The sequence below is a fragment of the Vibrio ruber DSM 16370 genome (assembly GCF_900163965.1).
Lineage (GTDB): Bacteria > Pseudomonadota > Gammaproteobacteria > Enterobacterales > Vibrionaceae > Vibrio > Vibrio ruber.
Map to the genome: position 1 here is coordinate 1 of NZ_FULE01000042.1, position 57,671 is coordinate 57,671.

The 57,671-nt window shown below is 43.3% G+C and carries 48 protein-coding genes (1 of these 48 running past the window's edge); 18 read left to right on the plus strand and 30 right to left on the minus strand.

Translation table 11 applies throughout. The annotated features are described in order from the left end of the window. Positions 1 to 274 precede the first annotated feature (274 nt). Positions 275 to 2,155 carry a methyl-accepting chemotaxis protein gene (locus VR7878_RS14895; RefSeq protein WP_077336855.1) on the minus strand — a complete coding sequence of 627 codons (1,881 nt, stop codon included), beginning with the start codon at positions 2,153 to 2,155 and terminating at the stop codon, positions 275 to 277. Positions 2,156 to 2,459: 304 nt separating this feature from the next. Between VR7878_RS14895 and pflA the strand changes: the two genes are divergently transcribed. From pflA to VR7878_RS14920, 5 genes are all read left to right on the plus strand, one after another. Continuing rightward, the gene (gene pflA, locus VR7878_RS14900) at positions 2,460 to 3,200 is read left to right on the plus strand and encodes a pyruvate formate lyase 1-activating protein (RefSeq protein ID WP_077336856.1); all 741 of its coding nucleotides are present in this window, start codon (positions 2,460 to 2,462) and stop codon (positions 3,198 to 3,200) included. A 159-nt stretch (positions 3,201 to 3,359) separates the two neighbouring features. Then, entirely contained in the window at positions 3,360 to 3,860 is a 501-nt protein-coding gene (locus VR7878_RS14905) for a YfbU family protein (protein WP_077336857.1), read from the plus strand. Positions 3,861 to 4,172: 312 nt separating this feature from the next. Then, complete coding sequence (locus VR7878_RS14910; protein ID WP_077336858.1) at positions 4,173 to 6,107, plus strand: PrkA family serine protein kinase; 1,935 nt, start codon at positions 4,173 to 4,175, stop codon at positions 6,105 to 6,107. Positions 6,108 to 6,327: 220 nt separating this feature from the next. After that, entirely contained in the window at positions 6,328 to 7,599 is a 1,272-nt protein-coding gene (locus VR7878_RS14915) for a YeaH/YhbH family protein (protein WP_077336859.1), read from the plus strand. A gap of 13 nt (positions 7,600 to 7,612) precedes the next feature. Next, on the plus strand, positions 7,613 to 9,166 hold the full coding sequence (locus VR7878_RS14920) for a SpoVR family protein (protein ID WP_077336860.1): 1,554 nt from the start codon (positions 7,613 to 7,615) through the stop codon (positions 9,164 to 9,166). Positions 9,167 to 9,241: 75 nt separating this feature from the next. Here VR7878_RS14920 and kdsB read toward each other — a convergent pair whose 3' ends face one another. From kdsB to VR7878_RS14945, 5 genes are read right to left on the minus strand one after another with little or no spacing between them, the layout of a single operon-like run. Then, positions 9,242 to 10,003 (minus strand): 3-deoxy-manno-octulosonate cytidylyltransferase, encoded by a 762-nt coding sequence (gene kdsB, locus VR7878_RS14925; protein WP_077336861.1) that lies wholly within the window; start codon positions 10,001 to 10,003, stop codon positions 9,242 to 9,244. After that, the gene (locus tag VR7878_RS14930) at positions 10,003 to 10,182 is read right to left on the minus strand and encodes a Trm112 family protein (protein ID WP_077336862.1); all 180 of its coding nucleotides are present in this window, start codon (positions 10,180 to 10,182) and stop codon (positions 10,003 to 10,005) included. Before VR7878_RS14930 ends, kdsB begins: the two co-directional genes overlap by 1 nt. Continuing rightward, positions 10,163 to 11,170 carry a tetraacyldisaccharide 4'-kinase gene (lpxK, locus tag VR7878_RS14935; RefSeq protein ID WP_077336863.1) on the minus strand — a complete coding sequence of 336 codons (1,008 nt, stop codon included), beginning with the start codon at positions 11,168 to 11,170 and terminating at the stop codon, positions 10,163 to 10,165. Before lpxK ends, VR7878_RS14930 begins: the two co-directional genes overlap by 20 nt. A 3-nt stretch (positions 11,171 to 11,173) precedes the next feature. Beyond that, positions 11,174 to 12,922: a lipid A ABC transporter ATP-binding protein/permease MsbA gene (msbA, locus tag VR7878_RS14940; protein WP_077336911.1), complete on the minus strand. Its 1,749-nt coding sequence runs from the start codon at positions 12,920 to 12,922 to the stop codon at positions 11,174 to 11,176. Between the two features lie 17 nt (positions 12,923 to 12,939). After that, positions 12,940 to 15,207: a DNA internalization-related competence protein ComEC/Rec2 gene (locus VR7878_RS14945; RefSeq protein WP_077336864.1), complete on the minus strand. Its 2,268-nt coding sequence runs from the start codon at positions 15,205 to 15,207 to the stop codon at positions 12,940 to 12,942. 8 nt (positions 15,208 to 15,215) lie between these two features. On the opposite strand from VR7878_RS14945, the gene VR7878_RS14950 reads away from it, so the two are divergent. Further along, positions 15,216 to 15,725 carry a DUF2062 domain-containing protein gene (locus VR7878_RS14950; RefSeq protein ID WP_077336865.1) on the plus strand — a complete coding sequence of 170 codons (510 nt, stop codon included), beginning with the start codon at positions 15,216 to 15,218 and terminating at the stop codon, positions 15,723 to 15,725. Positions 15,726 to 15,963: 238 nt separating this feature from the next. Here VR7878_RS14950 and lolE read toward each other — a convergent pair whose 3' ends face one another. From lolE to lolC, 3 genes are read right to left on the minus strand one after another with little or no spacing between them, the layout of a single operon-like run. Then, positions 15,964 to 17,211, minus strand: a complete 1,248-nt coding sequence (lolE, locus tag VR7878_RS14955) for a lipoprotein-releasing ABC transporter permease subunit LolE (protein ID WP_077336866.1) — start codon at positions 17,209 to 17,211, stop codon at positions 15,964 to 15,966. Between the two features lie 12 nt (positions 17,212 to 17,223). Then, a complete protein-coding gene (gene lolD / locus VR7878_RS14960; protein WP_077336867.1) occupies positions 17,224 to 17,898 on the minus strand; it encodes a lipoprotein-releasing ABC transporter ATP-binding protein LolD in 675 nt (224 codons plus the stop codon). Then, positions 17,891 to 19,099, minus strand: coding sequence for a lipoprotein-releasing ABC transporter permease subunit LolC (gene lolC / locus VR7878_RS14965; protein WP_077336912.1), 1,209 nt, complete (start codon positions 19,097 to 19,099; stop codon positions 17,891 to 17,893). The genes lolD and lolC overlap by 8 nt, the downstream gene beginning before the upstream one ends. Before the next feature lie 164 nt (positions 19,100 to 19,263). Here lolC and VR7878_RS14970 point away from each other — a divergent pair, with 164 nt between their 5' ends. From VR7878_RS14970 to VR7878_RS14980, 3 genes are read left to right on the plus strand one after another with little or no spacing between them, the layout of a single operon-like run. Then, positions 19,264 to 19,830, plus strand: coding sequence for a PilZ domain-containing protein (locus VR7878_RS14970; protein WP_077336868.1), 567 nt, complete (start codon positions 19,264 to 19,266; stop codon positions 19,828 to 19,830). Positions 19,831 to 19,837: 7 nt separating this feature from the next. Further along, on the plus strand, positions 19,838 to 23,302 hold the full coding sequence (gene mfd / locus VR7878_RS14975) for a transcription-repair coupling factor (RefSeq protein WP_077336869.1): 3,465 nt from the start codon (positions 19,838 to 19,840) through the stop codon (positions 23,300 to 23,302). Between the two features lie 54 nt (positions 23,303 to 23,356). Then, a complete protein-coding gene (locus VR7878_RS14980) occupies positions 23,357 to 24,139 on the plus strand; it encodes a peptidoglycan binding protein CsiV (RefSeq protein ID WP_077336870.1) in 783 nt (260 codons plus the stop codon). An 86-nt stretch (positions 24,140 to 24,225) separates the two neighbouring features. On the opposite strand, the gene VR7878_RS14985 is transcribed toward VR7878_RS14980, so the two are convergent. The 7 genes from VR7878_RS14985 to hinT all read right to left on the minus strand — a co-directional run bounded on the left by VR7878_RS14985 (position 24,226) and on the right by hinT (position 30,250). Beyond that, on the minus strand, positions 24,226 to 25,515 hold the full coding sequence (locus tag VR7878_RS14985; RefSeq protein WP_077336871.1) for an NAD(P)/FAD-dependent oxidoreductase: 1,290 nt from the start codon (positions 25,513 to 25,515) through the stop codon (positions 24,226 to 24,228). Between the two features lie 332 nt (positions 25,516 to 25,847). Then, complete coding sequence (gene ycfP, locus VR7878_RS14990) at positions 25,848 to 26,387, minus strand: alpha/beta hydrolase YcfP (protein ID WP_077336872.1); 540 nt, start codon at positions 26,385 to 26,387, stop codon at positions 25,848 to 25,850. A gap of 147 nt (positions 26,388 to 26,534) precedes the next feature. Then, positions 26,535 to 27,404 carry a phosphotransferase gene (locus VR7878_RS14995; RefSeq protein WP_077336873.1) on the minus strand — a complete coding sequence of 290 codons (870 nt, stop codon included), beginning with the start codon at positions 27,402 to 27,404 and terminating at the stop codon, positions 26,535 to 26,537. 24 nt (positions 27,405 to 27,428) lie between these two features. Then, a complete protein-coding gene (lpoB, locus tag VR7878_RS15000; protein ID WP_077336874.1) occupies positions 27,429 to 28,019 on the minus strand; it encodes a penicillin-binding protein activator LpoB in 591 nt (196 codons plus the stop codon). Between the two features lie 18 nt (positions 28,020 to 28,037). Then, complete coding sequence (locus VR7878_RS15005; protein ID WP_077336875.1) at positions 28,038 to 28,427, minus strand: YcfL family putative periplasmic lipoprotein; 390 nt, start codon at positions 28,425 to 28,427, stop codon at positions 28,038 to 28,040. Further along, entirely contained in the window at positions 28,427 to 29,794 is a 1,368-nt protein-coding gene (locus VR7878_RS15010) for a COG3014 family protein (protein WP_139344110.1), read from the minus strand. Before VR7878_RS15010 ends, VR7878_RS15005 begins: the two co-directional genes overlap by 1 nt. 105 nt (positions 29,795 to 29,899) lie before the next feature. After that, the gene (gene hinT / locus VR7878_RS15015; protein ID WP_077336877.1) at positions 29,900 to 30,250 is read right to left on the minus strand and encodes a purine nucleoside phosphoramidase; all 351 of its coding nucleotides are present in this window, start codon (positions 30,248 to 30,250) and stop codon (positions 29,900 to 29,902) included. Positions 30,251 to 30,606: 356 nt separating this feature from the next. Here hinT and VR7878_RS15020 point away from each other — a divergent pair, with 356 nt between their 5' ends. After that, positions 30,607 to 31,770, plus strand: a complete 1,164-nt coding sequence (locus tag VR7878_RS15020) for a Card1-like endonuclease domain-containing protein (protein WP_077336878.1) — start codon at positions 30,607 to 30,609, stop codon at positions 31,768 to 31,770. A gap of 94 nt (positions 31,771 to 31,864) precedes the next feature. Here the strand turns inward: VR7878_RS15020 and fadR are convergent, their stop codons facing one another. Next, positions 31,865 to 32,710 carry a fatty acid metabolism transcriptional regulator FadR gene (gene fadR, locus VR7878_RS15025; RefSeq protein ID WP_077336879.1) on the minus strand — a complete coding sequence of 282 codons (846 nt, stop codon included), beginning with the start codon at positions 32,708 to 32,710 and terminating at the stop codon, positions 31,865 to 31,867. A 626-nt stretch (positions 32,711 to 33,336) separates the two neighbouring features. Here fadR and nhaB point away from each other — a divergent pair. Then, positions 33,337 to 34,917, plus strand: coding sequence for a Na(+)/H(+) antiporter NhaB (nhaB, locus tag VR7878_RS15030; protein WP_077336880.1), 1,581 nt, complete (start codon positions 33,337 to 33,339; stop codon positions 34,915 to 34,917). Between the two features lie 75 nt (positions 34,918 to 34,992). Further along, on the plus strand, positions 34,993 to 35,529 hold the full coding sequence (dsbB, locus tag VR7878_RS15035) for a disulfide bond formation protein DsbB (protein ID WP_077336881.1): 537 nt from the start codon (positions 34,993 to 34,995) through the stop codon (positions 35,527 to 35,529). 52 nt (positions 35,530 to 35,581) lie between these two features. Here the strand turns inward: dsbB and VR7878_RS15040 are convergent, their stop codons facing one another. Continuing rightward, entirely contained in the window at positions 35,582 to 38,350 is a 2,769-nt protein-coding gene (locus VR7878_RS15040; RefSeq protein WP_077336882.1) for a DNA translocase FtsK, read from the minus strand. A gap of 174 nt (positions 38,351 to 38,524) precedes the next feature. Then, positions 38,525 to 39,019 carry a leucine-responsive transcriptional regulator Lrp gene (lrp, locus tag VR7878_RS15045; RefSeq protein ID WP_021020090.1) on the minus strand — a complete coding sequence of 165 codons (495 nt, stop codon included), beginning with the start codon at positions 39,017 to 39,019 and terminating at the stop codon, positions 38,525 to 38,527. Between the two features lie 281 nt (positions 39,020 to 39,300). On the opposite strand from lrp, the gene VR7878_RS21635 reads away from it, so the two are divergent. Then, a complete protein-coding gene (locus tag VR7878_RS21635; RefSeq protein ID WP_369075453.1) occupies positions 39,301 to 39,471 on the plus strand; it encodes a hypothetical protein in 171 nt (56 codons plus the stop codon). 284 nt (positions 39,472 to 39,755) lie between these two features. On the opposite strand, the gene cysB is transcribed toward VR7878_RS21635, so the two are convergent. After that, entirely contained in the window at positions 39,756 to 40,730 is a 975-nt protein-coding gene (gene cysB, locus VR7878_RS15050; protein WP_077336913.1) for an HTH-type transcriptional regulator CysB, read from the minus strand. A gap of 302 nt (positions 40,731 to 41,032) precedes the next feature. On the opposite strand from cysB, the gene VR7878_RS15055 reads away from it, so the two are divergent. Continuing rightward, entirely contained in the window at positions 41,033 to 41,794 is a 762-nt protein-coding gene (locus tag VR7878_RS15055; protein ID WP_077336883.1) for a DNA repair protein, read from the plus strand. A gap of 78 nt (positions 41,795 to 41,872) precedes the next feature. Next, positions 41,873 to 42,643 (plus strand): tRNA isopentenyl-2-thiomethyl-A-37 hydroxylase MiaE, encoded by a 771-nt coding sequence (gene miaE, locus VR7878_RS15060; protein WP_077336884.1) that lies wholly within the window; start codon positions 41,873 to 41,875, stop codon positions 42,641 to 42,643. Between the two features lie 93 nt (positions 42,644 to 42,736). On the opposite strand, the gene pyrF is transcribed toward miaE, so the two are convergent. The 6 genes from pyrF to cmk form a co-directional block, all read right to left on the minus strand. After that, positions 42,737 to 43,438, minus strand: a complete 702-nt coding sequence (gene pyrF, locus VR7878_RS15065; RefSeq protein WP_077336885.1) for an orotidine-5'-phosphate decarboxylase — start codon at positions 43,436 to 43,438, stop codon at positions 42,737 to 42,739. Between the two features lie 68 nt (positions 43,439 to 43,506). Then, positions 43,507 to 44,676, minus strand: coding sequence for a lipopolysaccharide assembly protein LapB (gene lapB, locus VR7878_RS15070; RefSeq protein ID WP_077336886.1), 1,170 nt, complete (start codon positions 44,674 to 44,676; stop codon positions 43,507 to 43,509). Between the two features lie 9 nt (positions 44,677 to 44,685). Beyond that, the gene (locus VR7878_RS15075) at positions 44,686 to 44,970 is read right to left on the minus strand and encodes a LapA family protein (RefSeq protein ID WP_077336914.1); all 285 of its coding nucleotides are present in this window, start codon (positions 44,968 to 44,970) and stop codon (positions 44,686 to 44,688) included. A 136-nt stretch (positions 44,971 to 45,106) separates the two neighbouring features. Next, positions 45,107 to 45,415 carry an integration host factor subunit beta gene (ihfB, locus tag VR7878_RS15080; protein ID WP_261855969.1) on the minus strand — a complete coding sequence of 103 codons (309 nt, stop codon included), beginning with the start codon at positions 45,413 to 45,415 and terminating at the stop codon, positions 45,107 to 45,109. A gap of 62 nt (positions 45,416 to 45,477) precedes the next feature. After that, a complete protein-coding gene (rpsA, locus tag VR7878_RS15085; protein WP_077336888.1) occupies positions 45,478 to 47,148 on the minus strand; it encodes a 30S ribosomal protein S1 in 1,671 nt (556 codons plus the stop codon). 117 nt (positions 47,149 to 47,265) lie between these two features. Further along, complete coding sequence (cmk, locus tag VR7878_RS15090) at positions 47,266 to 47,949, minus strand: (d)CMP kinase (protein ID WP_077336889.1); 684 nt, start codon at positions 47,947 to 47,949, stop codon at positions 47,266 to 47,268. Between the two features lie 307 nt (positions 47,950 to 48,256). Here cmk and VR7878_RS15095 point away from each other — a divergent pair, with 307 nt between their 5' ends. From VR7878_RS15095 to VR7878_RS15105, 3 genes are all read left to right on the plus strand, one after another. Beyond that, entirely contained in the window at positions 48,257 to 50,350 is a 2,094-nt protein-coding gene (locus VR7878_RS15095) for a sensor histidine kinase (protein WP_139344111.1), read from the plus strand. A 297-nt stretch (positions 50,351 to 50,647) separates the two neighbouring features. Then, on the plus strand, positions 50,648 to 51,823 hold the full coding sequence (locus VR7878_RS15100) for an acyl-homoserine-lactone synthase (RefSeq protein ID WP_077336891.1): 1,176 nt from the start codon (positions 50,648 to 50,650) through the stop codon (positions 51,821 to 51,823). Further along, positions 51,816 to 54,440 (plus strand): hybrid sensor histidine kinase/response regulator, encoded by a 2,625-nt coding sequence (locus VR7878_RS15105; protein WP_077336892.1) that lies wholly within the window; start codon positions 51,816 to 51,818, stop codon positions 54,438 to 54,440. The genes VR7878_RS15100 and VR7878_RS15105 overlap by 8 nt, the downstream gene beginning before the upstream one ends. A gap of 3 nt (positions 54,441 to 54,443) precedes the next feature. Here the strand turns inward: VR7878_RS15105 and VR7878_RS15110 are convergent, their stop codons facing one another. From VR7878_RS15110 to lon, 4 genes are all read right to left on the minus strand, one after another. Further along, the gene (locus tag VR7878_RS15110; protein ID WP_077336915.1) at positions 54,444 to 54,752 is read right to left on the minus strand and encodes a helix-hairpin-helix domain-containing protein; all 309 of its coding nucleotides are present in this window, start codon (positions 54,750 to 54,752) and stop codon (positions 54,444 to 54,446) included. A gap of 134 nt (positions 54,753 to 54,886) precedes the next feature. Next, positions 54,887 to 56,740 carry a peptidylprolyl isomerase gene (gene ppiD / locus VR7878_RS15115; RefSeq protein WP_077336893.1) on the minus strand — a complete coding sequence of 618 codons (1,854 nt, stop codon included), beginning with the start codon at positions 56,738 to 56,740 and terminating at the stop codon, positions 54,887 to 54,889. 256 nt (positions 56,741 to 56,996) lie between these two features. Continuing rightward, positions 56,997 to 57,269, minus strand: coding sequence for an HU family DNA-binding protein (locus VR7878_RS15120; protein ID WP_038178520.1), 273 nt, complete (start codon positions 57,267 to 57,269; stop codon positions 56,997 to 56,999). A gap of 192 nt (positions 57,270 to 57,461) precedes the next feature. After that, positions 57,462 to 57,671, minus strand: the 3' portion of a protein-coding gene (lon, locus tag VR7878_RS15125; protein WP_077336894.1) for an endopeptidase La. The gene runs 2,142 nt beyond the window's last position; the window shows 210 of its 2,352 coding nt (coding positions 2,143–2,352); its start codon lies off the right edge, out of view; its stop codon occupies positions 57,462 to 57,464.

Genomic DNA, 57,671 nt, shown 5'->3' on the forward strand with positions numbered 1-57,671 from the left:
CTTTCTCAACGTTGCGACTCCAGCTTGTTTGAAGCCTTGCTGAATAAGCTCTGGCGATAGCAACTCGGCATATTTTTCAAAAGTATGGAAGGTATTACAGGACTTAAAGGCTGTGGCTAATTCGCTTTCAAAACGCATAAAGAAAATCCGATATCAGATAACTAATATCGGATTTTGAAGCCTTTTAAAGATCGGTCAAATGATCTCGAAAATTTCTTAACTGATCGGCATTACCCTGCGGGGAGCTTTTTTATTATCCATGATAACCCGGTGTTTATACCGCGAAACGCTGACAATCCTCGAAAAGCTCGGTGGAACGCTGATCGACCCCTTTACTGGCTTTTCTGAGTCTTTGATTATTCTCTTCTAAATTTTTCATCGAAGATGAAATCTCCACCATGTTATCCGCCATTGAATGACTGGTGACCGCCAATTCTTTGATGGATTCAAAAATCATTGCGGTCTGACTGGCAGCTTCATTGGTTTTGTCAGTAATATGAGAAAGTGCCCGTATCGCTTCCAGCCCTTGCTCCTGACCACGTGACATAGAACTTTCAGACTGAGCGATATATTGAATCACTTCTGCACTTTCACGTTTCATTGTCTCAATGGTTTCGGTTATCTCGGATACCGCATCGACCGTTTTGACCGCGAGATTACGGACTTCATCAGCCACAACAGCAAAGCCGCGTCCCTGTTCCCCCGCACGGGCAGCTTCAATTGCCGCATTTAAAGCCAGTAAATTAGTCTGCTCAGCAATCCCGTTGATAATTTCCATGACAGCATCGACTTTCTCTGAAGCGGACTCAAGTTGCTGAATATGCCCGGCCGCTGATTGCAAAATATTGCCGACATCTTGGATCGACTGAATTGCCGTCTCAATAATTTCGCCCCCTTCATGTGCTGCTGCAGTGGATGCTTGACTCACATCTGCCACAAATTCAAGTGAGTTACTGACTTCCTGAGTCGTAACACTGACTTGCTCCGTCGCAGAAGCAAGCAGATCGGTCTGACGCACGATCTGAGTCTGGGAAGACATCAGTTGATCTAAGCCATCATTGAGATCAGCGGCATCACCAGAGAGTGCCTGACTGTTTTTCTGCACCTGATTCACCAACACGCCTAGATGCTCACAACTATTATTTAAAGCAATGGCCAGTTGATTAAATTCATCCTCGTGGTTTGCCGTGATCGGTAAACGCTTTGATAGATCACCTTGAGATAGCGCATCCAAAAATATTTTAGTCTGTGCCAAAGCACGCGTAAGTGACAGTCTCAGGGTAATAAAAATGGTAATCGTGAGTGCGGCAAGCGCGGCACAGGCAGCCATCACCGACCATAATGTCTGCGTTGCCTCCTGGTGGGCGGTCTGTTGATAATCGTAACTAACCAGTTTTAACTGCTCCGAAGCATTCTGAATCAATTGCTGCACGGCTTGCTCTGAGGCCGATAGTTCCATCTCATAGTTTTTTACTTGCTGAGATAATTCACCAACCCGGGCAAAGGTCTGTTTAAACTGATCAACGTCTGATTGATAGCTTGACAGCGCTGCGTAAAGCTTAGATGTGTTGATAAAGGTTGCCATCGCACGATTGAATAACTTGAGATTTTTTTCATTGGGGGCTAGTAAATAATTCTGCTGAGATTTAATCATCGCCCGAAAATCCGAACGAATCGTCACCATTCCGGTTTCTTCAATTTTTGCTTCAATCTGCGCTGCAAGTTGCGTCAATTCCCCCTTCTTCCCTTCACTGATACTAAATCCCAATTCAGATTTAGTTTTCAGCCAGGGATGCATCGCGTTTTCAAACCGAGTCATGGCTTCAAAGAGCATCTTGCCTTCACGTTCAAAACCGGCATTCTTAAGAAAACTCACATCCTTATCGATATCTTGACTCAATTCAGCCAGCAATTCAGTCACTCGGGAGACATCTTTAATCTGGAGCGCATTTCTTTCCGCGGCCAGAGATAATAATTTTGTCTGAGAGGCAAACAGCTTAGTTGTCCCCTGAGAAATTCCCCCGCTCAAATCATACTGGGATGTCATCATCGATAACTTCCGAGCAATAAATCCCCCCATGACTAAAAAACCAAAACATAAAACCACAATAAAAATAGCAATCTTCCGTTTTTGCGATAATTTCAGTACATCCATGACTACCCTATCCTTCAATCTATCCATCATTAACGAATTTATTACACGCGTCACAAAATTACTACAATTTTATACTGAAATAATCGACTCCTTGTTTCAACCAGCGGGAAAACATCAATCCATCCTTCCGATATACGAATCAGAATTAAAAGCATTGAAATACAGGACTATTTTTTAAGCCACACCCTCTCAAAAAATCAGGGGTCAAAAAGTCGCGGATTCGATATTGCCGGGTGAGTTAGGTCTATATCATTGCATGGAAATGTAATAAAATGACGGGTAAATCCTCCAAAGAGAAATCATCATGTCAACTCTAGGTCGTATTCATTCTTTTGAGACATGTGGCACCGTTGATGGCCCGGGCATTCGTTTCATTGTTTTCATGCAAGGGTGCCTGATGCGCTGCATGTATTGCCATAACAGAGATACTTGGGACGTTCATGCCGGAAAGATGATTTCTGTCGAAGAAATCATTCAAGAAGCAAAATCTTATCGCCATTTTATGAATGCATCCGGTGGCGGGGTGACATGTTCCGGTGGGGAAGCCATCCTGCAACCTGAATTCGTCAGAGATTTCTTCCGCGCAGCTAAAGCAGAAGGCATGCATACCTGCCTCGATACCAATGGCTATGTCCGCAAACACACCCCCGTCATTGATGAACTGCTTGATGTGACCGATTTGGTAATGCTGGATATCAAACATATGCAGGATGAGGTACACCAAAAACTCATCGGTGTATCCAATCACCGGACGTTGGACTTCGCCCGCTATCTACATAAAATCGGTCAGACAACCTGGATCCGCTATGTGATCGTTCCCGGATATACGGATGATGAAGATGCCGCTCATCAGTTAGGGCAATTTATTCAGGATATGAATAATATTGAGAAAATTGAGCTGCTCCCCTACCACAAACTCGGGGCACATAAATGGGAAGCCATGGGGATCGACTATCCACTGGATGGTGTTCAGCCTCCGTCAAAAGAGACCATGGATAATATTGTTTCGATCCTGAATCAGTACCATTCCAATGTGAAATACTAACCACAAAAATCAAATTTACCGGGGTGTACAAGGAATGAAACATCTCGGCCATCAAATAATACAAATCAGATAAAAACCCGTATTGAGATCATGTTTCAGGCACGCAATTCACGTTACTCTACTGATAACAATCTTTTATCATTCGAGTAGGAATTTGCTATGGAAATGACCAATGCTCAACGCCTTATCCTATCCAATCAATATTTATTGATGTCACAGCTTGACCCGGCAAATGCTGAAAAGTATAAGCGTTTCAGAACAATTATCGAACGTGGTTATGAATTACACATGCGAGAATTGAATAAAGAATTTGGCTGTCTGCCAGAAAGTGAATGCAGTGAAATTATCAATATCATGGAAATGTATCATGCGATGCAAGAGTCCTATAAATTGTTGACAGAAGCAGCTCAAACCCAGATTGATGCAAGACGTCTGCAATTTTTAGGCTTTGATCTATCGACAGAAACACAATTAGTTCACTATGTTCGTTTTCTGGTCAACTCCGAAGGGTTGTATACCCAGTTCGAACAGGGTGAGCATCAGTTTAACAGTCAGGTACCCATGCTGGATAAATATCGTCGAATGGCAACGAAATGGCAGTCATGTCCTCGTCAATACCATCTCTCTGTGTCTGAATTCCAACAGATATTCAACGCTTAATCTCTCATGTCACTCCGGGCGGCAATCAAAGTGTCGCCCGAAAACGCTATCAATCGAATTCACCATTCAAACGAAAAATATCTACCTTTCCATCGAGACAATTCGCTCTTCACAACCTTCCGCTAATTTTTGTTAAATTGATAAAACATTCATTTAACAAATCATTTAAACATCCAGTATGACGCAGGCCAGATTTTTTGATTAAACACATATTTTTTAAGCAGAATTGCTAATTAGCGACTAGTCTTAAAGAGTGTGCGATTTGTGTTGAAGCGTTGACATGTCATTAAGACATTTTAGAGGGAATGAGCTATGAGTATATTCGACCATTTTCAAGCGCGTTATGAAGCAGCGAAGGAAGAAGAGTTATCACTACAGGACTTCTTACAGTTATGTAAAGAGGACAAAAGTGCCTATGCCAACGCTGCCGAGCGTTTACTATTAGCCATTGGTGAGCCTAAAGTCATCGATACATCAAAAGATCCCCGTTTGAGCCGTATTTTCTCGAACCGGGTGATCTCTCGTTATGATACTTTTAAAGACTTTTACGGCATGGAAGAATCCATTGAGCAGATTGTCTCTTATCTGAAACATGCGGCTCAAGGACTGGAAGAACGGAAACAGATCCTCTATTTGCTCGGTCCTGTCGGCGGGGGTAAATCATCACTTGCAGAAAAACTAAAATCATTAATGCAACAGATGCCCATCTACGTCCTCAGTGCAAACGGGCAACGGAGTCCGGTGAACGATCATCCATTCTGCCTGTTCGATATCAGTGAAGACGGAGAGCTACTCAAAACAGAATACGGGATTGATCAACGCTATCTCCGGACCATCATGTCACCATGGGCAGCCAAACGACTGCATGAATTCGGTGGAGATATCACCAAATTCAAAGTCGTCAAATTACGGCCATCCATACTGGATCAAATTGCGATTGCCAAAACAGAGCCGGGAGATGAAAACAATCAAGACATCTCTTCATTAGTCGGTAAGGTTGATATTCGTAAACTGGAACATTTCTCTCAGGATGACCCTGATGCGTATAGCTATTCTGGCGCACTGTGTCGCTCCAACCAGGGCTTGATGGAATTTGTTGAGATGTTTAAAGCGCCCATCAAAGTGTTGCATCCCCTGTTGACTGCAACTCAGGAAGGTAACTATAACGGCACAGAAGGTTTATCCGCCTTGCCATTTGAAGGGATGATCCTCGCCCACTCGAATGAGTCAGAATGGCAGGCATTCCGTAACAACAAAAACAACGAGGCATTCCTTGATCGGGTTTATATCGTCAAAGTGCCTTACTGCCTGCGCGTCTCTGAAGAGGTTAAAATCTATCAAAAACTGTTGGATCACAGTGAACTCTCTCTCGCGCCTTGCTCACCCAGCACCCTGGAAACGCTGGCACAGTTTAGTGTTCTGTCACGTTTGAAAGTACCGGAAAACTCATCCATTTTTTCCAAAATGCGAGTCTATGATGGTGAAACGCTGAAAGATACCGATCCAAAAGCGAAGAGCTATCAGGAGTATCGGGATTATGCCGGGGTTGATGAAGGAATGAACGGACTATCCACACGTTTTGCCTTCAAGATACTCTCCCGAGTATTTAACTTTGATCAGACTGAAGTTGCTGCCAACCCGGTTCATCTGTTTTATGTCATCGAACAACAGATAGAGCGAGAGCAGTTCCCTCAAGATACAGCCGAACGGTATCTTGAATATCTCAAAGGCTATCTGGTACCACGATACGTTGAGTTCATCGGCAAAGAGATTCAGACCGCTTATCTGGAATCTTACTCTGAGTACGGGCAAAACATTTTTGACCGTTACGTCACGTATGCTGACTTTTGGATTCAGGATCAGGAATACCGAGACCCGGAAACCGGACAACTGTTTGACCGCTCCGCGCTGAATAGTGAGCTGGAAAAAATCGAGAAAACAGCCGGTATCAGTAATCCAAAAGATTTCCGCAATGAAATCGTGAACTTTGTTTTACGTGCCAGAGCCAATAATAGTGGTAAAAATCCTGCGTGGACCAGTTATGAAAAACTGCGGACTGTGATTGAGAAGAAAATGTTCTCCAACACAGAGGAACTCTTACCGGTTATTTCTTTCAATACGAAAACATCCTCTGAAGAACAGAGAAAACATGATGATTTCGTCGCACGGATGATGGAAAAAGGTTATACCGAGAAACAAGTCAGGTTGTTATCTGAATGGTATTTACGCGTTCGTAAATCGTCATAAATCATCTTGCACCATACGCTCGGTGCCGTCGGAGGCAGAACTTCAAAGATGTCCCTTTAAAGTGTTGTGATACGGTAACTTTAAAGGCCACACTCGAAGATAGCGAGTTGAGGAGAAACGCTGAACGTCAACTCGCTTCTGCTTCCAATCCGGGGGAACCATACAACAACTCATACCCTATCGGGTTGTTGTTCGGTGATGTTAAGTAAAGGGGATATTCATGGCGCAATTTATTGACAGAAGATTAAATGGTAAAAATAAGAGTGCGGTGAATCGCCAACGCTTTCTCCGTCGTCACAAGCAACAAATCAAAGAGTCGATTGCAGATGCGGTGAATCGTCGCTCAATTACCAATACCGAATCTGGGGAAGACATTTCAATCCCTAGCAAAGACATTAAAGAGCCAACATTTCATCAGGGGAAAGGTGGCCTTAAAGAACGCGTGCATCCCGGAAATGACCAATTCATCACGGGTGATAAAATTGACCGTCCACAACAAGGTGGCGGCAGTGGCTCCGGTCAGGGAGATGCCAGCGCCGATGGTGAAGGTAGTGACGATTTTGTTTTCCAGATTTCTAAAGATGAATATCTCGATATCTTGTTTGACGATTTGGCTTTGCCGAATCTGAAGAAGCAGCAAGTCAATCGGATCGTCGAATGGAAAACCCACCGTTCCGGCTATCAAACCGCTGGTGTACCAGCCAATATTTCGATTGTTCGTTCACTCCAACAATCGTTGGCAAGAAGAACAGCGATGACTTCCGGTAAACGACGCCTGCTACATGAGCTTGAAGAAGCTCTGGCAGACATTCAGAATCTGGAACCGGCACAACCACTGGAAGAGAAACGTCTCCAGCAGGAAATATTGGATATTCGTAAAAAAATCGATCAGGTACCATTTATTGATACCTTCGATTTACGTTATAAAAATTATGAGAAACGGCCTATCCCTTCCAGCCAAGCCGTGATGTTTTGTCTGATGGATGTCTCCGGTTCAATGGATCAGGCAACGAAAGACATTGCCAAACGTTTTTATGTCTTGCTCTATCTATTTTTAACCCGCACCTATAAAAATGTTGAAGTCGTATTCATCCGTCACCACACACAAGCGAAAGAAGTGGATGAACATGAATTCTTCTATTCGCAAGAAACCGGCGGAACGATTGTATCCAGCGCACTCAAACTAATGCATGAAATTGTCGAAGAACGTTACCCGCTCAATCAGTGGAACATCTACGCTGCACAGGCATCTGATGGCGATAACTGGGCGGATGACTCCCCTCGCTGTCGTTCAATCCTGACTGAAAACCTACTACCGAGCTGTCAATACTATGCATATATTGAAATTACACATCGCTCTCATCAGACACTCTGGCATGAATATGAAAAATTACAGGCAAGTTTTGATAACTTTGCGATGAAAAATATTCAGTCCGTGGATGATATTTTCCCCGTGTTCAGGGAATTGTTTCAGAAAGAAACAACAGCTTAGGAGGGACTTTTGAATGGTAACCAAAACAAAGTCGGCACCTGACAAGCACCAAAGTAAACGGCTCCCGGACGGACCGGACTGGACGTTTGATTTACTCGACCGCTATCACACCGAGATCAAACGGGTTGCAGAGCATTATCGTCTGGATACCTATCCAAACCAAATAGAGGTCATCACATCTGAACAAATGATGGACGCCTACTCAAGTATTGGTATGCCCATCAATTACAACCATTGGTCTTTCGGTAAGAAATTCATTCAGACAGAACAGGGCTATAAACATGGTCAGATGGGATTAGCCTATGAGATTGTCATCAATTCTGATCCCTGTATTGCTTACCTGATGGAAGAAAACACCGTCACCATGCAGGCACTGGTGATGGCTCATGCCTGTTATGGACATAACTCTTTCTTTAAAGGGAACTATCTGTTTCAAGCGTGGACGGATGCCAGTTCGATCATCGACTATTTACTCTTCGCTAAAAACTACATCAGCGAATGTGAAGAAAAGTATGGGGTCACAGAAGTTGAGGATATTTTAGACTCTTGCCATGCCCTGATGAATTTCGGTGTGGATCGGTATAAAAGGCCGGAAAAAATATCGATTACTGAGGAGAAAATTCGCCAAGAACAGCGTGAAATGTATTTACAGTCTCAAGTGAATGAACTCTGGAAAACACTGCCGAAAACCGAACCAAAATCAGAGGATGAGCGCATTCGCTTTCCGAGTGAACCGCAAGAAAACATCCTCTATTTCATTGAAAAACATGCACCGTTACTTGAGCCGTGGCAACGCGAGATTGTACGAATTGTCAGAAAAATCAGCCAATATTTCTATCCTCAAAAGCAGACTCAGGTGATGAATGAAGGATGGGCAACGTTCTGGCACTATACCATCTTAAACCACCTCTATGATGAAGGACTGGTCTCGGAAAAATTTATTCTCGAATTTCTGCACAGCCATACCAGTGTGGTCGCTCAGCCATCATACAATAGCCCCTACTACAGTGGGATCAACCCATATGCATTAGGCTTTGCGATGTTCAAAGACATTCAGCGGATCTGTCAGGAACCGACGGAGGAAGATAAAGAGTGGTTCCCGAATTTAGCCGGAACTGATTGGTTGGATGCCGTTCATTTTGCGATGAAAAACTTCAAAGATGAGAGCTTTATCAGTCAGTACCTCTCACCTAAACTCATTCGAGATTTTAAACTTTTTGCCATCACCGATGATGACCGCAAGAACTTTATTGAAGTCAATGCAATCCATGATGAACTGGGCTATCAGAAAGTCAGAGAAAAGCTCGCAGCACAATACAACCTGAGCAATATTGAACCCAACATTCAGGTTTACAATGTTGATGTCCGCGGTGATCGTTCTCTCACGCTCCAGTATGTCCCTCAGGATCGTATTCCACTCGATAAGAGCTATGAGGAAGTTTTAAAACATTTGCATCGTTTATGGGGATTTGAAGTCATTCTGGAGGAAGTCAAAGATACAGGCAGAAGAGAACGGTTGGCGGTTTGCCCAACCAAGGAGACAACCCAACTCCCGGCAACTCCCTAACAAAATCAAGTCAACAAGGCGTGACTAAACACATTGGCACCACAAAAAACGGATGGGGTTTCCCATCCGTTTCTCTTAGTGGTCTTGGGCAATAATCGCTCGAAGGTGAGCCAAATCTGCCTCGGTATCCACACCAATCGGTGGTGTTTCCACAGCGACATCAACGTGAATCTTCTCACCGTACCAAAGGACGCGCAGCTGTTCCAGACTTTCAATTTTCTCTAATTGACTTGGTTCCCACTGGATATAGGTTTGAATAAATCCGGCACGATAAGCATAGAGACCGATATGCCGCAATAATGGTGTGTAAATGTCAGGCTGCTGTTGGCCATATCTGTCACGATCCCACGGAATCGTCGCCCGACTAAAATAGAGTGCATATCCCTGATGATCCGTAACAACCTTGACGACATTGGGATTGAACGCTTCTTCACGATCCGTAATTTCAACCGCAAGTGTCGCCATCGGAACGTTATGATTTGCCAGATTTTCAGCCACCTGAGTAATAATTGCGGGTGGAATCAACGGCTCATCACCTTGAACGTTGACCACAATATGATCATCCGGAATCGACAGTTTTCGCACCACTTCTGCCAGTCGCTCCGTACCGGATTGGTGTTCCGCTCCCGTCATACAGACTTGTCCGCCGAAGGATTTAACCGCTTGTTCGATTCTTTCATCATCCGTCGCAACTACAACACGCTCAGCTCCGGACTGAATTGCCTGCTCATAAACACGCTGAATCATACTCTTCCCACCGATATCAGCCAGTGGCTTTCCCGGTAACCGGGAAGACTGATAACGCGCAGGAATCACCACAGTATAGGCAGTCGTCATCAGTGTCCCTCTTCCATCGACATGATTCGGGCTTCAGGCTCCAGCAACACTGGAATTCCCTCTCTGATTGGATAGGCAAGTCGATCAAATTTACAAATCAACTCTTGTTGCTCTTTATCATAGGTCAGTTTCCCTTTACATATCGGGCAGGCAACAATTTCAAGCAGACGATGATCCATAGTGTTTAATAACCTCTTCAATTGATCGTAATATTTTTTGCGCATCCACAGGGCGGAATGTCGCAGATACGGGTAAATACCACCAGTTATCTTGCGCAAAGGGAAGACATTTCACTGCATCTTTTTCCGTCATGATAATATGTTCGGCTGCTGCGACAATCCCCTCAATATCACGAGCACTATATTGATAATGATCGGCAAACCCCCGTGTCGCAACCAGAGACGCGCCTAGCTGCAATAAGGTCTGAAAAAAACGGGATGGGTTACCAATCCCTGCAATGGCGGTTAATTTCCCTAATTGTTCAACATCTCGGCAGATACCGGAACAAAGGTGAACGGCTTGCTGAGGTGCCAGCGTCATCGGCATCTCATTCGCTTCGGGTGTTCCGCCATTGTTAATCACAAAGTCAACCGACGCCAGTCGGTGTAGCGATTCCCGCAACGGGCCGTAAGGAATAAACCGCTGATTACCAAAACGTCGTTGCCCGTCAACAACCACAATTTCAATATCCCGCGCCAACGCATAGTGTTGTAAACCATCATCGGCAACCACCACATTTACACCTTGCGTCAACAATGCTTGTACCGCATCTGCGCGGTTTGGTGCCACAGCAACCGGTGCACCGGTTCGCTGATAAATCAGTTTTGGTTCATCACCACAATGGTGAACGGGTGTCTCTTGAGTCAGCAGTAACGGATATTGTGGCGCTTTGCCCCCATACCCCCGGGAAATCACCCCCGGTGTCATTCCCATCTGCTGTAATGCTTCCACCAGCCAGACAACGACGGGTGTTTTGCCATTCCCGCCAGCGGTAATATTACCGACGACAATCACCGGAACCGGAGCCCGATAGGTTGGCTTACGTCCTTGCTGATAAGCTTTTCTGCGCGCTTCACTGATCCAGCGGTACAGCAGACTCAGCGGCCATAAAATCGGTGCCAATAACTTACCGAGAATATGATTTTTAAACCAGATGTCCTCAATCACAATTTAGCTACCAAACTGAGTACGATGGAGTTGCGCATAAGCACCATGCTTTTCAAGTAATGCTGCATGGTGACCTCTCTCGATGATTTCTCCGTCATCGATAACCAAAATTTCATCCGCTTCTTCAATCGTTGATAGTCGGTGCGCAATCACTAAGACAGTTTTATTCTTCTGCAACTCAGCTAAAGCTTCCTGAATCGCTCGTTCTGATTCTGTATCCAGTGCCGATGTCGCTTCATCCAATATCAGCACCGGTGCATCTCTGAGCAGCGCCCGGGCAATGGCAATCCGTTGGCGCTGTCCGCCAGACAGGCTGGCACCATTCTCACCGATCAAAGTATCCAGACCCGCAGGCATATTATCAATGAATTCCATTGCGTGCGCCTGCCGGGCTGCGTGTTCAACCTGTTCCCGGGTATAAATTCCCTCAGCTGCATAAGCAATGTTATTTGCGATCGAGTCGTTAAACAGATGCACATTTTGCGAGACCACCGCAAAATGCTTCCTGAGATTTGCCAACTTATAGTCCCGAATATCGTGCCCGTCTAACTGAATGACACCATCATCGACATCATAAAAACGGGTAAATAAACTGGCAATGGTACTTTTCCCCGACCCGGAACGACCAACCAAAGCAACAGTATTGCCTGGTTTGATCACGAAAGAAATATGAGAAAGGGTCGGTTTTTCTTTGCCTTGATAAGTAAATGTCACATCATCGACTTGGACCAATCCAGTCACAGCATCCGCTTCATAATTGCCGGTATCTTTTTCAGTTTCCAGATCCATCAATGAGAATAATGTCTGGCTGGCAGCCATCCCGCGTTGAAAATCTGATGTGACATTAGTGAGCGCTTTTAACGGGCGCATCAAACCAAACATGGCAGAAAAAATCACCGTGAATGTACCGGGCGTCAATTCAGAACGAATCGAGTCCACACTAGCTAAAAACAACACCGTCACCAACGCCACAGATGCAATCATCTGAATTACCGGATTAGCGATAGCCTGAGCAGCAACCAGCTTCATTGTCTGTTGGCGCATCCGGTTGCTGACATCATCAAAGCGTTTACATTCGACGTCATGACCGCCATAACTAAGAACAACTTTGTGTCCCTTCAGCATCTGCTCAGCAGACGAGGTGACCTGCCCCATCGCATCCTGCATATTTCTGGATATTTTCCGAAACCGCTTTGACACAACTCGAATCGCTACAGCAACAACCGGCGCGACAACGATTAAGACCAGAGATAACTCCCAGCTATTCCAGAACATCAATGCCAGCAGCCCGACGATACTGGCCCCTTCACGGACAATACTGACCAAAGCCCGGCTTGTGGCACCGGCAACCTGTTCCGTGTCGTAGGTAATCCTTGACAATAATCCACCGCTGGATTCCTGATCAAAGAAACTCACTGGCATATGCATGAAATGGTTAAAGATTTTCCGTCGCATCATCATCACGACATTCCCTGAAACCCAGCTCAAACAATAAGATGACACAAATCCACTGAGCCCGCGGACCAACATCATAGCTAAAATAATAAACGGCAGAATTTTCAGAAAATTAGATTCAGCGGAACCGAACCCTTCATCCAACAGTGGCTTGAGCAGGGAAACCATGTAGGTATCCGAGGCAGCATTAATAATCAGAGCAATAACGGCAACAAACAAACCTGACTTATATAAGCGGATATAAACCCAAAGACGCTTAAAAGTTTGCCAAGTTGTTTCATCATTTATATTTGACATAGATACCATGGTACTTTTCATCGAGAATAACCGCGCCATTCTACCTGTTTACGCAGCATCTGCCTATACCATGGCGAGAAGGTGTGTTTACGCATCGTCTTGACCTCACGTTTTCTGCCTGAAAAGACAATCTCTACCTGACCGGATATGGCGGTATCCAGCCATTGTGTTCCGTTTTGCTGATACCGCTTCACCACACCGGCATTCGGCAAATGCCAAGCATTAATCCCGGCCAGAGAAGCAATCGCGACCTGAGCCCCCACCCGCTTCACCCATAGTAAGGAAGACGATGTATAGCTGCCATGGTGAGGCACAATGACCACATCGCTACTGAGCGGTAGATTCTGTTGTAACATTTGCCGTTCACTGCCCTTTTCAATATCACCGGTTAACAGGACAGAATGTCCGGCATCATCGGAAATCCGAATCGTACATGAGTCATCATTATCTGCTTTATCAACGCGTTTCGGCGGCCATAGCACCTCAAACATTAGTGCTTGCCACAGCCATGAGTCGCCTTGTACACAGGGCTGATATCCGCTCATCAACGCACTGGCTCGTTTGAATCGGGGGTGCCAGTTTTTTTCAACATCAAAACGACCACCGGCATGATCATTATCCGAATGACTGAGAATCAACCCATCCAGATGCCGAACCCCTCGCTGCCTTAAAACCGGGGTTACCACCGACTGAACCATACTCCCGCCCGGCCAGCTTTTCCCGGTATCGTAGAGAATGTAGTGTCCATTTTTCTCAATCAAAATCGACAAACCATGACCGACATCCAGAATATCAATCTGCCAGCCGGTTGTTGTATCACGACCAACCGAGAACCCACACATCATGACCAGAAAAAAGCCGATACTGCGGGGGGATAGAATCGGCCACAATAACACCACCACAGCCGCAATCATTAAAAGATAAATCAGGGAAGACGGTGTAAACAGCCAAGCAGGAGCAGCAAAACCGGCTGCCCACATTACCGGTTCAAGTAACACATGGATCATCTGCCATATCAGTATCGCCGAGCCACCACAACTTGTTATCCCCAAGCCGATAAAAATCAACGGCACGATCAGCACACTAAACCAAGGAATAAATACGATGTTATACAGCGGCGCCACCAAGCTCACACCACCGAAAAAATAAGCACTGACCGGCAACATGCCGAGCATCAATACAACATGCCCTTTTATCTGCCGTATCAGTTTCCGGATGCGGTCACGGTGTAGCGCATCTCTCTCCTGACTGACCAGATAAAGTACCAAGAAAACTGCCGCAAACGACATCCAGAAACTGGCAGAAACACCGGCAAACGGATGAATGGTTAATATGCCGCTTAATGTGAGTAAGAATCGATCTTTGAGACTCATTCGAATATGGCTCAGCCTCAATACAATATGGATGAGTAACATCAGCATCGCCCGTTGAGTCGGTAGTGAAAAACCGGCTAACCATGCGTAAGTCAAAGCAGAACATCCGCCGAAGATAACCGAGAGCCATAGCCAGCGACGCCCGAACCGAGAGATAGGTATCCCCAGAAAGAAGCCAAATGAATAAGCAATCCCGATGTGCAAACCGGAGATAGCGATCAAGTGTGCTAAACCACTCTCTTTGAGAATCCGCCACTGTTGATCGGTTAACTCATTGCGGTTTGCAAAAGAGAGCGCAAGGATGATCCCTTTCAACGGGTCGTCTTCGAGTTGTCGGGCGACTCGTTGAAACAACCGGTAACGCCAAGAGTCTTCCGACTGCTGCACCTCAATATCTGAACGGGCAAATACTTTCGCAACAATACCCTGACTGAAAAAATAGCGCTCACTATCAAATCCCGCCTCATTGAGTAACCCTGTAATTGGTTTGGCGGTGGCCGACATTTTCAATATATCACCGGGGTGGTATTCAGTGGTTGTATATAGCTTGACTTTTGGTTGCATCCACCACCTAATAGATGTGTTATTTATCGATAACACGTGCGCTTGCACACTATAGCCAAAACTATTTTGTGTAAAAAAGCTGTCAACTTTAACGTTTATGGTAATATCGTGTTCAAACTGAAATAAAATGTCAGATTGTCGTTTGAGTATGTTTCCGTACAATAATATCAACACCAAGGCGATACATATACCGATGGTGTGCCATAATTGCATAATCCGGAGAGCAAAAAACAACAGTAAGACACCCCACCAGCAATAAATCATACCGGGCATCTTCGGCCAGTAGGGTGATGATAATAATGTTAAACAATAAGAACTGATTAACCAGTTGTTTTTTATAAGAGCCATCGTTTTATATGCCTAAAAAATTAATTAAGCGATTCTTACCGGACAGGGAACTCATCAAACGGCAAAAAGCCCTGAAGATTTTCGGTAACGTGTTGTACAACCCGAATCTATGGTGTCTGAACCGCCGTTCGGCTGCCGGTGCTTTTGCCGTGGGCTTATTTATGGCATTTGTGCCACTCCCCAGCCAGATGATTATGTCTGCTGGCCTGGCTATCGCATGTGGTGTCAACCTTCCGCTTTCTGTCGCATTGGTTTGGGTAAGTAACCCAATCACCATGCCGGTTCTGTTCTATTTTGCTTATAAGCTTGGCGCTTGGGTTCTCCATGAACCACCGCAACATTTTCACTTTGAATTGTCTTGGAGCTACATCACTCAACAGATGTCGACTATTGCACCCTCACTGGTGGTCGGATGTTTAATCTGTGGTGTTGTCTGCGCCCTTCTCGGCTATTTTGGGATCCATGGTTTATGGCGTTACTCCGTTGTCAGAAGCTGGCAAAAGCGACAACTAAAGTAACCGGATAACAAGAGAGCGTCTTGAAAAGTGGCTGTGATTACGAGGCGACAGACATAAAGGTGTGAAATCCTCGATATCAATCAGTGGCAGTCTTCGCTTCACTTCAAACTTTTATGTATTTCAGATATTTCATGAGATGCGACACTATCAGCGTCGGAAAGAATAACGGAAGCGACTTCAGCATGGTTGATAGCCGGTGGTCGCTTCCTGTTTTATTGAAAGGAATATTGAAAGGAATCTAGCGGGCAGAAAGAACAGTTGCCGGATTGAGACGACTTGCCTTCAGGGCGGGATAGAATGTGGCTGCCAAGCTCAATAAGATCGCAGTCACAGACACCAGCACGACATCCTGAACCTCCACTTGAGATGGCAGGAAATCGACGAAATAGATATCACCGGATAAAAAGTGGTGTCCGATGAGTGATTCAAGCTGTTGAATCAGCCCTGTCAGATTCATCGCTACCAATACCCCAATCACACTGCCACACAGACTGCCTAAAACACCGGAAAAAATCCCCTGCCACATGAACACTTGCCGAATCAGACGATCTGAAGCGCCCATGGTTCGCAAAATCGCAATTTCTGCAGCACGGTCTTTCACCGCCATCATCAAAGTTGAAACAATATTAAAACTTGCTACACCAATCACGAGCACCATCACCAGATACAACATGGTACGAACCAACTGAATATCGCGGTAAAGATAGCCGTATTGTCGTTGCCAGCTCCGCAGATAAACATATTGATTGAGCTGATTACCCACCTGACGAACAATTTGCTCTGCGCGGAACACATCCCGAACTTTGACTGACACTCCGGTAACCGATGAACCAATCCCGGTATATTGTTGCGCGTCTGCCAGCGGAATCAGTGCCAGATTGTGGTCGATCTGACCATGCAGTGCCAACACACCAACCAGTGTGACTCGAATCCGCTGAGGTGCTTTCAGTGACTTCGCGCCACCGGACATATTCGGCACCATCAACGTTAAAGCATCACCGATGTCAACTCCCAAACGTTGTGCGACGCCCTGCCCGAGAATCACTTGATGTTTCGCGGCAGAGCCCTTGGTAAACATCTGCCCTGAAATATAACGGGAAAGCTCAGATACTTCGCCCTCCATCTCCGGGTCAATCCCTCGGACTTCAATCGCTTTTAGCTGTTGCCCTCTTTCTGCCAGCGCGGTGAACCGGACATAAGGTGCGGCAGCAACGATCTGAGGGAAAGAGGTCACTTTCTTCATCATAGCCGGCCATGCCTGAATTGGTCCTTCAACCCCTTCAAATTCGCCATGCGGAATGACTGACAGCACCCGGTTATTTAACTCTCGTTCAAACCCATTCATCGCTGACAAACCAATCACGATCACAGCGACTCCGAAAGCAATCCCCAGCGTTGAAGACATGGAAATGAAAGAAACCAATTTGTTTCTTTTTTTGGAACGGCTGAAACGACGGCCAATCATCAGAGATAATGATGAAATCACTTTATGCGCTCCTTATGACGTCAGTAAGCCATCTTGCATCGTCAGAATACGATTGGTTTTACCCGCAAGTTCCTGATCATGCGTGACCACTAAAAATGCAGTTTGGGAATCCTCATTGAGCTCTCTCATTAACTCATAGACAGCCAAAGCGGTCTGATGATCGAGATTACCGGTCGGTTCATCGGCTAATACCAGAGAAGGTTTGTTCACCAACGCCCGGGCAATCGCAACCCGCTGCCGTTCTCCTCCCGAAAGTTCATTCGGACGGTGAGCCAGCCGATGGTCAAGCCCGACACGGGCAAGCCACTGTTTTGCACTATGAGTCGCATTTGCGACCGATTGGCCGCCAATCAGTAACGGCATCGCCACATTTTCTAATGCCGTAAAGTCCGCCAGTAAGTGATGAAACTGATACACAAAGCCAATGTGTTGATTGCGGATTTTTGCCTGCTGCGCAGATCGAAGCTGCAACATATCATGACCTAAAAACGTCACATCGCCGCTGGTGGGTTGATCGAGTGCGCCTAAAATGTGTAACAGGGTACTTTTTCCCGATCCGGATGAACCGACAATCGAAGCAAATTCTCCGGGCTGCATCGAAAAACTGACACCTTGTAAGACATGTGTTGCAAGCTCACCTTCCCGATAAGTTTTGGTAAGCTGGCGACATTCAAGGAGATTATTCATAGCGTAAAGCCTCTGCTGGATGGACGGACGATGCACGGAACGAAGGATACAGGGTAGCCAAAAGGCTCAAAGCAATGGTCAACAACTCCACTACGATGACCTGCCCGGGACGAATCATTACGGGCAATGAACCGCCCATTGCCATCAAATCAACCCCCAGTATCTGTAAAATCGAATTCAGGTGACTTGCAATCAGGATACCGAGAATGCCACCACTCAGCGCACCGGCAATCCCACTACTTGCTCCCTGTACAATAAAGACCAGTAATATCTGCCGGTTCGTCATGCCCTGCGTTTTCAAAATTGCCACTTCTGACTGTTTTTCCATCACAACCATGATCAATGCAGAAATAATATTGAAGGCTGCGATGGCAATAATCAGTCCCAACATCAGTCCCATCATATTTTTCTCCATCCGCACAGCCTGAAACAATTCACCACGCTGATCCCGCCAGTCACTCCAGTGCCAGCCTTGAGGGAGTGGTGTTTTCGCCAGTGCAGACACCACAAAAGGATCGGCAAATGACAGTCGCCAACCGGAAATCGTTTTCTCCGGCAGACGCAATAGCCGCTGTGCATCATGGATATGGGTAATCATCAGTTGAGCGTCGATATCAGAACCAGTATTAAAGATACCGGCGACCGTAAAGTTGCGCTGACTGGGAATTCGCCCCAGTGGTGTAAACTGGCTGGCTTGGGTTACCATCAGCCGAACTTTATCTCCCAAAGAGACATTAAGTTGTCTCGCTAACTGATGGCCGAGAAAGAGTGTATAATCTCCGGCTTGTAAATCTTGCATAGTGCCGATGATCAGATACTGAGCAAGCGGATCGTTATTCTGAGGCTGAATGCCTAACATAATGCCTGCCGATAACTCGCTCGCACTCTGAACGACCGCTTCACTACGAACAATCGGTGCGGGAGAAACCTGCGCGGGAAACTGTTTAAGAAAGGCCGGAGGCGTTGACTGCCATTGGGTTCGTTCATGTCCCTGATAAACCACAGCATGAGGTAAAACCCCGAGAATCCGGTTCTTCAGTTGAGACTCAAAGCCATTCATGACCGATAAAACCGTGACCAGTGCTAACACCCCGATCGTAATACCGACGGTTGAAATACGGGAAACAAAACGGCTGAACCGATCACCTGACTGTCCTCGTAAATATCTGAACCCTATAAATACCGAAACAGGACGAAACATACTATAAACCAATAAAGACAATTGCACGGTACTTTAACGATAAACTGACTCAGGTTGTAGCATTAATTTGCCAATTCATTGTTAAATCATACAAATGACAGCTCTATACCTTGATTAGTTCATTCGTATAGCGATAATCAACATGCAAAGATGAGGAATGAACCATGGTCGAACAAGAGTTTTTTACAGTGCAACATGCACTCACAATCAATATTGAGCCGTTGGAGAGAGGGGCATCATTCCCGTCTGAAGAGGTATTTGAAAGTGAAATCCCTGTACCATTTATTGTTGCATGTGAATTCAGTCATCTTGACCAGCTCGGTGATGTAGCCCGGCAGGAACTGAAAAATAATGACTTTAAAAATCTGATTCAGTTACTCGACAGTCAAAATACCAAGTTAAATATGCTGTTGAATTTTATGTTGTCACAACAGGATGACCCCAAACAGCGCCACCAGACTGAATCGTTTGGCGCCAGTCAGTTTACCTATGTCAGTCATCATCCGCTCGAAGCCGGTACTTTACTCAGGGTCAAACTGTTTCTGGATAACCCTCCTGCCGCAATTTATTGCTATGCACATGTTGTTAGCTGTCAGACTGAAGATGAGCACTCTCTTATCACTGTGAAATATGATCTCCTGAGGGAGTCGGATCAGGATTTACTCATTAAAGCCGCACTACATCAACAACAGAAACTACTCCGTCGTCGCTCTCTTGAAAGAAATAAATAGCAAACTCATGACCAGCTTGAATTCCATTCTATCGCTTCCGGCATCTCAAAATGCGGGAGATAAAAAACAAATCGGTAACCTGACGGGTGCCAGTCTCGCGCTGGTGGCAGCGGAGCTGTCCCACCGCCATCAACATCATACGCTGCTCGTCACTGCTGACCCGCAGATGGCATTAAAATTACAGCAGGAAATTGAACAGTTCTATCCAGCGGACATCATGTTATTTCCTGACTGGGAAACACTGCCTTATGACAGTTTTTCTCCGCATCAGGATATTATCTCCGATCGGATCTCGCGGCTCTATCATCTGCCCAAACAAACAGGCGGAATCACGATTATTCCGGTCACAACCTTACTGCAAAGGCAGTCACCGCGCGATTTTTTGCTGCAACATACTCTGATCGTCAAACAGAGAGACCAATTTTCTTTAGTCAAACTCAGAGAACAGCTTGAAAACGCAGGATACCGCCATGTCGATCAAGTTTTTGGTCCGGGTGAATATGCCAGCCGGGGCGCAATTCTCGATCTGTTTCCAATGGGCAGTGACCTTCCCTATCGTTTCGACTTTTTCGATGATGAGATTGATACCATCCGCACCTTTGATCCGGAAAATCAGCGTTCGATAGAAGAAATTCAAGAAGTTCGCCTCCTGCCGGCTCATGAATTTCCGACCACAGCCACGGCAATTGAAGCGTTTCGGAACCGTTGGCGTCAACGGTTTGATGCTTCCAGAGAGCCTGAATCCGTCTACATGCAGGTCTCAAAGGGGCTGTGGCCGGCAGGGATTGAATACTGGCAACCTTTGTTTTTCGATCACACCGAAACCCTCTTCGATTATTTGCCGTCAGAAACGCAACTGATTGTCGTCGGGGACATTGAACCATCAATCGATCGTTTTCTGAATGATGTCGGTGAGCGTTATGAGCAGAGACGAGTCGATCCATTACGTCCACTGCTTGAGCCTGCCGAATTGTGGCTGCAAAAAGATGAACTTTTTGCCATGCTGAAACCTTTCGCACAATTTCAGCTGCGGAGTGAGCCGGTCACCGAAAAATCTGGCCGGTTGAACCTTCAGGTTTCACCCCTACCGGAAATTCAGGCTCAGCATCAGCATAAAGAACCACTCTCTGCACTGCGTCAGTTTGTTGAATCCCATACAGGACAGATTATATTCTCCGTCGAATCAGAAGGACGGCGAGAGGCGCTGCTTGAACTGCTCCAACGGATCAAACTACGCCCCACGCCCCTGCCATCTTTTCAGGATGCTTGCCTGAGCGATGAAAAATATGGGCTGATTATCGGAACCGCTGAGCATGGGTTCATTCTTAATGAACAGCAAATTGCCTTGATTTGCGAAAGCGATTTGCTTGGTGATCGGGTTGTTCAACGGCGTAAAAAAGATAAACGGGTCACCAACAGTGATGCAGTCATCCGCAATCTTGCCGAACTGAAACCCGGCCAGCCGGTAGTGCATATTGATCATGGTATCGGACGCTATATCGGATTACAGACACTGGAAGTCGGTGGCATTACCACAGAATATGTCACCTTGGAATATCAGGGAGAAGCCAAACTTTATGTCCCGGTTTCCGCACTTAATCTGATTAGCCGCTATTCCGGGGGAGCCGATGAAAATGCTCCGATTCATAAACTGGGCGGGGAAAGTTGGACTAAAGCGCGACGCAAAGCAGCAGAGAAAGCCCGGGATGTCGCAGCCGAACTGCTGGATGTCTACGCCAAACGAGAACTCAAACCCGGCCATGTTTTCGCGCTGGATCGCGAACAGTACGCGACGTTTAAGGCCAGCTTCCCGTTTGAAGAAACCGATGACCAGTCAATGGCTATCAACGCGGTTCTCTCAGATATGTGCCAAAACAAGGCCATGGATCGCTTAGTCTGCGGAGATGTCGGTTTCGGTAAGACAGAAGTTGCCATGCGTGCAGCCTTTGTCTGTACCGACAACAGCAAACAGGTCGCCGTTTTGGTGCCGACAACCCTGCTTGCTCAGCAGCATTTTGAAAACTTCAGAGACCGCTTTGCCAATCATCCGATTCGGGTTGAAGTTTTATCCCGCTTTAAAACCGCCAAAGAACAGAAACAGATTCTTCAGGACGTCGCGGACGGTAAAATTGATATTCTGGTCGGTACTCATAAGCTACTCTCCAGTGAGTTGAAATTTAAAGATCTCGGGTTGCTGATTGTCGATGAAGAACACCGCTTTGGGGTGCGTCAGAAAGAGAAAGTCAAAGCGATGCGGGCAGATGTTGATATCCTCACGCTGACGGCAACACCGATCCCCAGAACGCTGAATATGGCGATGAGCGGAATGCGGGACTTATCGATCATTGCCACCCCGCCCGCACGGCGGTTAGCGGTAAAAACGTTTGTCCGGCAAAGTGATCAGACGATTATCCGGGAAGCGGTGCTACGGGAAGTCATGCGTGGCGGACAGGTTTACTATCTGCATAATCAGGTTGAAACAATTGATAAAGTCGCTGCCGATCTTGAGAAGCTGATCCCCGAAGCCCGGATTACTGTGGCACACGGTCAGATGCGTGAGCGTGAACTGGAACGCATCATGAACGATTTTTATCATCAGCGTTTTAATCTACTGGTTTGTACCACCATCATTGAAACCGGTATCGATATCCCGACGGCAAATACCATCATCATTCACCGGGCTGATACTCTGGGGCTCGCGCAACTGCATCAGTTACGGGGTCGGGTTGGCCGTTCACACCACCAAGCCTATGCTTATCTGCTGACACCGCCCCCCAAGGCTATGACTAAAGATGCCATCAAACGCTTAGAGGCATTGGCTTCGCTGGAAGATCTCGGTGCCGGGTTTACGCTCGCAACTCATGACCTCGAAATCCGCGGTGCAGGTGAACTACTCGGTGAAGAGCAAAGCGGACAAATTCAGTCAGTCGGTTTTACCTTGTATATGGAAATGCTTGAGCAGGCTGTCGATGCATTGAAATCCGGCAAAGAACCTTCTCTGGATGACTTGCTGAAAACGCAAACGGAAGTTGAACTCCGGTTACCGGCTCTGCTTCCCGATGATTATATTCCGGATATTAATACCCGCCTGTCGATGTATAAACAGATCGCCAGTGTTTCGCATCCTGATGAACTGAATGAATTGCGGGTCGAATTGATTGACCGTTTTGGCAAGCTGCCGGATGCTGCTCTCAATTTATTAGAAATTAGTCGGTTGAAATTGGAAGCCGCTGCACTGAAGATTAAGAAAATTGAAGCGCACAGTAAAGGCGGTTACATTGAATTTGATCTTAATGCTAGTATTAATCCGGCATATTTGGTGCAGCTCTTGCAATCTCAGCCGAAACAATACGGCATGGACGGCCCAACGAAGTTTAAGTTTACCCTGCCGCTGGAAGAACGAAACCAGCGACTTGGGTTTATCCGAGATATGCTGAATGAATTTCAGCAAAATATACTACCGGCTTCCTGATATCAGGAAGCAATCATGATGAAGAATCGCCTGCTAGGTCATAATGGAGTCATAATGAATAAGCTGATCCCACTGCTAATGTTATTAATTGCCATGCCTTCTTGGGCACAACGCCAATTTGACATTGAAGTGATCATATTTAAGCGCGTCGTGAATGCAGAACAAACCAATGAGACATGGCCCAATGTACTCCCGCCGATCGATTACCAAAATACCGGTAGCCTGAGTTCTCAGGCCTATTTAAACCAGAAAGGTGTCACCCGGCTACCGGCCTCGGAATACAAGCTGGACAAACAGGAAGAGAGCTTGAGAAATCATGCCGGCTTTCAAGTGCTGTTACATACAGCTTGGCGCCAGAATGATGAAGGCAAGTCAAATGCTCCGGCTTTTCATCTCTTAGCCGGCAAAGATTATTCATCTCAATTTCATCCGGATGGTCGTGAAATCAACCCATCAACGGCCACGCAGCAATCTCCGATAGAAGATACCGTTGAAAAAGCGGTGCCAAAACCCCTTTATGAACTCGATGGAAAACTACAGGTTTACGTACAACATTACCTCTACGTGGACGCGCTTTTGGATCTCAAGGAACCGAGTGTCCGGGATATTGAAGTGGAAGAAACACCGGTCGATTTTTCACAAAATACCACCGACGGCGACGATAATGTTCAGTTTGGTCATCTTCAAGCGATCTCTCCGACGGTGACGGAAGAGCGTTTTCTGAAGTCATATCGACTGGATCAAAAACGCAGAATGCGCAGTGGTGAGACTCTCTATTTTGATCATCCCCTGATGGGTATTATCTTACAGGTCAGAAAAGTTCCGGATGCATCGTAACGAAACCAACCATCAGTAAGTGATTTGCACGACCATAAAAAATGCCCGCTCAGGCGGGCATTTTCATAACAAACGAATCGTCTGATTTAATGAAGTTTCAGATTCGGCCGAAGCACGCGGTTAATCCGGCCAACCAATAGCATCAACGCTGTTTTAAACATCCCGTGTAGCGCCATCTGATGCATTCGATACAGAGAAATATACACCACGCGGGCAATTTTCCCTTCAACCATCATTGAACCTTTCGTGAGATTTCCCATCAGGCTTCCGACCGTTGAAAATCGACTTAATGACACCAGAGAACCATGATCTTTATAGACATAAGGCTTCATATCCCGATCATTCAGTTTAGCGACAATATTTTTAAATGTCCGACTTGCCATTTGGTGGGCGGCTTGCGCACGTGGCGGGACAAATGAACCGTCAGGCTGGGTACATTGAGCCAGATCACCAATGACAAAAATGTCTTCATCCCGGGTGGTCTGTAAGGTGTTCGTCACCACCAGTTGATTAATCCGGTTGGTCTCAAGACCAGCGATATCTTTCATAAAATCAGGGGCTTTAATACCCGCGGCCCAGACCATAATTTTCGCGGGAATTTTTTCACCGTCTTTGGTCGTCAGGCCGTCTTCTTCAACTTTTGTAACCATCGTTGATGTACGGACATTCACACCCAACTTCGTGAGTTCATGATGGGCTGCAGAAGAAATTCTCGGTGGCAAAGCAGGCAGAATCCGCTCACCGGCTTCAATTAAGTGGACATTCAATTTATTTGAATCCAAATCACCGAAACCGTAATTGCGCAGTTCTTTTACTGCATTGTGTAGCTCTGCAGACAGCTCGACACCTGTCGCACCGGCACCGACAATCGCAATATCAACAGTACCATGCCCATTCTTGGCATGCAGTTTCAGGAACTCGTTGTTCATCTCAGTGCGGAATAGATTGGCCTGCTCAGGGCTATCTAAAAAGATACAGTGCTCTTTCACGCCCGCAGTATTAAAGTCATTCGATGTGGACCCAATCGCCAGTACCAGAATATCGTATTCGACTTCACGGCGTGGGATCAGCAGTTCACCATGCTCATCTTTCAGCTCGGCCAACGTAATAACTTTCCTGTCGCGATCGAGCTCTTCCAAATTTCCCATCTGAAAATCAAAGCTATGGTTTCTCGCATGAGCCCGGTAACTCAACGCGTCTACGCCTTCATCCATGGAACCTGTTGCCACTTCGTGCAATAACGGCTTCCATAAATGACTGGCATTTCTGTCCACTAATGTGATTTGGGCTCGCCCTTTTCTTCCTAATGTGTGGCCTAATTTAGTGACAAGCTCTAAACCGCCTGCACCGCCACCAACAACAACAATACGAGTCACAACAAACTATCCTCAAAATGAATAAAACATGATATAGCCCGGAGTAACGACTCCGGACTAAAAAAATAGGACGGGTAAAGCAAATTGAAAGTCACTTTGTCTGCGAGACGCACTGTATAGATAAAGCATCACTTTACTTCTATTTCACATAAACTGTCGTCAGGTTGTCCCTGCTCTCATTTTATTTTGATATTTATCAAATTTTGATCTGATAGGAAACATTATAAGGAGCAAATCAAGTCATGCAAGCCAAGATTGCAAGAAATACCGCCCCTTCGCGATGGTATTTCTTGGCTGGCAAGCAACAATTTAATCTATTGAAAAATATAAAATTATTTATTTTTGAACTGACGAATCGTCTGAAGATGTTGAGATATCTTCTTGAATTTATGACTTTCTGTTTCGTCCCAGACAATATCGTAGTAATTTTCCAGCTCTTCAGCCGTTTTCCGGCTATCTAATGCTTCATCATGTGTTGACAGCACGACCAAGCAACGCTCTTTATTCTTTAATCGAAATTGAGAGACACACTTCGTTGCAATATCGTCATACTCTTCCGGACGATCAATTTTTCCCTGCATATTGTCTTCAGGATGCAGATTCGGATTGAATAATACCTGTTTAATGCCGCATAAAAAGCCAATCCGTTCAGACCAGTACCCACCCAGTCCGACACCACAGATCATCGGGTGTGGGTCATCACTCAGCTCAATGGCTTTGTGTACTTCTTTCAGAAGATGCTGCATATCGTGTCTGGGGTGAAGCGTGCTATAACTGATAAAACGCACATCATCATCAATAAATTGTAATTGCAGCACTTTTTCATGATTCCCCGGGCTGGTTGAATCAAATCCATGTAGATAAATAATCATAACAATACCCTTTCCAACATACAGAATGAACCTAGCATGAAATGCACAGGCGATACAGTGAGTGTGATATGAAAATAGTCAATCTATTTCCCCCCACTTCCTTTTGCCAGGTACTGAACTCAGCGTAAGTCCCGGCTTCTTCTGTTATCATTTGAACTCGTTGTCTAGCTGCATTTTTATCCGTTCAGCCGCTGCTTGCATCTCTTTATTTTCCCATAACTGAAAAGCAATCAAATACCATAACATTGCAAGCATCCGAACTCTGGGTATCCAGGCTTTCACCCCTTCGATCCATAAATCAAGTTCATTGATATTCCGATGCTGGCAATATTGACCGACAGCCGTGAGTAAATTGCTATCGGACATGTCTATCGTCATCGCTAAATCCATTCTGGGATCAGCCAGAGATGCATACTCCCAGTCAATCACTTTGATCCCTTGAGATGTTTTGATCAGATTGTGACATCCCAGGTCGAAGTGGCAAAGTGAGAGTGGAACTTCAGAGATATTAGGGAGTGTTCGCCAGGTTTTATAGAGTGATTCAATGGCTCCCAGCTCAGCAGACATCGCCTGTAACTGAAACCAATAGTGATCGATTCGTGCTGTATAAACAAAAGGAACAATCGGTAGTTTCGTTACCGGAAATTGGTGAATCTGGCTTAGCAGCCGTGTCATGACCTCAATATCATTTGCAACAACGCGCTCACCTTCAATCCACTGTACCAGTAACCCCTGCTCATTGATATGAAGCGGTTCAGGAGAAATTTGTACCGCTTGATCTTTTAACGCAGACAGGATGTGGAATTCTTGATGACGAGAGATGGAAAACGCTTGTGTGACATCCGTTGAAGGACGCCACACTGCGGAAGGAGACTCAGGAATGTCTATCTTCCAACAACGATTCGTTAAGCCGCCAGCCAATGTTTGTGCGACTGTCGGCGTTTCCCGAAAAAAATGAGTCAAAGACGCCAGAGAGGGATCTAATTGACATGCTTCGGACCATGACATACGTGCCATCGCTGACGTCCTCAACTCAGTGGATTAAAATCCCAAAAAGCTCTTTTCCTGCTCTTTGCGAATTTCAGTTTCATCAGCCCATTCGATGAGCCCTGAACGTAAATCCATCAGACGCATCGTCATTTTATAGTACACATCTTTATCGCTGCCGGTATCTTTGACGATACTTGATAAATTGCCGTATAACATGTACTGAGCGCCAACCATTTTACCAAACTGGATCGAACTGCTCTTATCGACCAATGCATCATTATTCTGGAAATCTAACTGCTTTCTGACCGCTTCGATCCGTGTCATATCCACAAATCGAAACTTCCCGGAGTTCAGCATCTTGGTACTGATTGTGTCCGTAATTGATTCGGTATCGATATGTTCACTGGTTTTGTTTTTGATACCGTCCACAAATACGATCGGACGTGAATTTCGAGTGATGGCGGCCACAGAACCAGACATCATCATGCTATCAACCATATCCGCAGCAATCTTTTGTAAATCTGTCGAACCAAAATCAACTGTTTTCGTTTCTACGGCTTGTGCATCCCCGTAAGAAACCTTATTTGCACAACCACTCATGAGAGCAGCCAATCCCAACACGAGGATTATACTTTTTTTCATAAAGACTCACCTTGTCACTTACTGATTCAATTCTCTAATCTGTACTCTGAAATTCACAGCTTCCGGAGCAACAGCCACTTCAGATAACGAAACTTCATCCATCCCTCTAATAATGGCTTGTCGCCACGGCCCCGGACGAGTATTTACGTCCAGCCCCTGTTGATCATACCAAGAAAAGCGGTATTGAATATGCTGATCTGAGGCGGTTTTATTTTTTACTCTGACCACACCGCGAGTATGATCGTTCACTTCAGCGGTCGAAATATCTTTCACTTCAACTTCAGAAGCGAGAACTTTGTCACCATACAAAATCCGTTGGTACTCACTCTCAACGGTCAAGCCGGCAGTCTGTGTACTGGAACACCCTACCAAGGCAAGTGCCATAAAACTAAATAGCCATTTACTCATCATAACCTTCCCAACTGTTTGTGCCAAATAACGGCATTTTCCCCCTGACGGGAAAGCCATACAAATGTTGTTCCTTGTGCAGGAACATTGAATGTATACGACTGCTGCCCCACGGAGAGCGTCTGCTCACCGGCGGAGACAATCTTGGTCGCACTGAACACGGTACCGGGCAAAGTAATCCAGCTGCGGGTATCCGGCTGTTCAGTCAATGTGTTCCATACATTAAGCACCAAATTTGCGACTTCAGCACCGTTATTATCATCTTTCGTAGTTTCCTTACGCAGCGCATTCTTTAATGTTAGGCGTAATATCTGACGAAAAACAATCGATTTAATTCTTTCGTTCAACTGTTTTCTTGCCATTAGATTGGTATCAACTAATCGCTGTCCTGCAACTGTAACACCATCCAACATCACCGGGAGCGCATCTGATGGCTGGTAAGCCGAATAATAGGGTAACGCCAGAGAATAAAGATTCATTCTGCCAAGGCTATCGTAGATCGGTAAAGACAGTTGCCACCCTTTCAGTTGATCAACAATCCCTTGCTCCTGAATCATAATAATCCGCCCCTGATTCTGACCCAACCGCTGCAAATGACCATATTTCTTGCGAAGCGAGACCAGATCCTGATCCATACCCAGCTTTTGCGCGCATCGGAGGGTACTCTGAGCAACGCTGGTATTCTCAGGCGCAACAGCAAGCGCACGCCGATAATCGACATAGGCATCATTCAAGTCACCACTGGCTTCATATAACAACCCGGACAGATAAAACAGATAACCATTCTGAATTGACTGAAGCGTACTTCCCGTACTTGGATAACGCGCCATTAACCCGCCAAGATTAGGCTGAATCCCCTCTTGCTTGAGGCGATCACGCTCTTTGAGCAACTCATCCTCCCGCTGGTTACGCGCTTTTTCCTGAACCTGATTCGCCCGTCTCAGTTCAACCAACGCATCTTCGAGCTGATTCTTATAAACATACGAGAGCGCGAGATAAAGATGTAAAAAACCAAGCTCGTAATCTGCCGGAACGTATTCCCTTAAATTATCATTCGCCAATAAACTTCCGGCACTGCTAGCCTCACGGCTGATGGAAATAATGGCTTGATCCTGCTGTCGCCTGACCGCCTGATCGCTCTGCTCCAGAAATGACTGACTTTCAGGCACATCTTTATTGAGAAAATAGACCCGGCCTTTCTCCATATTATCGAGAATCTTTCCCCCGATACCATCAGGCAGTTCCTCACTCGCCTTCTGATAGTCACCTTGCTTAACAGCTCGATACATCTTCCGGTTTTGTTCAGAATAATGGCTGAATAAGTTGCCAGCCGAAAAATTTGCGCAAGCACTGCTTCCCAGTGCCATCCATATCACCGCAATATATCGTATCCGTATTCTCACAACGTTCCTGTGTCCGCCTGTATCTATTATTTACATCATCGAGATTGACTCATCAGATACCCACATTCGTTAGTTCATCAGGAGCGGCCCCAGTGGTTTTCCTCCCAAAAGATGCATATGAATGTGATAAACTTCCTGACCGCCATGCGCATTGCAGTTCATAATAAGCCGATAGCCATCTTGAGCAATTCCTTCTTGCTCAGCCAACTTTTTCGCCACGGTAAAAAGACGGCCTAAGGCAGCTTCATCTGCATCTTCAACGTCATTCACTGTCGGAATCAGTTGATTTGGCACAATCAGGATATGACTTGGTGCTCTTGGATTAATATCCCGAAATGCAGTGACCAACTCATCCTGATAAAGAATTTCTGCTGGGATCTCTTTGCGAATAATCTTACTAAAAATTGTTTCTTCGGCCATATAACGTCTCTCTATTATTTATCGCACATGTGTGAAATCAGACTCACAATCCGCTTAGTTTTACCATATCTCCGTACCCGATGTATTTTAAGCACTTTTTTCATTCTAAATACAGTAGAATGTTACGGATGTTTGACTTCATAATGACATCGCATCTTTCTGTCAATGTCTGAGTGAATCAGAGCCGAATTCAAATTCTAAGTAGGTGATAGGTAAAGATACCGTCATATTTCACCCTGTAATAGATATTTATCACCAGCTAACCTTGTTTTTTACTCCGGAGACCTTTATATCCTAGTCTACATCGCTTGTCTTTTTCCTTCCGACTCCGACAAGCGAAAGCACGAGGATAATTTATGACCATTCATGTTGGCATCCTTGACGACGATCCGGTTCGTCTGATAACTCCGTTGCTTGATCACCGTATCATCGGCTCTCATACCGTACTTATCGGTGACGCTTCACAAAAAATCATTTACACCCGGTTGCACAATGTTTTAGAACAACATGGTATTAGTAGTGAGTTTTACGAGATTCCATCAGGTTCAAGTGTGGCATTAATTAAACACTCGATTTATCAACTGGCCCATGATCTGAAAAACAGGAATCAGGATATTCAGCTCAATGCAAGCTGTGGTCTTCGGCATCGTCTCCTTTCCATTTATGAAGTGTTCAGAACGTTCCAGTGGCCAATCTTTGTGGTTGAGCCCAATTCAGACTGTCTGTGCTGGCTATATCCGGATGACTGCCAGGATACCCAAGTTCAGGATCGGATTACCATCTCTGATTATTTAACCATATTCGGTGCCCGGGGAGAGTTTGTTGAACGGGACACCCCGCCTGAACTGGATACAAAACTCTGTAATATCGGTGCATCATGGGCAAGTCATGCACTCGAACTCGGCCCGGGGCTGGCAACGCTGAATTATCTGGCAACAACATGCAGAAAAGAGCAATGTCTTGATGTTGCGTTATCAGAGAAGCAGCAAGGCTACAAAGAACTCAGTCTGTTAATCCAAGACCTCGTCGATGCAAAGATTGCGACCTATGAACACGGTATACTGACATTTGCCGACGAAGATGCCAGACGATTCGCCAATGGAGAATGGCTGGAAACGCTGGTACACAGCATTGTCAGAAAAATTCAGTGCAACATGCCGACAATTCAGGATCGTTCTTTAAACGTTCAAGTCTATCGTCAGTTGGGTGAGCGCGAAGTACGAAATGAGCTGGATGTTGCCACCGTGGTCAATAACAAACTGCATATTATTGAATGTAAAACCAAAGGAATGAGAGATGACGGTGATGATACCTTGTATAAACTTGAATCCCTGAGAGACTTACTCGGTGGCCTTCAGGCAAGAGCAATGCTGGTCAGCTTCCGCCCTCTCCGGCAAAACGATATTACCCGGGCACAGGATCTGGGGTTAGCCTTAATCGGCCCCGAAGAATTAAAAGCGTTAGAAACACATTTATCACACTGGTTCACTCAAGCCGGTGGCCGGGAGAATCTCTCTTAAGTCAATAGTAAATAGCGCGTCAAAAACAACAAAAGGGCCATTCGGCCCTTTTGTAATTCTTAAGCAGTTCACCAATGATGACAAACAGATTTGATCAGCAATCATCTTCCGTAAAACTTGTCGGCAATGAGCGCTTCATTTCATTCCAGATTTGTCGGCTTTCAATCCCGTACTGACGGATGCAAGCGGAAAGATGCTCTAACTTATCGGTTCCGTTTGAGCAGATCGATAATAAATCCTTATAAAATTCCAGCGCCAGCACACGTGCTTTGGGGTTCGAAAAGTAGTAACTACCGACACGATCGTACAATTTTTTCAAACCGTTAAAGATCAAACCATAGATTTGATTGCCGGAGTGGAAAGCCAAACGCTGGAACAACATGTAATCATAGAAATTGAAAGTCTTCGCCAGTAGCTTCTGCTCACGAGCTTCCTTGTCACCCTCGCCATCATCTTTCACATGCTGTGAAATCTTTTCTGAATAGGGTGAGTCAGCCATGAATTGCTCCCATGAGTCAGCATCCAGTAATGCCTCACATGATCCAATCACTCGCTTGATGGTTTTCTCAGACTGAGCCTGATTCAGCCGAAATGCGTAACGCATAAAAATCGGACTGATGTTAGTTCTTGCCGCCAGCAAGTCTTCTACAATGCTGGTTGCATTCTCAGCATCCAGCGTCATTAAAGTATCAAGGATATGCAACCCTGAGGTTTCCATAAACTGATTCACTTTTGTCGGCTTACCATGCTGTATTGTCAACCAACCATCACGGGCCAGCCGTTGCAGCACTTCCCTTAATGTCGTTCTGGTAACACCAATCAGTTCAGACAATTCTCTTTCTGCCGGAAGAATCGAGCCCGGCGCAAACCGCCCATTCCAGATACTTTCAATAATATACTTTTCTGCAAAGCCTGCTGGGCTTTTCGCCTTAATGACCATTCAATACTTTTCCAGTTTTGTTTATTTACCAAATCAGGTGGCATTCATCATATCACCAGTTTGTACACTGCGAAAATATTCAATATTCAACTTGCCACACAAGCCAAATTATTACGTCAATGCACAACAAGTATCTTATGTGCTTTTTGATTTAGCTTAAGATTACCATTCTGAAATTTGCATAAAATATAAAGGAAATTTAGTACGATGGACAGGTGAAAAACATAAAATTTTCCATAGTAAACTTACAGATATGTCATATTATTTCACATAATCACTGTTGACATGGTTATCGATGAAAATGTTATTTTCGACATTCTTGCCAGAGTTGTGAAGTCACAATGATTTTATATGAATTATGGTCATATTATGGGCTACTTTTATGTAAAAACTTCAAGGGAACTCTCACTAAGAACTTATTGTATTTCATGAAATAATTAACCTCATGTAGAGTTTCCGGCAAACACCCATGTCGATACATGAATCAGGGAGCAATAATCATCAGGCATCACTGATGATTATTTGCTGGGATGTATGTAACTTTGAATGGATATCTTTCGTAAATAGTTACGAAAAAGAAGTGATGGATATCAGTGTCTGTTCATAACAACTATAGAGTCATCATCATGCCGATTTCGTTAGGAAACGCGTTTATTAAAAATTTTCTGGGTAAATCACCAGATTGGTACAAAGTGGCAATTATTGCTTTTCTCGTTGTGAATCCAATTGTCTTTTTCACAATAAGCCCCTTTGCCGCAGGTTGGTTATTGGTTGTTGAATTTATATTCACACTTGCAATGGCTTTAAAATGTTATCCGCTTCAACCCGGTGGGTTACTTGCAATCGAAGCAATACTGATAGGGATGACGAGCCCGGAACAAGTCAAACATGAGTTAGTCGCAAATATTGAAGTGCTCTTACTCCTGATGTTTATGGTCGCGGGTATCTACTTCATGAAGCAGCTGCTTCTGTTTATTTTCACTAAAATTCTTTTAGAGATACGCTCTAAGGTTATCTTATCTTTAGCATTCTGTGTCGCTGCTGCATTTCTCTCTGCATTTCTCGACGCCCTTACGGTTATTGCTGTCATTATCAGTGTTGCCGTTGGGTTTTACGCTATCTATCATAAAGTTGCCTCCGGTCAGGGCGACCATACACAGGACGACCATTTGTCAGATCTGACCCGGGAAGATCTGGAAAACTACCGGGCTTTTCTGCGCTCACTACTCCTTCATGCGGGGATCGGAACAGCACTTGGCGGTGTCATGACAATGGTTGGTGAACCACAAAACCTGATTATTGCCGATCAGGCCGGCTGGCATTTCGGTGAGTTTTTAATTCGTATGTCACCGATCACCGTCCCTGTGTTTATCAGTGGGATTTTCACCTGTATCGCTGTCGAAAAACTGAAAATTTTTGGCTACGGTGCCCGGCTTCCAGACCCCGTCCGCCAAATTTTGCGTGATTTTGATCGGACACAAACACAAAGCCGTACCAATCTCGACGTCGCAAAACTATGGATTCAGGGATTAATTGCGATTTGGCTGATTGTCGGACTGGCACTTCATCTTGCATCGGTCGGTCTGATCGGGCTCTCCGTGATTATTCTGGCAACCACATTCAGTGGGATTACCGAAGAACACGCACTTGGTAAAGCGTTTGAAGAAGCATTGCCCTTCACGGCATTACTCGCAGTATTCTTCTCGATTGTTGCTGTCATTGTCGATCAGCACTTATTTAAACCCGTTATTGATGCCGTATTACACCTGCAGAATGCAGATCTCCAACTCGCGATGTTCTACATAGCTAACGGATTGCTTTCTATGGTTTCGGACAATGTATTTGTCGGGACTGTCTATATCAACGAAGTGAAAACAGCACTGGCAGAAGGCATTATCTCACGCGATCAGTTTGACTTGTTAGCGGTTGCGATCAATACCGGGACCAATTTACCTTCAGTCGCAACGCCCAATGGACAGGCTGCCTTTTTATTCCTGTTGACCTCAGCACTGGCGCCGCTTATCCGACTCTCTTATGGACGAATGGTGATGATGGCACTGCCATATACCATTGTCTTAACACTTGTCGGGCTGGTCGGTATCATCTTTTTCCTTGAACCGGCAACAGCGAGTTACTATGATCTGGGTTGGTTATCACATCATGTCCCAAATGCACTCAAACATGCATCCGCATCACTGGGTCATTAATAATAGATTGAGTCTACAACAGTTTCGCGTTAAAAAGCTCTGTAGAACAGAGCTTTTACTTTATAAGGATGCCCCATAGTGATCTTTGCCAAACTCAACAAGTTTTCTCAGTCCAGAAGTGCCTGGGTCTTATTGCTGTTATCTATTCTGTTTTTTGAAATGTGCGCGCTCTTTTTCCAACATATTCTGATGCTCGCCCCTTGTGTTATGTGTATTTATGAAAGAGTGGCGATGCTGGGAATCGGTGGTTCCGCACTGCTGGGACTCATCGCCCCCCAGTTGGCAGTGTTCCGTTGGTTAGGTCTTCTTTCGTGGGGATATACATCATATTCGGGGCTGTTACTGGCGCACCAACATGTGGAGTATCAGTTTCATCCTTCACCGTTTGCAACGTGTGATGCTTTTGTTCAGTTTCCACAATGGGCACCGCTCAATCAATGGATGCCCTGGATGTTCGAAGCATATGGGGACTGTAGCAAAATCGTATGGCAGTTTTTAACTTTATCGATGCCACAATGGTTGGAAATCATCTTTGCAATTAACCTTTTTGTTGCCTTTATTTTCTTGATTGCTCAATTTTTCAAACCGAAAAGACGTGGCTTATTTGAATAACGACAAAGGGAGACCAGATGGTCTCCCTTTTACTTTTCAATCAACGTCAAATTTACTCTCGGATCGGCGGTGGCGCTAAAACTTCCCGATTACCATTATGACCAGGAGCACTCACAATTCCCTGAGCTTCTAACTGCTCAACAATTCTGGCCGCGCGATTATAACCAATTTTGAAACGTCGCTGCACGCCGGAAACCGACCCTCTTCGTGTTTCAACAACATGCTCAACAACCTGGTCAAATAATGGGTCGATATCTTCATCATCGTCGAGTTGTTCTCCCGGTAACAATGCTTCCGGTCCTTGATCTCCGCTGACAATTTCAGAAATATAGTTGGGTTGACCTCTGGCCTTCCAGTTGTTGACGACGGCATGAACATCATCATCGGAAGCAAATGCCCCATGAACACGGACGGTATGACTGGAGCCGGGCGGCAGATAAAGCATATCTCCCATTCCCAACAGAGATTCAGCACCGCCCTGATCAAGAATGGTGCGAGAATCCGTTTTGGTTGAAACGGTAAAGGCAACCCGGGTCGGGATGTTCGCTTTAATCAAGCCTGTAATGACATCAACCGAAGGACGTTGAGTTGCCAGAATCAAATGAATACCGGCAGCCCTTGCTTTCTGTGCCAGACGGGCTATCAGCTCTTCGACTTTCTTACCAACGACCATCATCAAATCGGCAAACTCATCGACCACCACTACAATAAACGGTAATTTTTCCAGTAACGGTGGCTCTGCATCCATACTATCTCCCTCTTTCCAGAGTGGATCATGAATCGGATGTCCTGCCTTGGCTGCCATATCCAGCTTTTCATTGAACCCTTTAATGTTCCGCACGCCAACAATTGACATCAGTTTGTAGCGGCGTTCCATTTCTGCCACACACCAACGTAATGCATTCGCGGCATCTTTCATATCTGTCACAACTTCTGACAGAAGATGAGGAATCCCTTCGTACACTGAAAGTTCCAACATTTTCGGGTCAATCATGATGAATCTGACTTCTTCCGGTGTCGCCTTATACAGCATACTGAGAATCATCACATTCACACCGACAGATTTACCTGACCCGGTCGTCCCCGCAACTAAGACATGAGGCATTTTTGCTAAATCGGCAATCACCGCATCACCGGCAATATCTTGACCGAGTACAATTGTCGTCGGAGATTTTGAGCGCTTAAACTTGTCACTGCTCACGACATCAGAAAGGTAAACCGTCTGACGGCTCAGGTTCGGTAACTCCAGACCAACATAAGGTTTTCCCGGAATCACCTCGACAACGCGCACCGCGGGCGTAGACAGAGAACGAGCCAAATCAGTCGATAATCCGGAAATCCGACTCACCTTCACGCCGGGGGCTAAATCAAGTTCAAACCGAGTGATGACCGGACCGGGATAAATCCCCACTACACTGGCCTGAATTTTATAATCCAATAATTTAGACTCAACCAGCCTTGCGACTTCTGTCAGCATATCCTGGTCAATAAAATTGTCTCTCTTTTCGGGATGATATAACAACTCTAACGTCGGCAACGGCTCTGTCGGGGTCGGCAAATCGACCGTCGGTTGTACCAGAAACGGATTCTGTTTTGCCTGTTCAGTTTTCTTAGCTTCGGACACTAAGTTTTGGAAAGCCACAACATCGTCATCTGCATCATCTTTCGTCTCAGTGAGGTCATGCTCATCCAGCGTATCCAGATCAGAAATCGATGGTTCGTTTTCATGAATATCAATATCAAACGAGCCAAAGGAATGGCCGGGCTCGATATCAGACGATGCGTCCCCGATTGAATCATCATCCCAACCGCCTTCAGCAAAATCATCATTTTGCTGTGCTGCTTTATCCAATTCTTCTATCGTTGCGGAAAATTGCTGACTCCGTTCAGGCTGCTCAGCATGAGTTTCTTCAACGGGTTGTTGATAGGCATCGTCCTCCGCGCTTTGTTCACTCTGAGGGATGTGGATATTAAAGCGACGAACAGTGTCGTTAGAAGAACTGCCGTTAGCAGGATGGTCGTTGTTAGAAGAATAGTCAGCAGAAGAATCGCTGACAGGCATTGATGCGGTGTCTGTGATATCCGATTCAGTCGGTGATAACCGGCTTTGAATGTCACGTTCAAGTAAGGCAGCAGATGCTTCAATCCCCGGAGAAAGAAGAGTCTCCTTCTCATCCTTGCGGAACAGTGCGACACATTTCTGTGCAAATGCAATGGCTTGATCCCCGATCCACTCAACAATCGTTAACCATGAAATACCTGTCAATAATGTAAAGCCAGCTCCCCAGAGAAACAGAAAAATCAATGTACTGCCTAAGACATTAAACGTCGGTAGCGCCAGACTACTCAAAACATCGCCAACAACACCACCAGAAGAGAAATACCACAAATCATCAAAATTGATATCGGCCAAACCGCAACTGGTCAACAGAATCACCACGAAACCAAGCAGACGAGTCCCCCAAAGCATAAAATCGAAGGGTTCATCATCACGGGTACGAAGTCCGCCCCATGTAATGAGGGTAATCACCAGCGGGAGCGGGTATGCCAGAGATCCAAAAATAAAGAAGAGCGTATCGGCGATCCAAGCTCCGATATATCCACCGGCATTATGTAGCTCTCCTCCCCACGCGGTCTGAGACCAAGACGGATCTGCGGGGTTAAATGTCAACAACGCCACGGAGAAAAAAACGGATAGGAGGACAGCCAAAATCAAAACACTTTCTTTCAGCCGCTGAACGCCATTTAAGCGAGGTGAAGCCGTCCCCTCTGCTCTGGTTTTGATAATGGTTTCGACTTTACTTTTGTTCTCTTTGAACATAACCAACTTTTGCCTGAACCTCATGTTAAAGCATTATGCACAACATGAATTGAAATAAAAACAGTCCGAGCGGCTCAAGCCGCTCGGTTTATGTTGAGATTTAATCATAACATCAGCCAAAACCCAATGTCGTTAAGTCAGAATACAGAAAGATATTCGAGACTTGATATCCGACTAACGAACTTTAATGACTAACTGATTGGTTTGCTTCACTTCTTCCATCACCACATAGGTTCGAGTATCGTTAACGCCGGGCAGTCGTAGTAACGTATCACCTAAAAGCTTACGATATGCGCCCATATCCGATACCCTGGTTTTCAACAAATAATCAAAATCCCCTGAAACCAGATGACATTCCTGAATATCATCTAGTTTTTGTACCGCTGTATTGAATTGTTCAAATACATCCGGTGCACCACGATTCAGTGTTATTTCGACAAAAACAAGTAATGATGCATCAAGATACTGCGGATTCAGAAGTGCTGTGTATCCGGTAATATAGTTCTGACGCTCCAGTCGTCTCACACGCTCCAAGCAGGGCGTCGGAGACAATCCAACACGTTTGGATAACTCTACATTTGAAATCCGGCCATCTTTCTGCAATTCATTCAAAATGTTGCGATCGATCCGGTCTAAATCCTTGGACGGCTTTTTATAGTTGTCTGCCATGTTTATTCCACCTTATTTACTTCCTTGCAAAAACATACAACAATTTTTTAACACAAATATCTCAAGTTACAGGACTAACATGCTACTAGTCATATATTCGATATATTATACAAACACCCAGTGAATACAACCAAATACAAATGAGGGGTCAGAATGATGATTGGCATACCGAAAGCGATCAAACATCATCAGTACCGTATCGGTATAACTTCATCCCGTATATAAAAGAAGCAATACCTCAAGGCCACTAACATAATGTCGAAACCAACACCGACAATGGCATCACCGTAGGCGCATCCATTCTTCCTACTGCTGACAATATATTTGCGAAAGCAGGCATGATTGTAAAGGTCAAAAGACCTCTGAACGTCAAACGTGAAAAACTCCCAAAAGAACAAATATTATCTACCTATTTGCTCCTTACACCAAATTTTCCACAAACTGACGACTGAATCAAGAGCAAAACTAGCTCTATTGCTAATGAAACAGTCATAATCCGCTGAATTATTGACGACTTCTGGAACCTGATTCTGAAAATTCAGGCGTAAATATACAAACTAAGGCATATAATTTCTTGAAACAATCACATACAGGCTAGACGGAGTGTCTCAGATAGAATCTGATGTTATATCGGCCGCCGCTCTTCCATAAAGGACTAACAAGACGCAACCGACGTAATTGTTTTCTGGGAAAACAGACAACACCAAGCAGATAGCAGATGTAGGAACATCCGCAATTAGCGCACAGGCAGTTGGATGTCCTTGAACATCTCATCAATTTCCTGATTCGATTTCAGGGAAATTGCCTGCTCCACCACCGGGCGAGTTAAATGTGGTGCGAAACGTTCCATAAAATCAAACATATAAGAGCGCAAAAAAGTCCCCCGACGGAAACCGATACTCGTAGTGCTCGAGCCAAAAATATGGCTGGCATCAATTGCCACTAAATCCGCATCACGGACTTTATCAACGGCCATACTGGCAATCACCCCGACCCCCATTCCAATCCGGACGTAAGTTTTAATCACATCTGCATCCGTTGCTGTAAAAACAACTCGCGGACTCAGCCCGATCCGATTAAATGCCATATCCAGTTCAGACCGACCTGTAAACCCAAAGACGTAAGTCACCAAAGGATAGGTCGCGAGCTCTTCAATGCTCAACTTGTCTCGTTGTGCTAAAGGATGTCCTTTTGGCACCACAATCGAACGATTCCAGTGATAACACGGCAACATGATTGCATCCTGATACAAATGCAGTGCTTCTGTTGCAATGGCAAAATTAGCGATCCCTTTCGCAATCGCTTCTGACATCTGACTTGGTGTTCCTTGATGCATGTGCAGAGAAACTTTAGGGTATCTGGCAGTAAAACCTTTAATCACATCCGGTAGCGCATAACGGGCTTGTGTATGAGTCGTTGAAATATTCAATGTACCCATTTCCGGGTGAGTGTGTTCACTGGCAACCGCTTTAATACTTTCAACCCGAGAAAGAATTTCCTGTGAAATTTTCACAATATCTTCCCCGGCAGACGTCACCTGAGTCAGATGCTTACCACTGCGCTCAAATATCTGAATCCCAAGCTCGTCTTCAAGTAAACGAACCTGCTTACTAATTCCCGGTTGAGATGTGTACAAACTTTCGGCTGTAGCTGAAACATTCAAACTATGGTTCACTACCTCCACAATGTATTTTAACTGCTGTAGCTTCATGTCAACCCCATTATCTCTGCAGCAAATTGCAAACTTAGGCATTTTATATAATCATTAGTTATAATGCTTAATGAGAAGAATTTATACCCTTTTTTGACAACAAATTAGAAAATAAGTGGAACTTTTCTGCGAGTTGGGACTTCATTAACTGAATAATTAAGTGATCTATTAAAGAATAATGGGGGATTCATTGGTAGAACACGATAAATTTTATTATGCTATACGAACTTACCGTCGAGGACTATGACCCCCTGAATCCTTAGACAGGTTGAATTCACGTTGTACGGATTGATGCAGGAACTATGAGTATAGGATTAATCATTGCCTTGGTTGGCGTATTGCTCCTTCTGATTTTGGGCTACAACATTATGTTGCAGTATAAAGTCAAAGTCGAAACAGCAAAAAAACACGAGTCTACTCGTTATGTCGCAATCATTGATGCCACCGAGGATCTAATTGGTAACGCCCACCACGTCCCTTATAGTAAGGACTTGTTGCTGTGTTTGAATAACCGGATTCTGGATGCACTACAAAACATGTACGAGTTAGATCCCAAAAATAAACAACTTGCACATCGTATCGAAAACATGCAGGGACAAGTGAAAAACCTGCGTGAAAACCAGCCGAATCAGGACAGTACAACATTCAAATCGCCGACCAACGACAAACAAGCGATTACAATGCTCAAGCTCGTAAAGCGACTGAGAGATACGATTCGGAGCGAACATAACAAAGGGCGCCTGGACACCCAGACCTATGTGACAGAAAATGCGCGTCTGGAAATGATTCAGATACGCATCAATATTGAAAATGTCATCAAACGAGCGAATGAGTCGATTGTCCGTGGGCAACCGGGAACGGCTATTCAGCTACTGAAGAAAGGTATTGATGTCCTCAGTACAAAAAATGATGCTTATTCAAATCAAGCGCGGGAAAAGCTGCAAGCCATGTACGATGAACTCGAGAACAAGCGTCAGCAGAAGAAAACCCCGGTTGAAGCTCAGGGCGACCGAGAACGGGATGACGATATGGAAGCCCTCTTCGGCGAAAAGAAAAAGTGGTAGTTCCCTACCTCCCCTTCCTGATTTAATTTTATCGATTTATAACAGGTCGCTCTGGCGACCTTTTTAAGTTTAAGAACCATGACCAGTAACGACCATTATCAACAATTACTCCAACCTATTCATGACTTTTTACAATGTGAAACTCCTGAAGCATGGATTGACGAAGCGAAAAAACCAGAGAATTTAAAAGTCATTCTGATTGATCATCTACTGTGTGAATTGAAGGCCGGACAATCCGCCATGTATCTTATCCGTAAATACGCGGTCGATACAGCAAGTGCATCAGCCCTACTCGCATGGTTTAAACCCTATGAAGATTTTGCCTATCGTAAATTAGGTTCTCTAACGGGACTGAAAGGCAAAAGCCAACTCTCCAAAACCATCATGGCAAAAGCTGATTCGTCGTACAGCCAAGATTTAATCGATAAAATGGTTTTACTGATCAAAGAAGAGCTCCATCACTTCTATCAAGTACTCGAGATAATGGCGAAAAAAGGAATTACCTATGAGAATATTCCTGCCGGTCGTTATGCAAAAGGACTATTATCACAGGTCAAAACCTATGAACCGGATGCGCTCATCGATAAATTAATTATTGGTGCCTACATTGAGGCACGCTCATGTGAGCGTTTTGCCAAACTCGCCCCACACATGGATGACGATATAGCGAAGTTCTATATATCTTTATTACGTTCAGAAGCCCGTCACTATCAGGACTACCTGACACTGGCTCAGCAAATTGCTCATCAAGATATTTCTCAGCGAATCGATACAATAGGAAAAATCGAAGCAGAACTGATTCTCTCTCCCGATCCTCGTTTCCGATTCCATAGTGGCATTCCCTGCTGAGACGCAGAGATCCATTATCTTGCGATAAATCATATTCAAAAAAACAGGGGCTAAAGCCCCTGTTCTATTGCCAGCAATCTTACTTGAGCAGCTCTACGACAAAAGAATTGAGTGATTGATACGCTTTAAAACCGATGCCGGTTCTTGTGCCTGAGTAATCGGTCTGCCGATAACCAAATAATCAGACCCCTCTGAAATAGCTTCTTGAGGGGTCATAATTCGCTGTTGATCACCGACATCACTGCCCTCAGGGCGAATTCCCGGTGTCACCAACTGAAATGACTGACCCAATTGCTCTTTGAGCTGACGAGCTTCCTGAGCAGAACATACCACCCCATCCAAGCCTGAATTTTTTGTCAATGTTGCAAGACGAAGTACTTGTTCTTGAGGGGTAACATTCAGGCCGATATCGGCCAAATCATGTTGCGACATACTGGTTAAGACCGTCACACCAATCAACAGCGGTCTGTCTGTACCATAAGGTTCAAGAATTTCCCGAGCGGCATTCATCATCCGCTCACCACCACTGGCATGAACGTTCACCATCCAGATACCCAGTTCAGCCGCAGCTCTCACCGCTTTGGCACAAGTATTGGGGATATCGTGAAATTTCAGATCCAAAAAAACAGAGAAGCCACGTTGGTGTAATGCGCGAACAAAATCAGGCCCGAATAACGTGAACATTTCTTTCCCGACTTTCAACCGGCAATGCTGAGGATCAATTTGATCAACAAAACGTAACGCTTCGGCTTGATTCTCATAATCCAGTGCTACAATAACTCTCGGCTCGCCCATTTCTTCTCCTCTGTTTTATGTCGTAATGATCTGAATTCAATTCTTGTTTCAGGTGTTTCGGAGCATGTTTACTCGCCATCCAAACCCCGAATCGGTTTAACCTCTCCCCAGCTCTTACACGATGGACAGTGCCAATATAATGAATGAGAGGAGAAACCGCATTTCCGGCAACGATAATGAGGCTTTATCCTCATCTGTTCTCCGACCATGCTTTGCAATGCAGATAAACTTTTTTTCGCCCGCCCTTCCTCAGCTTCCGCTAAGTGGTAATCCATTAACCGATAAAACCCTTTCATGGTCGGATTCTTCACCAACTGCTTCGTCAGTAAATCTAGTGCAGCCCCCACGCCTTCATGGTGAGCAACCAGCTGGGCCAGCATCAATTCAGCTGAAGCACCGGCTTGCTGGGCAATACATTTCCTTAAAAAATCAATCAGTCCCTGTTCATGACCGGAACGGTGATAACATTCAGCAAGTGTCGGCAAAATTTCACCGACATAATCGACATCCTGCTCAAGCACCATCTCCATATAACGAATTGTATTGCGATAATCTTCTTTCTCTAAATAAAGCTTTCCTAAACCAATGCTTGCTCTGACACATTTCGGATCTTCCGACAGCGCTTTCTTGTATATTTGTATCGCTTTCATATCATCACGCATCGATTGCGCATCCGCTGCAAGCTCACACCAAAAGTACGCAATACTCTTACGCATCTTCTTGCGGCCAAGTTTAACCAAGGCATGAGCACAATCGATGGCTTTCATCCATTCCCGGGTTTGCTGATAAATCGAAGTTAATTGAATTAACGCTGATTCCCGATGCTCGGGTTCTTCAATGAGTTGCTCGAAGATCCGCTCGGCTCGATCCAAAAAACCGGCAACCATATAGTCTTTTGCTAATTGTTGCAGTGAAAGGTTCTTTTGATCGATGGTCAACCCTGAGCGAGAGATCAGATTCTGGTGAATCCGAATTGCTCGGTCAACTTCGCCCCGGGAACGAAATAAGTTACCGAGAGCCAAATGCGTATCAATCGTCTCATCATCGACTTGGAGTAATTCGATAAAGTGATCAACCGCCTTATCTGATTGATCAGATAACAGCAAGTTAAGTCCCGTGACATATTGACGGGAAATCTGGTGAGAGTGTTTCTGCTTGTCCTGCTGAGCACTGCGGTGACCCATATACCAACCATAGGCAGCAGCGATCGGCAATAACAAGAAGAGTATTTCTAACATCGAGCTATATTATCCGATATTCAGTTTCTCTTTCGCAACTGAGCGCTGAGCCTCACTCTTGTTCAGTTGCTTATTCAAACGACGAATCTGTAGTTTTGCTTTGAGATGCAAACTACCAAAGATAAGCCACGCGATGGCAAAACCTGTGACAAAAACTGCTCCCAAAAGCCAAGATAAATGGAACTCACCTTTTGCTAACAAATAGTTGAATGTGACAACTTCTTGGTTTTGAGCGCCCAAAGCTAAGGCAACAAGGAAGAGAACGAGAAGAAAAATGATTTTTAGGACTCTCATAATGGGAAAACCTGCATCAGTTATTGGCATCCCTGATTATGCAAGAAAATCACCATCCATACCATGATAATTGATAATATCGTATCCAAAAAAACGGCATATCGAATGATATGCCGCACAGATTCGTTTGCAAAAATCAGATCGCACCATTAACGCGCTCTCTGAGCTCTTTGCCAGGTTTAAAGTGAGGGACATACTTACCATCCAATTCAACTTTTTCACCTGTTTTAGGGTTGCGTCCCGTGCGAGGCTCACGATAATGCAGAGAGAAACTGCCAAAGCCACGAATCTCTATTCTGTCACCCTGCTCCAACGATGTCGCCATATGCTCGATAATATCTTTTACGGCATCTTCGATTTCTTTCGCGGACAGATGAGTTTGCTCTGCGCACAATCTTTCAATCAATTCAGACTTCGTCATAGTTTCCCTCTTCTTACTTGCAATATGAGCATCAAAATCCTAACTAAAAAAAAGGAGCCAAAGCGGCTCCTTTTTTGCGAATTACATTATTCGCCTTTAGCAGCCTTGAAAGCATCAGCCATAGCATTACCGAACGCGCCTTCTTCTTGCTTGTTCAGTGAAGCCATTGCTTCTTGCTCTTCTGCTTCATCTTTCGCTTTGACAGATAAGTTGATAACACGGTTCTTACGGTCTACACCAGTAAATTTCGCTTCAACACTATCACCAACGCTCAGGATGAGAGATGCGTCTTCAACTCGGTCACGAGATACTTCAGAAGCACGGATGTAACCTTCAACGCCATCTTCTAGTTCAATTGTAGCACCTTTCGCATCAACTGCAGTAACAGTACCATTGACTAGTGTGCCTTTTTTGTTGTCAGCAACATATGCGTTGAATGGGTCGTTTTCCATTTGCTTAACGCCAAGAGAAATACGCTCACGCTCTGCGTCAACAGCAAGAACAACAGCAGAGATTTCATCGCCTTTCTTGTATTCACGAACCGCTTCTTCTCCAGGAACATTCCAAGAGATATCAGACAGGTGAACCAGACCGTCGATGCCACCATCCAGACCGATAAAGATACCGAAATCAGTGATAGACTTGATCTTACCTGTAACTTTGTCGCCTTTCGCCTGAGCTTCAGCGAACTGTTGCCATGGGTTAGCTTTACACTGTTTCAGACCCAGAGAAATACGACGACGCTCTTCATCGATATCCAGAACCATTACTTCAACTTCGTCACCGACGTTGACAACTTTAGATGGGTGGATGTTCTTATTCGTCCAATCCATTTCTGAAACGTGAACCAGACCTTCAACGCCTTCTTCGATTTCAACGAAGCAGCCATAATCAGTCAGGTTAGTCACACGACCAGTCAGCTTGTGACCTTCTGGGTAACGTTTTGCAATTGCAACCCATGGATCTTCACCTAGCTGTTTCAGACCAAGTGATACACGTGTACGATCACGATCGAACTTAAGCACTTTCACTAAGATTTCGTCACCAACGTTGACGATTTCAGATGGATGCTTAACACGTTTCCAAGCCATATCAGTGATGTGCAGAAGACCATCAACACCACCTAAATCAACAAACGCACCGTAGTCAGTCAGGTTCTTAACGATACCTTTAACTTCTGTGCCTTCTTGTAGTGTCTCAAGCAGTTCATCACGCTCAACACTGTTTTCAGATTCGATAACAGCACGGCGAGAAACAACAACGTTGTTGCGTTTCTGATCCAGCTTAATTACTTTGAACTCTAGCTCTTTGTTTTCCAGATGAGCGGTGTCACGAATTGGACGAACGTCAACCAGAGAGCCAGGAAGGAAAGCACGAATACCGTTCAGTTCAACAGTAAAACCACCTTTAACTTTACCATTGATAATACCAACAACAGTTTCAGCTTCTTCGTATGCTTTCTCAAGAACGATCCAAGCTTCGTGGCGTTTCGCTTTCTCACGAGAAAGTTGAGTTTCACCGAAACCGTCTTCTACTGCATCCAGCGCGACATCGACTTCAGAACCGACTTCAACTTCAAGTTCGCCAGCAGCGTTCTTGAACTGTTCAGCAGGGATTGCAGATTCAGACTTCAGACCTGCATCAACAAGAACAAAACCGTTCTCGATAGCAACAACGGTACCTTTAACGATAGTACCAGTCTGGAATTCAGTTTCGTTTAGAAACTCTTCAAAGAGTTGAGCAAAAGATTCAGTCATTTATTTCATCTTCAAAATATTAAACTTCCACGGGTATCCTACCGCGTGGGGTTATGAATTTCGCCGATCATCATCCTTGACACCGACGTTCCGCACTGACGATTGCTTAGCACACGGCTAGCGAACCGCCAGTTTAGATTCTATATATTGTAGCGATGTTTCGAGAACCTGCTCGATAGACATAGACGTAGAGTCAAGAACCAATGCATCATCAGCAGGACGTAATGGCGCAACGGGACGATTTCGGTCTCTTTCGTCACGCTCACGAATTTCGCTTAAAAGGTCATCAAATTTAACATCAACCCCTTTAAGTTGCAACTGGTTATAGCGTCTTTTTGCCCGCTCCTCCGAGCTGGCATCCAAGAATATTTTGACTTCTGCATCAGGGAAAACAATCGTCCCCATATCTCGGCCATCAGCAACGAGTCCGGTTTCTTTGACAAACGCACGTTGACGTCGCAAAAGCGCCTCTCGTACCCGGGGGAAAGCAGCCACTTTAGAGGCAGCCATGCCCGTTTCTTCCTTACGGAGTTCTCCGGAGACATCCTCACCTTCCAGAATGACTTTGACCAAATCTCCTTCAGCAATAAATTCAACATCCAAATGCGTTGCTAAAGGTACCAAAGCATCTTCAGATTCGGTATCAACACCATGATGAATCGCAGCCAAAGCCAGGACACGATACAGTGCGCCGGAATCCAGCAAATCAAACCCCAACGCTTTAGCGATACACATACACAGCGTACCTTTCCCGGCGCCACTTGGTCCATCAACGGTAATCACCGGTGTATAAGAAGACATGTCTTACTCCACTATTCAAATGATTGCGGCTAAAATCCGCACCTTGCCGGTGCCGCATTATAAAGACTCAGCGGCTCAGGAGCCATAGGGGATTTCAGAAAGTTATTAAGTAGTAGATTCCTCATTTAAACAGCAATATCACGAACACCCATCGAAATAACAAATTCATCAATTAAATTCTCACTATAACCATAATAAAAATTGATGAAAATGGCTTTTATTTGTATCCATTCATCTGAATTTATCTTACACTCTTGACTGAAAAATCAAGATAATTATTCAATTAATACATGAGGTGTAATTTAACTTGATCACTCAATTATTGAACTATATCGCTTATCCTAAAGCTTTATTACTTCTCTTTGCATCAATAGGTGGAGCCTGTTGGCTATCTTATTTTATTATTTATTTATCGACTAAAAAACCTAAAACTTCCGGTTCTATAAAAAACCTCTATTACTCATATTCAACATGCGTTTTTTTTATCATCTTGTGGATTGCCAGTAATGCATACTTTCATACAGATTTACTTGTTATATTCGGTGAAAGCAGTGCTATATATATGGCAAAAATGGCAAACATATTTTCATACATGTCATTAACATTCGCATTTATCTATTCATGTTATCTGACATCAGCTATACAAGAAAATAAATTTAAGCTTTGGGAAATCATAACCATAGCTATAATGACTATATATGCATTTTATGTAAACTTTATATCTGGATATACTATAACTGGAGTTATTATTAAAGGCCCTAGTGATTTCACCATTACTTTTGGTCAAGCGACACCCTTTTTCTTTCTATCACTATTCATATACACATTTCTAACTTTATTTAAATTAACAAAATCAATAAAAACAAACCATGTAAAAATAAAACAATTAAAATCAATATATACAGTGCTAGGAATGATTATATATCTAGTCTCAACAGCAACACTTCATTTAATCATAACCTTTATATATGATGATTTCTCATTAACTTGGATTCCTCCATTCTTAGCAATAATTTGTTTAAGCGTTGTTGGATATGCTTCTATAAATTATAGATTCTATAGTTGGAAATACTTAATATATTCTGCTATAAAAACAGCCACAACTCTACTATTTTATATAGTCCCTATTACAATTTTATCTGTAAAATTAAATATGCCATTAAGTTTTATTCTCATTATATTATGGTGTTTTATTCATACATATCATTGGAAAAAAATAGCAAAACTATCTACTAAAATAGCCAGTCTATTAGTATATAAAGAACCATCAACTCCTATTGAGCAAATCTACACTACATCTAAAAATGTTCATAATTCTTTACAAGATTTAATAGACACAGTTTCCCAATCTCTAAAACTTGATGGCAAACTATCCATCATATCATTAGATAATGAGTTAACTTCGATCTATAAAGAGTATTCACATGGTCAAAATTCGGCTTTAATTTTAGATGAAATAGAATACCAATTAGATAATAAAGAGCATGATTATTTAAAAAAAATACATTTCAAGATGATTGAAAACAACTCAGCAGCAATACTTCCCATTTTTGACAATAATAATTCTATAGCCCAACTGTTATTATTACCTAGGAAATTAAATGGACTTTTATATTCAAACGAAGAAATTTATGCAATACAATGCATATTGAAAGAAATCAGTTTTTTCCTCCACTGTGAAAATAAAATAAAACAATCTCAAAAAGCAGCCATATCTATTGCTTATGAAATGAAAACTCCTTTAAAGAATGTTCAATCATATATTTCAAAAATAGAGTCCCAAATAAATAATACAGAAAAAACCACATCATTACTAAGTAATATAATAGACATACGTAAAGCCATAAAAAATGGACATCAAATAATTAACACTTCACTCAATGATGTTGATTGTATTTCAGAATCCAATAATGATGAATATATAGATATAAGTACTCTAGTCAAGGAATCTGTTAATGATCATGCTTATGACAACCAAAAAAGTATAGATAGAATATTTATAGACATTAAAGATAACTTTACTATACACGCTAATAAAACAAAAATAACATTTGTTATTTTTAATTTATTGAAAAACGCTATTTATTATTTCGATTCACATCCTAAAAGCATAATAGAGATAAAAACGAAATCTGAAAAATCATGCAATAAGTTATATTTTAGAGATTATGGACCTGGTATAGAAGAAAAAATAATAGATAGTATATTCAGTGATTTCTTTACTTACAAAAAGCACAATGGAACAGGACTTGGATTGAGCTATTGTAAGCGAGTAATGAAGTCTATAAAAGGAGATATTCATTGTGAGTCTATATATGGTGAATATACTGAGTTTGTTCTTGTTTTTCCGAATGTAGGTCATTCAAGGAGCATCACAAATCATATGAAAAGAATTGAATAATAACAACATACTTAATGGTTCGATAGTAAGTTAAGTCCAGAATACAAACTTAATGAATTAATTGCTGATGATAATCATATAAAGTCACATCAAGTCAACTGAGGAAGTACGTTATAACCCTTAGACATCTATCTAGATAAGGTATATCGATATAACACAATAGATGTAACCGAAAAAATTCAACAAAATATCATTTACAATAATCTCTTATCAAATATTAAGATATTGAATAATTGACACCAGGGTGATATAAGTGTCAATTATACGATATAGATATTAGGGTAGAGTATTTTGGATGTGATATTATCAACATCAGCGTATAACCAGCAGACAAGTCAATGGGACTCTCAGCAGAAAATATTTTTTTTCCAAACAGTCCAACGCGTACTACTTCAAGAGTTACCCACTTCAAATTTTGCTGATTTAGTTAACCTACGACAAAAGAATATTCTCTATTCTTACCCTTACTCTGACGGTGATCTTGCTTCAATATTTGAATCATCTCAAGCTATTAAACATATTCTGTCCACTCCAATGGCAGATTGCCCTACAAACTGGCACTCTATTGAAATTTCTGCAATTGAACTATTTGGAAGTCTTCTTGCTGGGTGGGCTGAATATGAGAGATACCTGATTTTACAGAAAAATCAAGCTTTGGATTCTATAGAACTTAATATTATGTCTCTCTCATTAGATGAGAAAAAATACTATTCTGAATACGTCAGTAATATAGAAAAAGACACAAGATATTTTACTACACTACATTGTAGTATCCCTCTTCCCCTTGCTGATGCGATTTCTCTGATAAACCTTGATACCTTTGTCATAGAACAGAAATGGTATGAAATACTTTTTACACTTCATTTATCGCAACAAGGGAGCCATGTCTTAGTGTTTTATCACGATAAAGACTTCTCCCCAATACTAGTATCAACAGCGTTGATTCAACATTGGCATAAGCGTGAAAACTGGCTCAGCTTTGATCCCTTCTTTAAAAATCCTAAGTGGCAAAACTGCCTAGTGAAGGATTCAGTTAAGTATCTTTATCAAACCGGAGTTTTCAGTGAAAAAATTTTTGATGCAAAACTATATAATGATTCTATCATTGAAGACAATCTATCAGATACAGATGCTGTTTGTGAGATTTTAAGGTTAACAGTTAGCGGTCGCCATAGATTTCGTATTTTCTTGATCTTCTTATGCCAGAAACATCTAGCGAAGCAACTAATTGCAATAGGTAAAAAACTCTCATATACTATTATAGAATCACCATTAATGCTTGACTTGTATGATTTTTTTGGCAAAGAATGTTATCTAAATCATTCTTGCTATGACATTAACAATAGTAATATAAAAACTTATAAAGGATTTTGGAATAATCAGGAAATAAATAACAAGTTTAAAAATATTAACTATGAAGAATATAAATTAATAATGAAGTATTACAAAATCAGGAGAGACTCGTTTGAATAATTTTATTCTTATAATAGGAGAACTTTTCTATACCAAATCTCTTCTACTATTATTTATTGCTAGTCTTGTGTTAGTTTGGCTGATTTATTTTTTTATAAAATTGAATAAACAGGGCGTTTCTCCATTTAAAACAATCTACTCTTCATACATATTTTATTCTATATTTATTATGCTGTGGATTATTTCAAACTCATATTTCCACTCTGGACTACTAACAGCTTATAGTCCTCAATATGCAATTATAATAGCAAAGGCTGCTAATGTTTTCTCATATATGGCATTTGCTTCAGCCTTTCATTTTTCTTGTGGAATTACATCTAAAAAACCGAATAATAATTTAAATTATTGGCAATGTTTAATTCTTATTACCTTCACTATTTTTGCTTTATATACAAATTTATACTCTAATTACACGATTGTAAGCATAGATATATATGCTCCTAGTCAATTCATCATTCATTTTGGCAAATTAACATCATTATTCTTTCTTTCAGTTATTATATTGACGTGTATCACTCTCCTCAATCTAATTCAATTAATTAAAGGAGATGATAAGTTAAAAAAACTAAAATCTATTTATATGATAATCGGTATCATTACATTTATGCTATCGACTGCTATTATACATACCTTTGTAACATATATTTTTAATGATTTTTCGTTGACTTGGCTTCCACCAGCATTGTCCGTAACTGAACTATTATTTATGGGTTACGCTGTTCTTTATCATAGATTCTATAGCTGGCGTTATCTTGTATACACAACACTTTGTATGATTATGACAGCAGTTATCTATATAACTCCTATATTTGTTCTTCAGTCATGGTTAGTAGAAAGTAAAAATCACATTTTTATCATCTCTTTCTGGTGTCTTCTATGTGGCTTAACCTGGAGAAATGTTTGGCAATTTTTTTCTCAATATGCAGGCCTATGGATATACGGGGATAGAAAGCCACCGGTAGAAAGGATCCTGTCTTTAGTAGATGATTTTCAAATCTCGTCACAGCAAGCTATAACAAAACTTGAACGTTTACTTAATTTAAAACAATCTATCTTAGTTTCTGACATCAATTCAAATAGTATTTATATTAATTATTTTCAAAAAAATTACTCCGTTTTACTTATTGAAGAGGTCGAACAATACATCAATAATAATCATAATAAAAGACTTCGTCAGATTCGAGATCTAATGTCAAAGAACGAAAGTGCAATGATTCTTCCTATATATGATCATCATAACACTTTATCTCAATTACTTATATCTCCTAAAAAAAATGATGGCTCTCTATATTCAAATGAAGAAATCAATGCAATTCAATTGCTTTTAAAAAAAGCACAAATTTATATCCATTATGAAACCAAAATTCACCAATCTCAAGCAATGGCAAAGTCTATTGCTCATGAGATGAGAAATCCCCTATCCCAAATTCAATTTCATCTAGAGAAATTAGATGATATTATCATTAATAGTCAACTACCTCAAAACTTAAGAGATGAAATTCAAAAAGGAAAGAATGCTGTCCAGCATGGAAGCCAACTAATTGATATTATTTTACATGAAGTCAATCAATCTATAATAAGTCAAGATAGAATGGAAATATTTTCCATAAAAAATCAAATAACACAGATTATTAATAGATTTGCTTATAGTTCTAGTCTATTCAAAAATCGCATAATAATAAAACCATCCTGTGATTTTAATATATGTGTAAATAATACCTTATTCGATTTCATTATTTTCAACTTATTAAGAAATGCAATTTATTATTTTGATAATTATTCTGATAGTAATATTGAGATATCTCTTGAAGCTGGATATGAATATAATAAACTTATTTTTATTGACTACGGCCCGGGGATTGAACCACAAATTGTACACAGGATCTTTGATGAATTCTTCACCTACCAAAAAAAGGGAGGCAGTGGTTTAGGCTTAAGCTACTGTAAAAGAGCAATGAAACTCTTCGGGGGGGATATTCAGTGTCACTCAGTTTACGGTGAATACACAAGGTTTACCCTCACCTTTCCTCACGTTAAACAAGAAGAGCAACTGACACAACCAAAAATTGATGTGGCAGAATCACCATCACCCGAACGACTGAAATCAACACATCCTGTCCCTGCGAGTCAGAAACAAAAAATCGCGTTGGTTACTGATGATAATTCAACACAGCGAGCGCTGGCAAAACTCTATTTGGAATCCCTCCAGTTTACCGTTTATGAAGCGGAAAATGGCGCAGAAGCCGTTGAGATGGTTCGTCATCATGCTATTGATATTGTTTTCATGGATGTTCAAATGCCTGTTATGGATGGATTAAAGGCATGTACCATCATTAAAGAAACTCACCCGATGCTGCCAGTTATTGCTCTGTCAGGAGAATCGGGTGATGATGAAGTTGCTCAGATAAAAAGAATAATGGATGGGTGGTTGATTAAACCCACCACCAAACAGTTATTACAGCAAACCATCCTCAAATGGCTGGCGGTGGATACTCTTCAAGCGATAGAGCCTATCAAGATATCAAAACCTCAAACTGATACGACAGACTCTCTGTCACCGACTCACCAAGATAAAGAATCCGTCATTAGTCATAAAACGGTGTTATCCGAATCGTGAACCTTATTGTAAAGTTATTCGATTCCTGTTCTTCTCAACAAGTGATGCGCCGATCCCCTTGACTGCTGTCACATCCTCGATATGAATAAACGGTCCATGTTCTTCTCTGTAACTGACGAGGGCTTGTGCTTTCTTCAAACCAATGCCATTGAGTGCTGCGGCAACGTCTTCTGCTGCTGCGCTGTTGATATTAACCGTCTTGACGGGTGATTGCGTAACCACGGCTAATGTGGACTCATCGGTTGCGGCATAAGCGGTTTGTAGTGGTAGGTATAAGATCGAAAGTACAGCAACAATTAATATTTTAAACATAAGATTTATCTCCAAATTAAACATTCGGATTTATCCTATCGAAGCCTGCTAAAAATACGATGCTGACTGATACAAATTAAAACGGGCTACAAAAGTAGCCCGCCTCAACAAACATATCAATTACATCCTGTTTATCACTGTGTCGCAAGATAGTATTCAATATCGGTTTGCTCTCTGAGGATATTCAAAAGCCCAGTGAGATCCTGCTGACGATTCAGACGCTGCATCTGAACAGCCAACTGCTGAGTGAGTTGTTTATCCGGTGTCGATTCAACTTTGGTTAACTCGACTAAGACAATGTTTCCTTGACGATCTTTCGTCTGTCCATAAACTGGCTGACCATTCTGCGGTTTTTGCATTGCAAAGACTGAACGTGCCAGTGGCGAACTCCGATCAATCATCGTTAACTCACCAAATTTGAGCTTGTTGCTCTCAAGTGCTGTCGTATCACCCTGTTTTAAACCAGCAAGTACCTTTTCAGCAATCGCTTCTGTTTGTTGCTCAGCCTTCACTTTAGACAGCGCCTCAACAACCTGCGATTTCACGGTATCGAAAGGCAGTAATGTTTCCGGACGGGTCTCTTCAATACGGACGACCACAACATCTTCAGGTGCAACTTCAACCACAGAAGAATTCAAACCTTCATTTTTGACTTCCGGGTTATCCAACGCTTTCTGAACGGGTGCAGACTGCAAAATTTCCGGTAAATCAGTCAACGACACAAAATCAGTCGTATGAACCTTTTCCTGGACAGCTTTGGCAGCTTCGTCGAGAGAATCGGGGCTTTCAAAAGCAACTTTTTCAAGATCACTCTGTAATTGATAAAAACGATCAAGTGCCCGTTCATCCCGAATAGAAGCGATGACATCATCTTTAACTTCTGCAAAAGGTTTGACTTTTGCGGGTTTCATCGCATCTAGCTTGATAATGTGATATCCAAAATTCGATTTCACAACATCAGAGAGATCACCGACATTTTTCAAGGCAAATGCCGCTTCTTCAAACGCAGGATCCATAACACCTTTTTCAAACCAATCCAGCTCACCTCCCTTGGTAGCACTACCCGGATCCTGAGAATCCTCTTTGGCCAGTTTTGAGAAATCAGCACCGTCTTTCAGTTGCTTCAGAATAGCATCGGCCTGCTTCTCATCATTCACAAGAATATGGCTGACTTTACGCTGTGCTTTGGTTGAATATTGGTCTGCATGTTCCTGATAATATTTTTCAGCTTCCTCATCTGTGACTTTAATTGATGATTTCAATTTGTCTGCTGAAAGCTCAAGGTAGGAGATTTTAAATTGCTCCGGACGCATGAAATTGTCTTCATGAGATTTGTAATATGCTTGCAAATCATCATCATTGAGTTGAATCTTCTTGGCATAATCTTCTGTCGCAAGCTTAATGGTTCTGATTTCCCGCTTCTGAGCGAATAATGCAGCCTGAGCCTCAATTTCACTGTCCAATGTAAAGTCACTCGACTGAACAGCCGTCAGAAGCTGGTTACGCAATAAATCACTTCTCAGGAATGTTGCAAACGAATCCGGAGAAAAACCAGCACGACGTAATGCTGTCTGATAAATATCCTGATCAAACTTACCTTCTGACTGGAACTGCGGCATCTCGACAATTGCCTGACGAACCTGTTCGTCACTAATTCTTAAACCCAGTGCTTCGGCATGTTGTTCAAGCAGAACATCGTTCACCATTTTATCTAATACAGAACGACGGAATGATGCAACATAACTCGGATCAGCAAGTAGGTTTGAGAAGTAATCACCTAACTGTGATTGCATTCGGTTTCGCTCATTTTGATAAGCTTGCTCGAACTCTGCCCGGCCTATCTTTGTGTCTCCAACCTTTGCTGCTGCATTATTACTACCACCGACAAGGTAGCTACTGACTCCCGCAAATACAAATGACAAGATTATCAACCCAAGGATAATCTTAATCGCGATGCTATTCACACCCTCGCGCAACCGATCCATCATAATTTAATCATTCTCCGGCTTAATGGCCACTTACTCAGTAAAATACTCTGTTTCTCAAAACTATCCTTTCAGAAATCAATGAGTTTACTCATCAAAAAACTTTCACTATTGATAGTTTTCAGAACCAACTATATTCAAATTCAAAGCGAATGACGCGATAATATCAGAAAAAAGAAATGCGCATCAGTATGATGCGCATATTTTCAAAACGTTTGACTTAATTTTGCCTCAATTAGCAAAATTCTGTGCAACTAAATTAGTTACACGCGTCTTTCAGTGCTTTACCAGCTTTGAAAGCAGGTACTTTTGCTTCAGGGATTTGGATCTCATCCCCAGTTTTCGGATTCCGGCCAGTACGGGCTGCGCGAGTACGAACACTAAATGTTCCAAACCCAACCAGAGCAACTTGCTCACCAGACTCAAGTGTACCACTCACTGCATCAATGAATGCATCAAGAGCACGGCCCGCAGACGCTTTAGAGATTTCAGCATCTGACGCAATTTTATCAATTAATTGTGTTTTATTCACTGTGATTCCCCTTTCTTCACCTATCGTTATATTTAAAGGTGATTTTTTGTTCCATTAAGTCCGAAAAATGGCTTAAAGCCTTGTTGTATCAAGGCTTAAGCCATAGTCAGTAACTATGGCCTTCAAAAAAAACGCTGACAAGCCTTTTTATGCGAATCAGCGTAAACTTTTAGTTATTTTTGCTGTACATCACTATTTTTGGGACTCAAACTCAACCCCTAACGGAGCACGTTCCAGCGCCACATTCAGAACATCATCAATCCATTGCACAGGGATGACTTTCAGATCAGCAATCACATTTTCTGGGATTTCTTCCAGATCGCGTTCATTATCTTTCGGGATCAAGACGGTTTTTATTCCGCCCCGATGAGCAGCAAGTAATTTCTCTTTCAAGCCACCAAT

Excerpts from the sequence above, each read along its gene's own strand:
- rpsA (WP_077336888.1), bottom strand. The coding sequence starts at position 47,148 with ATGACTGAATCTTTTGCTCAACTCTTTGAAGAGTTTCTAAACGAAACT.
- VR7878_RS14905 (WP_077336857.1), top strand. The coding sequence starts at position 3,360 with ATGGAAATGACCAATGCTCAACGCCTTATCCTATCCAATCAATATTTA.
- VR7878_RS14920 (WP_077336860.1), top strand. The coding sequence starts at position 7,613 with ATGGTAACCAAAACAAAGTCGGCACCTGACAAGCACCAAAGTAAACGG.
- fadR (WP_077336879.1), bottom strand. The coding sequence starts at position 32,710 with ATGGTCATTAAGGCGAAAAGCCCAGCAGGCTTTGCAGAAAAGTATATT.
- VR7878_RS14945 (WP_077336864.1), bottom strand. The coding sequence starts at position 15,207 with ATGGCTCTTATAAAAAACAACTGGTTAATCAGTTCTTATTGTTTAACA.
- VR7878_RS14895 (WP_077336855.1), bottom strand. The coding sequence starts at position 2,155 with ATGGATGTACTGAAATTATCGCAAAAACGGAAGATTGCTATTTTTATT.
- VR7878_RS14980 (WP_077336870.1), top strand. The coding sequence starts at position 23,357 with ATGAATAAGCTGATCCCACTGCTAATGTTATTAATTGCCATGCCTTCT.
- VR7878_RS15055 (WP_077336883.1), top strand. The coding sequence starts at position 41,033 with ATGAGTATAGGATTAATCATTGCCTTGGTTGGCGTATTGCTCCTTCTG.
- VR7878_RS15075 (WP_077336914.1), bottom strand. The coding sequence starts at position 44,970 with ATGAGAGTCCTAAAAATCATTTTTCTTCTCGTTCTCTTCCTTGTTGCC.
- miaE (WP_077336884.1), top strand. The coding sequence starts at position 41,873 with ATGACCAGTAACGACCATTATCAACAATTACTCCAACCTATTCATGAC.
- pyrF (WP_077336885.1), bottom strand. The coding sequence starts at position 43,438 with ATGGGCGAGCCGAGAGTTATTGTAGCACTGGATTATGAGAATCAAGCC.
- VR7878_RS15005 (WP_077336875.1), bottom strand. The coding sequence starts at position 28,427 with ATGAGTAAATGGCTATTTAGTTTTATGGCACTTGCCTTGGTAGGGTGT.
- lapB (WP_077336886.1), bottom strand. The coding sequence starts at position 44,676 with ATGTTAGAAATACTCTTCTTGTTATTGCCGATCGCTGCTGCCTATGGT.
- mfd (WP_077336869.1), top strand. The coding sequence starts at position 19,838 with ATGACCAGCTTGAATTCCATTCTATCGCTTCCGGCATCTCAAAATGCG.
- VR7878_RS15010 (WP_139344110.1), bottom strand. The coding sequence starts at position 29,794 with ATGGCACTGGGAAGCAGTGCTTGCGCAAATTTTTCGGCTGGCAACTTA.
- lrp (WP_021020090.1), bottom strand. The coding sequence starts at position 39,019 with ATGGCAGACAACTATAAAAAGCCGTCCAAGGATTTAGACCGGATCGAT.
- pflA (WP_077336856.1), top strand. The coding sequence starts at position 2,460 with ATGTCAACTCTAGGTCGTATTCATTCTTTTGAGACATGTGGCACCGTT.
- lpoB (WP_077336874.1), bottom strand. The coding sequence starts at position 28,019 with ATGAAAAAAAGTATAATCCTCGTGTTGGGATTGGCTGCTCTCATGAGT.
- VR7878_RS14930 (WP_077336862.1), bottom strand. The coding sequence starts at position 10,182 with ATGGATCATCGTCTGCTTGAAATTGTTGCCTGCCCGATATGTAAAGGG.
- ppiD (WP_077336893.1), bottom strand. The coding sequence starts at position 56,740 with ATGATGGATCGGTTGCGCGAGGGTGTGAATAGCATCGCGATTAAGATT.
- lolC (WP_077336912.1), bottom strand. The coding sequence starts at position 19,099 with ATGTTTCGTCCTGTTTCGGTATTTATAGGGTTCAGATATTTACGAGGA.
- VR7878_RS14970 (WP_077336868.1), top strand. The coding sequence starts at position 19,264 with ATGGTCGAACAAGAGTTTTTTACAGTGCAACATGCACTCACAATCAAT.
- hinT (WP_077336877.1), bottom strand. The coding sequence starts at position 30,250 with ATGGCCGAAGAAACAATTTTTAGTAAGATTATTCGCAAAGAGATCCCA.
- VR7878_RS15040 (WP_077336882.1), bottom strand. The coding sequence starts at position 38,350 with ATGTTCAAAGAGAACAAAAGTAAAGTCGAAACCATTATCAAAACCAGA.
- kdsB (WP_077336861.1), bottom strand. The coding sequence starts at position 10,003 with ATGACGACTGCCTATACTGTGGTGATTCCTGCGCGTTATCAGTCTTCC.
- cysB (WP_077336913.1), bottom strand. The coding sequence starts at position 40,730 with ATGAAGCTACAGCAGTTAAAATACATTGTGGAGGTAGTGAACCATAGT.
- ycfP (WP_077336872.1), bottom strand. The coding sequence starts at position 26,387 with ATGATTATTTATCTACATGGATTTGATTCAACCAGCCCGGGGAATCAT.
- VR7878_RS14950 (WP_077336865.1), top strand. The coding sequence starts at position 15,216 with ATGCCTAAAAAATTAATTAAGCGATTCTTACCGGACAGGGAACTCATC.
- VR7878_RS15020 (WP_077336878.1), top strand. The coding sequence starts at position 30,607 with ATGACCATTCATGTTGGCATCCTTGACGACGATCCGGTTCGTCTGATA.
- VR7878_RS15110 (WP_077336915.1), bottom strand. The coding sequence starts at position 54,752 with ATGTTTAAAATATTAATTGTTGCTGTACTTTCGATCTTATACCTACCA.
- VR7878_RS14995 (WP_077336873.1), bottom strand. The coding sequence starts at position 27,404 with ATGGCACGTATGTCATGGTCCGAAGCATGTCAATTAGATCCCTCTCTG.
- VR7878_RS14910 (WP_077336858.1), top strand. The coding sequence starts at position 4,173 with ATGAGTATATTCGACCATTTTCAAGCGCGTTATGAAGCAGCGAAGGAA.
- msbA (WP_077336911.1), bottom strand. The coding sequence starts at position 12,922 with ATGTCAAATATAAATGATGAAACAACTTGGCAAACTTTTAAGCGTCTT.
- VR7878_RS14915 (WP_077336859.1), top strand. The coding sequence starts at position 6,328 with ATGGCGCAATTTATTGACAGAAGATTAAATGGTAAAAATAAGAGTGCG.
- cmk (WP_077336889.1), bottom strand. The coding sequence starts at position 47,949 with ATGTCTTCTTATACACCGGTGATTACCGTTGATGGACCAAGTGGCGCC.
- nhaB (WP_077336880.1), top strand. The coding sequence starts at position 33,337 with ATGCCGATTTCGTTAGGAAACGCGTTTATTAAAAATTTTCTGGGTAAA.
- lolD (WP_077336867.1), bottom strand. The coding sequence starts at position 17,898 with ATGAATAATCTCCTTGAATGTCGCCAGCTTACCAAAACTTATCGGGAA.